At 44.5% G+C, this 44645-nt stretch carries 43 protein-coding genes (1 of these 43 cut by a window edge); 25 read left to right on the top strand and 18 right to left on the bottom strand.

What is annotated here, in order from left to right:
* Window positions 1-102: 102 nt before the first annotated feature.
* Complete coding sequence (gene rsuA, locus AACR75_RS15795) at window positions 103-798, bottom strand: 16S rRNA pseudouridine(516) synthase RsuA (protein WP_017044313.1); 696 nt, start codon at window positions 796-798, stop codon at window positions 103-105.
* Window positions 799-902: 104 nt separating this feature from the next.
* Here rsuA and AACR75_RS15790 point away from each other — a divergent pair, with 104 nt between their 5' ends.
* From AACR75_RS15790 to AACR75_RS15765, 6 genes are all read left to right on the top strand, one after another.
* Complete coding sequence (locus AACR75_RS15790) at window positions 903-2645, top strand: DEAD/DEAH box helicase (RefSeq protein ID WP_047690955.1); 1743 nt, start codon at window positions 903-905, stop codon at window positions 2643-2645.
* A gap of 65 nt (window positions 2646-2710) precedes the next feature.
* Complete coding sequence (locus tag AACR75_RS15785) at window positions 2711-3100, top strand: PepSY domain-containing protein (protein WP_010318383.1); 390 nt, start codon at window positions 2711-2713, stop codon at window positions 3098-3100.
* A gap of 9 nt (window positions 3101-3109) precedes the next feature.
* Complete coding sequence (locus AACR75_RS15780; RefSeq protein ID WP_010318384.1) at window positions 3110-3769, top strand: response regulator transcription factor; 660 nt, start codon at window positions 3110-3112, stop codon at window positions 3767-3769.
* Window positions 3759-5099: an ATP-binding protein gene (locus AACR75_RS15775; RefSeq protein ID WP_013857021.1), complete on the top strand. Its 1341-nt coding sequence runs from the start codon at window positions 3759-3761 to the stop codon at window positions 5097-5099. The genes AACR75_RS15780 and AACR75_RS15775 overlap by 11 nt, the downstream gene beginning before the upstream one ends.
* Window positions 5100-5326: 227 nt before the next feature.
* The gene (gene rplY / locus AACR75_RS15770; RefSeq protein ID WP_010318386.1) at window positions 5327-5605 is read left to right on the top strand and encodes a 50S ribosomal protein L25; all 279 of its coding nucleotides are present in this window, start codon (window positions 5327-5329) and stop codon (window positions 5603-5605) included.
* A 165-nt stretch (window positions 5606-5770) separates the two neighbouring features.
* A complete protein-coding gene (locus AACR75_RS15765; RefSeq protein ID WP_017046183.1) occupies window positions 5771-6163 on the top strand; it encodes a ribosome recycling factor family protein in 393 nt (130 codons plus the stop codon).
* Window position 6164: 1 nt separating this feature from the next.
* Here AACR75_RS15765 and AACR75_RS15760 read toward each other — a convergent pair whose 3' ends face one another.
* On the bottom strand, window positions 6165-6521 hold the full coding sequence (locus tag AACR75_RS15760) for a PilZ domain-containing protein (protein WP_017046184.1): 357 nt from the start codon (window positions 6519-6521) through the stop codon (window positions 6165-6167).
* 293 nt (window positions 6522-6814) lie between these two features.
* Between AACR75_RS15760 and AACR75_RS15755 the strand changes: the two genes are divergently transcribed.
* Both AACR75_RS15755 and AACR75_RS15750 read left to right on the top strand, forming a co-directional pair.
* On the top strand, window positions 6815-8101 hold the full coding sequence (locus AACR75_RS15755) for a DEAD/DEAH box helicase (RefSeq protein WP_047690953.1): 1287 nt from the start codon (window positions 6815-6817) through the stop codon (window positions 8099-8101).
* Between the two features lie 200 nt (window positions 8102-8301).
* Window positions 8302-8922 (top strand): LysE family translocator, encoded by a 621-nt coding sequence (locus tag AACR75_RS15750; RefSeq protein ID WP_013857026.1) that lies wholly within the window; start codon window positions 8302-8304, stop codon window positions 8920-8922.
* A 61-nt stretch (window positions 8923-8983) separates the two neighbouring features.
* Here the strand turns inward: AACR75_RS15750 and AACR75_RS15745 are convergent, their stop codons facing one another.
* Window positions 8984-10900: a bifunctional metallophosphatase/5'-nucleotidase gene (locus tag AACR75_RS15745; protein WP_047690950.1), complete on the bottom strand. Its 1917-nt coding sequence runs from the start codon at window positions 10898-10900 to the stop codon at window positions 8984-8986.
* A 299-nt stretch (window positions 10901-11199) separates the two neighbouring features.
* Here AACR75_RS15745 and AACR75_RS15740 point away from each other — a divergent pair, with 299 nt between their 5' ends.
* Window positions 11200-11409 carry a hypothetical protein gene (locus tag AACR75_RS15740; RefSeq protein ID WP_047690948.1) on the top strand — a complete coding sequence of 70 codons (210 nt, stop codon included), beginning with the start codon at window positions 11200-11202 and terminating at the stop codon, window positions 11407-11409.
* 4 nt (window positions 11410-11413) lie between these two features.
* On the opposite strand, the gene AACR75_RS15735 is transcribed toward AACR75_RS15740, so the two are convergent.
* Window positions 11414-11665: a DUF1289 domain-containing protein gene (locus AACR75_RS15735; RefSeq protein WP_013857474.1), complete on the bottom strand. Its 252-nt coding sequence runs from the start codon at window positions 11663-11665 to the stop codon at window positions 11414-11416.
* Window positions 11666-11830: 165 nt separating this feature from the next.
* Here AACR75_RS15735 and AACR75_RS15730 point away from each other — a divergent pair, with 165 nt between their 5' ends.
* From AACR75_RS15730 to AACR75_RS15705, 6 genes are all read left to right on the top strand, one after another.
* Entirely contained in the window at window positions 11831-12274 is a 444-nt protein-coding gene (locus tag AACR75_RS15730) for an META domain-containing protein (RefSeq protein ID WP_026028018.1), read from the top strand.
* A 203-nt stretch (window positions 12275-12477) separates the two neighbouring features.
* A complete protein-coding gene (locus AACR75_RS15725) occupies window positions 12478-13617 on the top strand; it encodes an ABC transporter substrate-binding protein (protein ID WP_047690946.1) in 1140 nt (379 codons plus the stop codon).
* Between the two features lie 20 nt (window positions 13618-13637).
* On the top strand, window positions 13638-15359 hold the full coding sequence (locus AACR75_RS15720; protein ID WP_047690944.1) for an ABC transporter permease: 1722 nt from the start codon (window positions 13638-13640) through the stop codon (window positions 15357-15359).
* Entirely contained in the window at window positions 15325-15972 is a 648-nt protein-coding gene (locus AACR75_RS15715) for an ATP-binding cassette domain-containing protein (RefSeq protein WP_019282608.1), read from the top strand. The genes AACR75_RS15720 and AACR75_RS15715 overlap by 35 nt, the downstream gene beginning before the upstream one ends.
* Window positions 15965-16603 (top strand): CDP-alcohol phosphatidyltransferase family protein, encoded by a 639-nt coding sequence (locus AACR75_RS15710; protein WP_013857469.1) that lies wholly within the window; start codon window positions 15965-15967, stop codon window positions 16601-16603. The genes AACR75_RS15715 and AACR75_RS15710 overlap by 8 nt, the downstream gene beginning before the upstream one ends.
* Before the next feature lie 158 nt (window positions 16604-16761).
* On the top strand, window positions 16762-18252 hold the full coding sequence (locus AACR75_RS15705; protein WP_047690941.1) for an EAL domain-containing protein: 1491 nt from the start codon (window positions 16762-16764) through the stop codon (window positions 18250-18252).
* Between the two features lie 75 nt (window positions 18253-18327).
* Here AACR75_RS15705 and AACR75_RS15700 read toward each other — a convergent pair whose 3' ends face one another.
* From AACR75_RS15700 to AACR75_RS15690, 3 genes are all read right to left on the bottom strand, one after another.
* Window positions 18328-19260: a class I SAM-dependent methyltransferase gene (locus AACR75_RS15700; protein WP_047690965.1), complete on the bottom strand. Its 933-nt coding sequence runs from the start codon at window positions 19258-19260 to the stop codon at window positions 18328-18330.
* An 11-nt stretch (window positions 19261-19271) separates the two neighbouring features.
* Window positions 19272-19967 (bottom strand): TIGR01621 family pseudouridine synthase, encoded by a 696-nt coding sequence (locus tag AACR75_RS15695; RefSeq protein ID WP_013857031.1) that lies wholly within the window; start codon window positions 19965-19967, stop codon window positions 19272-19274.
* Window positions 19968-20090: 123 nt separating this feature from the next.
* Window positions 20091-21434 (bottom strand): sodium-dependent transporter, encoded by a 1344-nt coding sequence (locus AACR75_RS15690; protein ID WP_013857032.1) that lies wholly within the window; start codon window positions 21432-21434, stop codon window positions 20091-20093.
* Window positions 21435-21770: 336 nt separating this feature from the next.
* On the opposite strand from AACR75_RS15690, the gene cls reads away from it, so the two are divergent.
* Both cls and AACR75_RS15680 read left to right on the top strand, forming a co-directional pair.
* A complete protein-coding gene (gene cls / locus AACR75_RS15685; protein ID WP_026028020.1) occupies window positions 21771-23225 on the top strand; it encodes a cardiolipin synthase in 1455 nt (484 codons plus the stop codon).
* A gap of 80 nt (window positions 23226-23305) precedes the next feature.
* Window positions 23306-24502: a cystathionine beta-lyase gene (locus AACR75_RS15680; RefSeq protein WP_047690938.1), complete on the top strand. Its 1197-nt coding sequence runs from the start codon at window positions 23306-23308 to the stop codon at window positions 24500-24502.
* Between the two features lie 68 nt (window positions 24503-24570).
* On the opposite strand, the gene AACR75_RS15675 is transcribed toward AACR75_RS15680, so the two are convergent.
* Genes AACR75_RS15675 through pspA form a run of 4 tightly spaced genes read right to left on the bottom strand, consistent with a single transcriptional unit; the run spans window position 24571 to window position 26516 of the window.
* Window positions 24571-25161, bottom strand: a complete 591-nt coding sequence (locus AACR75_RS15675; protein WP_047690935.1) for a DNA-3-methyladenine glycosylase I — start codon at window positions 25159-25161, stop codon at window positions 24571-24573.
* A gap of 55 nt (window positions 25162-25216) precedes the next feature.
* Window positions 25217-25606, bottom strand: a complete 390-nt coding sequence (gene pspC, locus AACR75_RS15670) for an envelope stress response membrane protein PspC (protein ID WP_013857036.1) — start codon at window positions 25604-25606, stop codon at window positions 25217-25219.
* Window positions 25599-25832: an envelope stress response membrane protein PspB gene (pspB, locus tag AACR75_RS15665; protein WP_026027627.1), complete on the bottom strand. Its 234-nt coding sequence runs from the start codon at window positions 25830-25832 to the stop codon at window positions 25599-25601. The genes pspC and pspB overlap by 8 nt, the downstream gene beginning before the upstream one ends.
* Window positions 25833-25847: 15 nt before the next feature.
* Entirely contained in the window at window positions 25848-26516 is a 669-nt protein-coding gene (gene pspA / locus AACR75_RS15660; RefSeq protein ID WP_047690932.1) for a phage shock protein PspA, read from the bottom strand.
* 230 nt (window positions 26517-26746) lie between these two features.
* Here pspA and pspF point away from each other — a divergent pair, with 230 nt between their 5' ends.
* The 7 genes from pspF (at window position 26747) to hemB (ending at window position 34526) form a co-directional block, all read left to right on the top strand.
* Window positions 26747-27754, top strand: coding sequence for a phage shock protein operon transcriptional activator (gene pspF / locus AACR75_RS15655; protein ID WP_047690930.1), 1008 nt, complete (start codon window positions 26747-26749; stop codon window positions 27752-27754).
* A gap of 96 nt (window positions 27755-27850) precedes the next feature.
* Window positions 27851-29470, top strand: a complete 1620-nt coding sequence (gene sapA / locus AACR75_RS15650) for an ABC transporter substrate-binding protein SapA (RefSeq protein WP_038149069.1) — start codon at window positions 27851-27853, stop codon at window positions 29468-29470.
* Window positions 29470-30432 (top strand): ABC transporter permease, encoded by a 963-nt coding sequence (locus AACR75_RS15645; RefSeq protein WP_013857041.1) that lies wholly within the window; start codon window positions 29470-29472, stop codon window positions 30430-30432. Before sapA ends, AACR75_RS15645 begins: the two co-directional genes overlap by 1 nt.
* Complete coding sequence (locus tag AACR75_RS15640) at window positions 30419-31306, top strand: ABC transporter permease subunit (RefSeq protein ID WP_013857042.1); 888 nt, start codon at window positions 30419-30421, stop codon at window positions 31304-31306. Before AACR75_RS15645 ends, AACR75_RS15640 begins: the two co-directional genes overlap by 14 nt.
* A complete protein-coding gene (locus AACR75_RS15635; RefSeq protein WP_047690928.1) occupies window positions 31306-32301 on the top strand; it encodes a peptide ABC transporter ATP-binding protein in 996 nt (331 codons plus the stop codon). Before AACR75_RS15640 ends, AACR75_RS15635 begins: the two co-directional genes overlap by 1 nt.
* Entirely contained in the window at window positions 32298-33086 is a 789-nt protein-coding gene (locus AACR75_RS15630) for a peptide ABC transporter ATP-binding protein (RefSeq protein WP_013857043.1), read from the top strand. Before AACR75_RS15635 ends, AACR75_RS15630 begins: the two co-directional genes overlap by 4 nt.
* A 459-nt stretch (window positions 33087-33545) precedes the next feature.
* On the top strand, window positions 33546-34526 hold the full coding sequence (hemB, locus tag AACR75_RS15625) for a porphobilinogen synthase (protein ID WP_017044676.1): 981 nt from the start codon (window positions 33546-33548) through the stop codon (window positions 34524-34526).
* Window positions 34527-35166: 640 nt separating this feature from the next.
* Here hemB and AACR75_RS15620 read toward each other — a convergent pair.
* The 7 genes from AACR75_RS15620 to focA form a co-directional block, all read right to left on the bottom strand.
* Window positions 35167-35559, bottom strand: coding sequence for a DUF2750 domain-containing protein (locus AACR75_RS15620; RefSeq protein ID WP_047690923.1), 393 nt, complete (start codon window positions 35557-35559; stop codon window positions 35167-35169).
* 100 nt (window positions 35560-35659) lie between these two features.
* The gene (locus AACR75_RS15615) at window positions 35660-36565 is read right to left on the bottom strand and encodes a manganese-dependent inorganic pyrophosphatase (RefSeq protein ID WP_047690921.1); all 906 of its coding nucleotides are present in this window, start codon (window positions 36563-36565) and stop codon (window positions 35660-35662) included.
* 210 nt (window positions 36566-36775) lie between these two features.
* Window positions 36776-38512 carry a glycoside hydrolase family 36 protein gene (locus AACR75_RS15610; RefSeq protein ID WP_047690918.1) on the bottom strand — a complete coding sequence of 579 codons (1737 nt, stop codon included), beginning with the start codon at window positions 38510-38512 and terminating at the stop codon, window positions 36776-36778.
* A 205-nt stretch (window positions 38513-38717) separates the two neighbouring features.
* Window positions 38718-41180 carry a trimethylamine-N-oxide reductase TorA gene (gene torA, locus AACR75_RS15605; RefSeq protein ID WP_017044673.1) on the bottom strand — a complete coding sequence of 821 codons (2463 nt, stop codon included), beginning with the start codon at window positions 41178-41180 and terminating at the stop codon, window positions 38718-38720.
* Window positions 41181-41204: 24 nt separating this feature from the next.
* Window positions 41205-42389: a pentaheme c-type cytochrome TorC gene (torC, locus tag AACR75_RS15600; protein WP_026028833.1), complete on the bottom strand. Its 1185-nt coding sequence runs from the start codon at window positions 42387-42389 to the stop codon at window positions 41205-41207.
* A 51-nt stretch (window positions 42390-42440) separates the two neighbouring features.
* Window positions 42441-42617, bottom strand: coding sequence for a trimethylamine N-oxide reductase system protein TorE (gene torE, locus AACR75_RS15595; RefSeq protein WP_010318622.1), 177 nt, complete (start codon window positions 42615-42617; stop codon window positions 42441-42443).
* A gap of 640 nt (window positions 42618-43257) precedes the next feature.
* Entirely contained in the window at window positions 43258-44112 is an 855-nt protein-coding gene (focA, locus tag AACR75_RS15590; protein WP_026028023.1) for a formate transporter FocA, read from the bottom strand.
* 302 nt (window positions 44113-44414) lie between these two features.
* On the opposite strand from focA, the gene AACR75_RS15585 reads away from it, so the two are divergent.
* Window positions 44415-44645, top strand: the 5' portion of a protein-coding gene (locus AACR75_RS15585; protein ID WP_010318620.1) for a TIGR02647 family protein. 3 nt of this gene lie beyond the right edge of the window; only the first 231 of its 234 coding nucleotides appear in the window; its start codon is at window positions 44415-44417; its stop codon lies off the right edge, out of view.

Below are 44645 nucleotides of genomic sequence, written 5' to 3'. Positions count from 1 at the left end.
GTAAAAAACTAATGTGCGGCGTATTATTCGCTGTAACAGGTTGAGATGAAGTCATAGTTCTCCAGATAAATAAGGAATGAAGTTGCAGTAAAGCTAGGCCGTTCAAGCCCCAATAGAAGCCACTTCTTGGTCAGTCAAATAACGGTATTCACCGGGCTCTAGTGCCTCATCTAGCACAATATGACCAATGCGCTCACGGTGAAGGCCAACCACTTTATTGCCTAAAGCAGCAAACATGCGTTTAACTTGATGGTATTTGCCTTCATGAATGGTCAGTAAACATTCATTCTCACCGACGACTTCCAATTGCGCAGGCAAGGTTGGCTCACGCTCATTACGCAGTTCAATACCCGTTAAGAATTGTTCGACATAATTCGCTTCAATAGGGTCTGCAAGCCAGACACGGTAGGTTTTGTCGCATTTGTGTTTTGGCGAGGTAATGCGATGAGACCATTGGCCGTCATCGGTGATCAGAACCAAACCTGTGGTATCGACATCCAAACGTCCTGCAAAATGCAAGTCTTGAACATTCACTTCATCGAGCAAAATAAATGCCGTATGATTGAAGCCGTCTTCATGTGAGCAAACGTAGCCAGCGGGTTTGTGTAACATGATATAGCGCGGGCCATGCAAGATTAACTCACGACCTTGCCACTCCACCTCACACTCCTGCGTCACCTGTAATGAACCACTTTTCTGCGTCTTACCATTTACTGTGACATCACCACTTTTGATGATCTTGGTGGCTTCTTTACGTGTCGCACCTAACGCATCACACAAAAATTTATCTAACCGCATGATTACCTCATCTAAATCAAGTCAGGTATTATACGCAGCTAAAATGAAATAGTTGATCTATTTCACTGTTTTTATCCAGCGTTCAACAAGAGAAAACGCGAGTTATGTACACACTTCGTCCTTATCAATCGGACTCGGTCAAAGCCGTGATCCACTATTTTCGTTATCACACTACGCCCGCCGTAATTGTACTACCGACGGGGGCAGGAAAAAGTTTGGTTATTGCTGAGCTGGCAAGGCTTGCCAAAGGACGAGTCTTAGTACTAGCGCACGTGAAAGAACTGGTAGAGCAAAACCATGCCAAATATGAGGGCTACGGTTTGCAAGGCGCGGTATTTGCGGCAGGTTTAGGACGAAAAGAGACCGATCAACAGGTCGTCTTTGCTTCGGTACAATCCGTGGTGCGCAATTTAGATGCCTTTAAAAATCAATTTTCATTACTGGTGATTGATGAATGCCACCGCGTACCGGATGAGAAAAGTAGTAGCTATCAAAAGGTGATCACCCATTTAAGCGAGCTCAACCCGGGGATTAAAGTGTTGGGGTTAACCGCTACGCCTTATCGTTTAGGCATGGGCTGGATTTATCAATACCATACTCGCGGCCAAGTGCGCAGTGAGGAGCCTCGCTTCTTCCGTGACTGTATTTTTGAGCTACCGATCCGTTATCTGCTCGATGAAGCTTTTTTAACGCCAGCGCGAATGGTTGATGCCCCCGTGCTCAGTTACGATTTTTCGCAGCTAAAACCCGCCAATACCGGGCGCTACAAAGAAGCCGAACTCGACATGGTGATTGAGCAATCGAAACGTGCCACACCACAGATTGTTCAACAAATCATCCAACTAGCACAGCAAAAACAGGGAGTAATGATCTTTGCGGCCACCGTTCGCCACGCCCAAGAAATTGTGCAATTACTGCCCAACAACGAAACTGCCATCGTCATTGGTGACACGCCGACCCCTGAGCGCGACACCATCATCAAGCAGTTTAAACAGCGCCAAATCAAATTCTTAGTTAACGTGTCGGTATTGACCACAGGTTTTGATGCTCCGCATGTTGACCTGATTGCGATTTTACGCCCCACCGAGTCCATCAGTTTATATCAGCAAATTGTCGGGCGTGGGCTACGCTTATCTGCAGGAAAAACCGAATGTTTGGTATTGGATTATGCGGGCAATAACTATGACCTTTATCAACCAGAAGTCGGTGAGCCAAAGCCCGATCCCAGCAGTGAAATTATTACCATTCCCTGTCCGGCCTGCGGTTTTAATAACAACTTTTGGGGTAAACTCGATGCCGCTGGTTTTTTGCTTGAACACTATGGTCGACGTTGCCAAGGCTATTTTACAGACGAAGAAAGTGGCGAACGAGAACACTGTGGTTACCGTTTTAGAGCAAAATATTGCGGTGAGTGCGGGGCTGACAACGATATCGCCGCACGTATCTGCCATGAATGTGACACAACACTGGTTGACCCTGATAAAAAGCTCAAAGAAGCACTCAACCTCAAAGATGCATTGGTTTTTGAATGTATCGAAATGGATTTGAATGTACATAAAGATGCAAGTGGAAAAGCGCAACTGCGCGTTACCTATCGTGGTGAGAACGATGCGCAAGTCCACGAATTTTGGACACTAACCACCAAGAAACAGAAACAGGTGTTCCACGACCAATTTGTGCGACCACACCTAGCCGATAAGCATCGCCCTTTTGATCAATCTTCACCAAGCAAAGTGGTGGCTCATCAACACCGTTTTCGTCCACCACAATTTGTCATTGCGCGAAAAGTGGGACGATTTTGGAGAATACGCGATAAGATCTTTGAAGATGAGCTACAAAACCGATGATTCACTTTCTATTCATGTAAGGTTATTTATACTCTGTTCATCTTATTATTTACAGGGGGCGCAACATGTTGTTCAAAAAGGGTAAAGCTTTCGCACGCTTACTGCTGCTCTCATCATTATCCTTACCCACTTTAGCTGCGAGCAGTGATGTACACGATTGGGTTCAAGACACTTATAAGCCAGGAACCAAGGTAGAGATTGATGAGGATCAAGACGAGGTCTACGCGGCAGTTCAAAAAGGTTTAATTCATCCATTGTCTGAGCTTTATGCCACGATAGATAAAGAACTCAATGGTCGAGTTATCAAAGTAGAGTTAGATGAAGATGATGGTGAATGGGTCTACGAATTAAAACTGATGCATGACAACCGAGTTATCCGCGTAGAATATAATGCAAGCACATTAGAACTAATGGCTATTCGTGGCAGGAACCTACGCGACATCATCAAAAAATAGAGAATAACCATGAAAATATTGGTAGTCGAAGACGATCCTCGTCTTGGGGAACAAATTGTAGAAGCGCTTGAACAGACCGGCTGGGTGCCTGAATTATCACAAGATGGCATTGATGCACTCTATCGCGCCACATCAGAAGAGTGGGATGTGATTGTGCTTGACCTCGGTTTACCCAAGCTCGATGGGCTCACCGTATTGAAAGGCATTCGAGATGAAAACATCAATACGCCCATTGTGATCCTCAGTGCAAGAGACGGTTTGACTCAACGAGTCGAGGGCTTAAATGCAGGAGCGGATGATTACCTCACCAAACCATTTGAGATGGTGGAATTAACCGCTCGTATCCGCGCACAACTGCGCCGAGCATCAGGTAACGCTTCCCCTGTGATGCAAATCGGTGACTTAAGCCTTGATACTCGAACCTCTAAAGTGATGTGGCAAGGTCAAGCGGTGAGCTTGACGGCACTGGAATACAAAGTGGTTGCCTACTTCATGCACAATGCCGACAAAGTCATTTCACGGACTGAACTGGTGGAACACATCTACAAACAAGATTTCGATAGAGACTCCAACACCATCGAAGTGTTTATTGGCCGCATCCGTAAAAAAATCAATAACAACATTATCAAAACCGTGAGAGGACTGGGATACCAGCTTAATGCAAAATAAAACCTCGGCCTTAAAGCGCCTCAGTTTAAAAAGTCGTTTACTGCTCGCGGCAACGTTTTGGTTAGGTACCATGATTTTAGCGGCGGGAATTGGCATTCCCACACTGATCAAAGACTACCTAGTCAATGATGTGCAAAGTCAGCTACGCTTAGCGATGGATGAAATCACGGCGAACTTGGAAGCGACACCGCAAGGGAATCTAGTGCTGTCGTCGCGCCTTTCCGACCCTCGTTTTAGCCAACCCTACAGCGGCCTTTATTGGACGGCCTCAAGCCATGATCAATCGCTTCGTTCTCGCTCATTGTGGGATAAGCGCCTTATCAGCGAAAAACATGGCTTGAAAAGCATCGTCAAAGGCGCAAGAGATGAAAAACTGATCGTCATTGAACAAATCATCTACTTACCAGACTTCCCTTCTCCTATCACCATTACCATCGGTCTTGATGAAGCGCCATTACAAGACACTTTAAACAGCGTAATTAGCCAATTGTGGATGATACTAGGTCTGCTCTTCAGTGGTGTATTGGTGCTGATTGGCTTGCAAGTCAGTTGGTCATTACGGCCGTTAGGGAAAATGCAAAAAGAGCTGGCCGCATTGCGCAAAGGTCAACAAGCCAGTCTCAGTGACGAGTACCCAAAAGAAGTCTTTCCGTTAGTCAATGATTTGAATGCACTGTTATTCCACTATCAAGAATTGCTTGAACGTGCACGTAATCATGCAGGCAATCTCTCTCACGCTTTAAAAACGCCGATTTCTGTACTGCGCAATGAGATCGATCATCTTGATTTCGCACAACAGCAGAAACTCAGAACACCGATTGAACAGTTACAAAAGCAGATTGACTACCATCTAGGCCGCGCGCGCATGGCTGGCTCAATGAATATTCTTGCGGTAAAAGCCAATCCAAGCGAACGGGTAGATGCTATTTCTATGGCATTTGACAAAATTTACGCACAGCGTGAAATCACGTTAGTTAATGAGTTGGATTCTGATCTAGAGGTTGCCGTTGACCCAACCGATCTCGACGAGATGCTCGGCAACCTACTGGAAAATAGCTACAAATGGGCAGCTTCTTTGGTTCGAGTTCACGCAAAAAATCGAGAAGAAGGCTGGGTAGAAATCCACATCGAAGACGATGGCCCAGGTATTGCTGAGCAAGATCTGGCCAAAGCGGTACAGCGTGGCGTGCGCTTAGACGAAACAACCTCTGGATCTGGGCTTGGGTTGAATATTGTCAGTGAAATGGCGCACAGTTATCGCGGTACGCTAACCCTATCGACCAGCACCATGGGGGGGTTAAAAGCGGTGCTAACTTTTCGTTCGGTTTAATGGACGAAATCGAACTCGACATTAAACAATAAAGACTGTCACGGTCCTTCGTAACACTGCAATAAATCGATGCTGCAAGGGATTTTCTATTGCCCCATCTTAGATAGAGTGCTAGTATCCGCGCTCGTTTTGTTAGTAATCATTGATTCACTATCAAAGCTATACCACATCAGCAAGGTCGCATTGCAGATGTGAAGTTTATTTTTACTAATTTGAGTGTAAAAACTATGAAATTCGAAGCAGTAGTACGTACTGAACTAGGTAAAGGTGCGAGCCGCCGCCTACGTCACGCGGGCCAATTCCCAGCAGTTGTTTACGGTGGTGAAGCAGCGCCAGTTGCTATCGCACTGGATCATTCTGACGTGATCAACCAAATGGACAAACCAGAATTCTACGAAGCAATTACTCTAGTAATTGATGGCGCAGAAGTAAAAGTTAAGCCACAAGACGTTCAACGTCACGTGTTCAAGCCAAAAGTTGAGCACATGGACTTCATCCGCATCTAATTTCCTACCAAGGAATTAGTTGGATAAAATCCAACCTTTTGCATAAAGATGATCGGCCTTACCATCCGAGAAATCTAAAAATTCGAAACCCCGATAGCTACCAACTATCGGGGTTTCACCGTTTTATAAGACCGTGTTATAACGGAAAGTCATTCAAACAAGAACATGGCTATTATGATCATCACGATTTCCCTCCCCTCATTGATTCATCGGCTTGGTGGAGAAAATGCGAAAAAAGCAAAAATGCTGGCGAGAGAATATCAGTGCGACCTGAAACGAATACGACGTTCCAGAAATTGGCAAATCAGTGGTGAGATAACGCAACTTGAATTATTGGCAAATCGGCTCAGAGAACTTGATTCACTGGCCATGCAATTTTTAATAACGAGACTCAAAGACAAACTGGCAGAATATCAGGAACAGCTTGAACCCAAATCAGCCAAGTTGGTAAGGCTTGTTAAACAAAACCCATCAATCACTCTCGCCGAACTTATGCACATCACGCACTGCACAATCGCAGAAGCACGCACCGCTCGTTTCAACGCAGACAGTTTTTGATTTAAGCAGAACGTAAAGACGAGAAGTAAGACGGGTATCTTTGGCGAATATAACGCTGTTCTTCAACCATGTGCTTAAAAGCAGGACCATTGGATAGTTGAACCACGACTTCATCTTGTTGAAAGCGCAGTACTTGACCTGCAATTTTGACTGTATTGTTGCTGCGTAGCTGCACCGTACCAGACATTGATAGACCACAATATAAGGTAGTCACTCTCGGCATTGAAATACGAATGCCTTGCTCTGATATTTCACAGACATGGAATAGCTGATCATCAATTTTTACGGTAGGTCTTGCCCGCTTTGGATACTTTAAGCGGTAATATTGCCGTTTCTGTACAAAATCTGCATTGTCCATGGCGTCTATGCATCCTTTATCAAGGTTAATTACTTCTGCGTCATCATGATGATGCTACGCAAGTGTTGAGAGTCTACCATTTATTATCGGCTTCTGAAGTAAAAACATAATAGAAAGATAGGCAACCGCTATGAATCACCAATTCATCTCATTTGTGAACTCAAATACAATTGGTCAATAATGTAGGAAATTTATCACTGATCACGATAAACGTGAGATAAATCACTCTAAATCCTATATAGTGCACGGCTAAAATTAAGAACTGTAGGCTGTCTGCTTAAGGAACCCGTTAAATGTCATTTTCATCTCAAGGTTTTGCACCTGAACTTGTTAAAGCGCTTACTGAATGCGGCTATGAAAAACTTACCCCCATTCAGCGACAAGCCATTCCCGAGGCTCGTAAAGGGCATGATATTTTTGCAACGGCGCAAACTGGCACAGGCAAAACCGCAGCATTCGCACTGCCCGTTATTCAACATCTGTTAGATAGCGGCAAGCAACCTTCGCCTAAAACAGCGCGAGGCTTAATTTTGGCACCCACGCGTGAATTAGTAGCGCAAATTGCCCAGAACATTAAAGACTACGTCAAGTACACCAAACTCAGTGTCGCTGCTGTTTACGGTGGAAATAAAATGTCTTCTCAAGTTCGTCAGCTTGAAATGGGTGTGGACATTTTGGTCGCGACCCCTGGCCGATTAGAAGAACATTTAAGTGAAGGTAATGTTTCACTCGCCAACCTTGAGTTTTTGGTTTTCGACGAAGCAGATCGAATTTTAGATATGGGGTTCATCAATCCCGTGCGTAAAATCATGCTGGAAGTGGAAACCTCACCGCAAATCATGATGTTCTCGGCCACTACATCCACTCAGCTTAACCAACTGGCGGGCGATATTTTACGCAAACCCAAGCGCATTAATGCCGATCGTGCCAATACCACGGCCGCAACAGTGGCGCATGTGGTTTACCCTGTCGATCAAGAGCGTAAAACGGAACTGCTGTCTGAACTGATTGGCCGCAAAAATTGGCAACAAGTCTTAGTATTTGTGAACTATAAAGAGACGGCTAATGAAGTGGTTAAAGAGCTGAAACTGGATGGCATCAAGGCCGTGCTATGTCATGGCGATAAAGCACAAAGTGCACGTCGACGCGCTCTTGAAGAATTTAAAGAAGGCAAAGTGCGTATCATGGTTGCGACCGATGTGGCTGCACGTGGTTTAGATATCGTCGACCTACCGCACGTGGTTAACTATGACATGCCATTTCTCGCCGAAGATTATGTACACCGCATAGGTCGTACTGGTCGTGCTGGCAAACAGGGACATGCTGTCTCATTTGTCAGCCGCGAAGAAGAGTTGACTGTTGTTCAGGTTGAAAACCTTATCCAACAACGCATCCGCCGTGTTGAACAGCCAGGTTATGAACCTAAACAGCGTGATGCCTACATTGAAAAACTTCACACAAAAGCGGCGTACAAAGATCGCCAAGGCCGTCGTAACAACCCAAATGACGAAAAGCCGGATCAAGCCTCAGCAGAACGTCGTTTGAACATGATGAATCGACTAAAAAATCGTAAGAAGTAAGCCATAACAACGAAAGAGCTGCAGCAATGCGGCTTTTTTCATCTCTGTGCATCCTATCTATGCTTCATCATCCCAAACGGTCATCTTTATTGGTTTCAATCCGTAAGTAGCACTGTCGTCAATTGCACAGCAAAGTGAAATAGTGAAGATTGTAATTAATGTGTATGCTAGAGCTCTTGTCTCTCAACACGGATTGATTAATGAGCAGTACTTTACTTCTAGCATTTATACCAACATTCTTTTTTGTTTCGATTACTCCAGGTATGTGCATGACATTGGCACTGAGTCTTGGGATGAGTATTGGTTATCGCCGAACTTTATGGATGATGATGGGAGAGATCGTCGGTGTGGCGTTCGTTTCCATCGCAGCCGTTTTGGGGATGGCTTCGATTATGCTCAATTACCCTTGGCTCTTTACCGGATTCAAAACCATCGGTGCCATCTATCTTGGCTATATAGGCATTCAGATGTGGCGTTCAAAAGGCAAGCTCGCCCTCAGTAGCGACTCACAGGTCACTCCCCATAACAAAGACTGGGATCTTGTCATGCAAGGTTTTGTGACCGCGATTGCTAACCCTAAAGGCTGGGCGTTTATGATCTCCCTACTTCCGCCTTTTATTAATAGTGAAGCACCACTTGCACCTCAACTGTTACTGCTGGTGTCCATTATTATGGTCTCAGAATTTGTCTGTATGACACTTTACGCAACAGGTGGCAAGGGGTTAAAACGAGCTCTAGGGCATTCAAAAAATGTGCGTCTAATGAACCGTATTTCAGGCTCATTGATGATAGGTGTTGGATTCTGGTTATTGATGAGTTAGTCGTTAAAGTAGTAGGCTCTGACTTTTGGCCAGAGCCTTAACCGTTAATTTAAAACTTTAGCTAATCTAAAACATTAGCATTCAATGCCTTGAGCAATACAATATCTCGATTGATACGCTGTTTTTCAGCATCAGAAGCTTGGCTACTTTGCAAAATACGCGCATTGATCGCCTCTTCAGCCGCGGCCTTATTGCTAAAGAGCAGTGCTTTAACATTGATCGAAGCGATATTGCTATAGCGCCCATCATCACTACTTGGTACATCAATTTGGCCACTATTAATTAGAGCTTTCACGATGGCACGTTCCGATTCATACCCTTGCAAACCTTCCAGCTTCCAACGTTGCATTGGTTTCCCTTCGTAGCGGCCTTGCTTTTCTTGGGTGAGATAGCGGATCGTTAGGTTTCTAATAGTTCCTTCCTCTTCGCCATATTCCGCTTCCGAGTCAAAAATAATCGGGAATGACCGCCCTTCAAGGCTACCCCCTTTCTGCGTCAAATGCCCCATTCGGTAACTATTCATACCCAACCGAATATCACTAGTATCATCAATCGGTTGTCCATCAGCAAAACGCAGATCTTTAATTCGCTTACCCGCAGGTTGAGTAAGATCAATGGTGTAAGTGACACCCGCAAAAAAATCATTGGTTGAGTATTTCGATGCGCGCCGCTTTGGATCAAAGCTATAAGTCACATCGCCTGGCGAGACGGAATTGAAATACCCAGCGGCCCATTCCATGTAGGTGCGCAGCTCTTTACCCGTCATTTGGTAAACCGTAATTTCACCACCAGCATATTGATAGTTAAACGCGATATCTTTTGCTTTGATTGGGCCAGTATCAAGTTGAGCTTGGTCATTATCAATTTGCAGTGCGATCACGTTTGCTTTTGGCGCGTAGAAAAAACTGGCTTCCTGAAACAGCGCACTGATGCCGGTATCTTGAATATGCACTTGAGGGATACCGCGTATTTCATCATCAGGAACCAAGTCGACTCCGTCAAGTATCGCAATTTCGCGATTGGCATTTTCTCGTAAGCGTTGATGATAAGGTGCGTACAGCGTTTCCATTTTCGAATCAGAATCAACACCTTTTATAGGGTAAGTGAAGCTGTCTTTATGAACGAGCGTGTATTTGCCATCCTTTTCTTCAAATTGGAAATCGATTCGAGATAAAACGCGTCCATATTTGTCAGGCTCGGTAATGATGACACCGTTTACCGTCGCTTTATCAATTTTAGTGTGCATGTGGCCAGCAACAATGGCATCGATTTCTGGGTTAGCATTGGCAATATCAGATACGCCCGTATCTTTGATGTCGTTTTCGTTATCCAGCCCCATATGCGCAACCAAAACGATCGCATCGACATCATTTTTTATCTGCCCAATCACTTTTTTCACTTCAAGTGTTGGGTTAGTGAAGCTCATGCCTTCAAGGCGATTCGTGCCTTCAGCAAACACTTGTGTCATCGGAGTATCCATTCCAATGATACCGATCTTGACGCCATTTTTTTCAATAATTGTTGCGGCGGGTAAGAATGGATTGCCATCGGGCCTCTGAATATTCCCGGCTAACGCTCGGCCTTTAAATTGAGTCAGGGAGCGATTTAATACCGATAAACCAAAATCAAACTCATGGTTACCCAGCACCCAAACATCGTAGTTCATCTCATTAAAACCGAGCATCATAGGGTCTACGGCTTCATGCTTAAACGTTTCAACAAAGTTTCCCTGAATCGTATCTCCCGCATCCACTAAAATAACATTTTTATCTTGCTCTCGTATCTGTTTAACCTTGGTGGCGATTTGACTTAGGCTCCCCTGCATATTCAGTTTGTCAGCAGCATAATCCCATGGCATAAAATGCCCGTGAATATCGGAAGTACCAAGAATGGTAACCTGATGAATATCGCCATCAGCAGCGAAAGAAGAAGCGGCAATAGAAGCAAGTATTGCGCTAGTAACAATTTTTAGTTTCATAACATACTCATACGTATAAACAGGCTCTCATTAAAACAGAGTGGATATTATTGATTTTATAAATATGTTTATGTGATGGGGTCGCTCATTCGGTTGCAACACTGAAAAGCAATCACAAAATTTCGAGAGCGATCTCTCTTTAAATAGATTCTATGGCTTAAAAAGCTTTAATCGAGCCAAATCAGGTGGTTAATTTTTAATCATAAAATTGAGCAGATTTTAAGCAGATCTTTGATTGACGCTGTACTGGATCGCTTCTATTTTTTCTATTGGTTACCACAACAATGGAGGTTATAGAAATGAAACGCGCAAGTTCCACTTATCGATTACAACTGATAAAAGATGTTGTAACGCGGTACCAACGTACGGATCCAATGGCGAACTATATTCAACAGCTTCTAACAGAAAAACCCGACATGGAACAACCCGATGTGAATAAACGTTTTCACGGTAATCATTTTGATGAACATGCTGGTGGTTGGGTCAGTGATTTTTGGGGAATGAAGTAATTGATTAAAACAGATCGCGCTGCGGGTTCGTTTCTGGCTCGGAATCTGCTTTGTTTTGCGCTTGTTGTTTCTGTTTTTTCCGCTTATAGCGCTGTTGGCATAATTTTATGACATGCAGTTGCTGCGCAGCAGTCATTGAGAGCCAGTTAAAACGCTCTTCCCTTTTACGCATACAGCCTTGGCAATAACCTTTGTCATCAACTGAACATACACCGATACAAGGGCTCAGCACTTTAAAAAATTCGAGTTGCTCCATGGTTACTCAATTATTTTTCCAATTTAATGTCCGCCACATAAGAGTAACGTGTGTCACTTCCTGATTGCAAACTGTGACGCATATAAAACAATCACCTTATACTGACAAAAACAGTACTCAATTTTATATACTGTGCGCGTTTTCCAAATTCTAGGGTCTAATACGATGAAGTTTAGTTCAAAAAAATGGCTAGCCGCAATTTCTCTACCTGTATTGGTGAGTGCCTGTGCAAGTAATGGTGATGTAGAAAGCATCACCGCTCAAGATTTGCAGCATCACAATTGGCAACTAGTGCAAATTGATGGCAAGGACGTGGTCAATAATGACAAACAAAAAGCACCGCGATTAGAAATCGGCGAAAAGATGATGGCTAGCGGTAACGCAGGTTGCAATAACTTTTTTGGGCAAGCCGAGCTAAAAGACAACCAATTCCGCATCGAAAAAATGGGCATGACCATGATGATGTGTATCGGTGATGTCATGGATACCGAGCAGGCGTTTTCTCAAACATTGTCAGATTGGAGCGAGATCAACCTGACTAAAGATAGCCTAACGCTTAAAAATGAGGTTCACACGCTCACCTTTACTTTACGTGATTGGGTAAATTAATTTTAGTCATTCTTCTCATGGCAGTCTGCTCCACCAGGCTGCCATTTCCGTAGACCACCTCACACATCATTCACCTATCTGCGACTTCTGCTTTTTCTTACCAATTCAGATCTTTTGTTTTTTTTCGTTCATAATGAATGAACATGGAAATATCTCCGGTCTATTCACTAAGTCACTGAATAAAGCGATCTTTAAGGATAATTATGAAAAAGCTCATCACCTTACTCTGCACGTGTGCCTTCGCACTTTCCGCGTCAGCGCAAACTTGGCAACAAACCACAGATGCAGCTAAAGGACAAACCGTTTACTTTCACGCGTGGGGAGGAAGCCAAGAGATTAATGAGTACATCCGCTGGACAGGCAACGAGCTTCAAGATCGCTACGGTATCGAGTTAAAACAGGTGAAAGTGACCGATATTGCCGAGACAACAACACGGCTTATTGCAGAAAAGGCGGCCGCTAAAAATAATAATGGCAGTGTCGATCTAGTATGGATTAATGGTGAAAACTTTAAGTCCATGAAAAATAATGGTTTATTGTATGGTCCATTTACGGAGCGTTTACCTAACTGGCAATATGTTGATTCCTCACTGCCGATCGATCAAGATTTTTCAGAGCCGACTCTTGGCCTTGAAGCGCCTTGGGGTGTAGGACAACTGGTGTTTATTTACGATCAGGAAAAGCTCAATAACCCACCCCGTTCATTTTCAGAAATGTTGAGCTACGCAAAGGCGTTTCCGAATCGTGTTAGTTACCCTCGTCCTCCTGAGTTTCATGGCACCAGTTTCCTTAAAGCCTTATTGATTGAACTAACAGAGAACGATGTTGCCCTGTCTAAGCCTGTGGATGAACAAAATTTTGCCATAGTGACAGCACCTCTTTGGCGCTATCTTGATGAATTTCATCCTGTGGCCTGGCGTCAAGGCAAGCAGTTTCCCAGCGGTTCCGCTCAAATGCTGCAATTGCTTGATGATGGTCAGCTTGATCTTTCCATCAACTTTAACCCCAATGCTGTTTTTTCCGCTCAAGCAAATGGAACGCTAGCGGCCTCTACCCGCTCCTACGCGTTTGAAACAGGGGCTCTTTCTAACATTCATTTTCTCGCCATTCCTTGGAATGCGAGCGCCAAAGAAGGCGCATTGGTTGCGATCAATTTCTTACTCAGTCCGGAAGCACAATCTCGTAAAGGAGATCTTTCCATTTGGGGAGATCCATCGGTATTACAAAATGAGTTCTTAAGTGGCAGCGCTAAGAAAACTCAGCTGTTTAAATCAATCGCCGAGCCACATCCAAGTTGGCAAACGGCGCTTGAAGCCGAATGGCAACAACGCTACGGCCACTAAAGAGACTGAGATAAAGCCCGATGTTTAGAGCAAGCTATTTGCTGATTATTGTCATCTGTATTGCCCCAGTTGTTCCCGGCCTACTTGGGGTCATACTCTCCTCATTGGGCTATATTCCTCCCGTTGGCTTGCACCACTTTTCTCTAGATGGCTACATCGCCATCTTACAATGGTCGGGAGTCGGGCAATCTCTACTACTTAGCATAGGTTCTGCGTTAATCAGTACCTATCTCGCCGCGGCGATCTGCTTTGTGATATTGCAATCATTGTGGCACAGCCGTCACTGGTCAAAAGTAGAGAACGCTTTATCACCGTTACTGGCTATGCCTCACGTCGCTTTTGCCATTGGTTTTGCTTTTTTATTCTCACCAAGCGGCATGACGGATCGCCTTTTGTATCATCTGTTTGGAACCTCATTCATGGGAGATGGCGCTTCACTTTTAGTACGCAACCCTTACGCAGTCGGATTAACCTTAGCGTTAGCACTTAAAGAAGTTCCTTTTTTACTGCTGATGAGCATCCCAATTTTGCAGCAATTAAACATTGATAAACTGCAACAAGCAGCGGCTTCGCTGGGTTATTCTCAACCCCAACTATGGCTAAAAGTGATCTTCCCACAGTGGTTAAATAAACTGCGGTTTGCCCTCTTTGCCGTGATTGCCTACGGCGTATCCGTTGTCGATTTGGCACTCATTTTAGGCCCCAATAATCCACCAACGTTTGCAGTATTGGTATGGCAGTGGTTTAGTGACCCTAACTTAGCCTTAATTCCTCGCGCCGCCGCTGGCGCCGTTCTGTTGTTTATACTTGCCAGCGCCATGTTATTGATCGTTCTCTTCATCGAAAAGTGTTCCACGCAACACTACAAACGCTGGCAATACTCAGGCCGCTATGCGCTTTCCTTGCCAGGAAAATCACTGTTTTTATTCATCATTACCTTATCTCTGCTGATGTTGCCTTTAATGGTGGTTTGGAGTTTTGCACAACGTTGGCGCTTTCCAGATTTATGGCCCAGCCAGTTCAGTACCCGTTTTTGGGACAACGAATGGTTGAATATCGCACCAACCATTTATCAAAGCGTACAATTAGCGCTATTCAGCACTGTGATTGCGCTGGTGTTATCTCTACTCGCTCATGAGTATAAGCTCAAATATCAGCGCCATTTACCCAGTTATTTGATCGCCTTGCCGATGCTCATTCCTCAGCTTTCACTGTTATTTGGCATGCAGATCGCCACACTCTTTTTAGCCAGCGATCAGTATTGGCTTTGGGTTACATGGTCACATGTATTCTTCGCCTTTCCTTTTGTCTATCTTGCTTTGGATGGCCCGTGGCAAAGCTACAATCAAAACCTGACTAAAGCAGCGTTGAGTTTAGGAAAAACGCCGTGGCAAGTATTTTGGCAAATTAAAACGCCGCAACTCTTACCAGCCATCGTTTACGCGGCAGCGGTTGGAATGAGTGTGAGCTTAGCGCAATATTTGCCGACTTTGATGCTCGGCGCAGGAAGGATCGCTACTATTACTACCGAAGCCGTTGCGCTCTCGAGTGGCTTTGACCGCAGAGTCACCGCTATCTATGCCATTTGGCAAGCCCTACTTCCTTTAATTTTTTTCACCTTGGCGATTGTGATCAGCCGCCTACAAACTCATCGCCGTACCATGAACCCTATCGTTAAAAAAACTGCCCGTAAGGAAGCCATTACTCATGACGTTCTGCCTCGAAAACCTCGCCATCCATAAACAAAATGGTGAAGCTCTCTTATCGGATTTAAATATCACCATCTCCCCTGGTGAAATTGTCAGCTTAATGGGGCCTAGCGGCTGTGGAAAATCAACGCTACTTAATGTAATTGCGGGTCATTTGGGGAGGGATTTTAGCTTCCAAGGCAGAGTCATACTGGACGGTGTCGACATCACTTTGCGGCCTGCACATCAGCGGCAAGTCGGTATTTTATTTCAAGATGATCTGCTCTTCCCACATCTGACGGTTTGGCAAAATTTGGCTTTTGCCTTGCCCAACTCGGTAAAAGGCCATGAACGGCAGTCTCAAGCAGAAAAAGCATTACAGAAAATTTCTCTCGAACATCTTGCCAATGCTTACCCAGAACAGATATCTGGGGGGCAGCGAGCACGTATTAGCTTGGCTCGCATGCTACTGGCTCAACCTAAACTGGCACTATTGGATGAACCATTTAGTAAGTTAGATAAAGCACTGCGGATCCAATTTAGGGATTGGGTCTTCAATCAACTGGTCGCCGAAGGCATTCCGACCTTGATGGTCACGCACGATAAAGACGATGTTCCGCCTAACAGCCGCATTTTAACCTGCTCATGGGAGAGCGCACATGCTTGATCGATTTAGTGTCAAAATCATTCGTTGGCCACTAGAGAAAACAGCTCAAGGGCTTCATCGCTTAGGCATTACAGCGAACCAAACGACACTCTGGGGTTTTGCTTTAGGTTGCTGTGCACTTCCTGCACTTGCTTTCTCGCAGTACACGCTGGCATTAATTTTCATCATACTAAACCGAATAGCAGATGGCCTTGATGGTGCGTTGGCAAGAATTCAAGGGGTCAGCGATGCGGGAGGATTTCTCGATATCAGTTTAGATTTTCTGTTTTACTCGCTCATCCCGTTTGGTTTTGTGCTGGCTTCACCTGAGCACAATGCGGTAGCTGGCGCCTTTTTGATCTTTTCTTTTATCGGTACGGGAAGCAGCTTTCTTGCCTTCGCCGTGATGGCCAGCAAGCGAAACATCCACAGCCCTATCTACAAGCATAAATCACTGTATTACATGTCAGGCTTGACTGAGGGTACGGAAACGATTGCTTGTTTCGTCCTGTTTTGTCTTTTTCCTCAACATTTTGCCTTAATAGCTTATCTATTCGGCGGCGCATGCTGGTTCACCACCATTACCCGCATTTATTCTGGATTTCAAACACTCTCTAACACTCACTCACGTCAAGAATACAACCATGATTAACGGTATCACTTTTGGCTTCGAACTACGGCTTCAAATCCAGATAATGTAATACATTGGGTAATCGTATAACTCTTCGAAATTCTCATCAATTGAACCAGTGGCATGCTAAACTGCGCACTTACTAACGCAGTGGCATAACGATGCCTAAGGTTGCATTTATGACTTTGACCAGACCCGTTAAAATAGCGATCTTACTCTTTCTGATCCCGACTCTTATTTTTTCGTTAGCCATCCCGATATTAATCAATCCGTTGACACGCTATGTGCTGGAAAGCAAACTCGATACCGTCAATCTTTACTTGGCCAATAGAGCTCAGAGCTTAAATGATATGATTTTAGATCAAGTCGCTCAGATAAATTATGAATGCCAAGCAAGCGATATGTCATTAATTCGTGATTCCAAGTACTACAACCGATTTATTAGAATGATCGCAGTTGTCAACAAAGACGGGCGTAGCTGCTCGACTGTCGGTTTCCCATTACAACTTTCGGATGAGTTGAAAGCCTATGACCTCTCTTCAGGGTTTTACATGTCCACCACTCCCGCACTTTTTAATACAGAAAAAGAGCTACTTATTTATTATCAAAAAGAAGGTAATCGAATTTTTTGGATATTAGACAGTAGCTGGCAAGAAGAGATATTAAAAGGTGATTGTATAAATTGCTTTTTATTAAATTTTCATTATTTATCGCCTAGTTTAAATGGATTGAGAATGAGTCGAGGCAATAAAGAGATCGCTTACCAAGACCACATCACAACCATTAGTTACACCATAAAAGAGTTTGATATTCAAGAAACACTCTCTGCTGGTAAAGAATTCAACCAATATCTTTACTACCAATTAATATATTGGGGTTATCCCATTGCGCTAGCAATTGGCATCTTATTATCTATTTTTTATTTAAAGTTCAGAAATTATAAAAACTCAATTCAAGGATTAATTCTTAAAGGCATTAAAGATAAACAATTCATCCCTTACTACCAAGCCATTCTTGATAGCCGAGAAGAGAGAGTTGTTGGCTATGAGATCTTAGTTCGTTGGTGCAAAGGCAAGGAGATGGTTCCACCAAATGAGTTCGTTGGTCCGGCGGAAACATCCGGTTTAATCATCCAGATAACGAATCAAATCATAAGAAAAGTAATTGATGATTTAGAACAATTCGATGTGCAGCAATGGGTGAGTATCAATATCGTGCCAGCCCACATTGAAAGTGGTGGCTTAGCAGAAACACTAAAAGAACTCAATTGGCCGACCACCAAACAGATTCATTTTGAAATAACAGAAAGAACGCCATTTATTAATATTGAAAATGCAGGTAGGGCACTATCTCATCTTATGGCAAAAGGCTATAAGTTCAAAATTGATGATTTTGGGACAGGCTACGGTGGTTACTCATATATACAAAATCTTGGTATTTCTTGTATTAAAATAGACAAGATGTTTATTGATACGATTGGAACTGACGACTTAAAAATAAAGGTACTCAATTCCATTATTCTCTCAGCACAAGAAGCTAATATTGAAATTATTGCTGAAGGCGTTGAACGCGGAGACCAAGTTGATTATCTTGCTACTCGTGCTGTGTATCTTATCCAAGGATTCATCTATTCTAAACCCTCACCGATTGAACATATTTTGGAAAATTAATAATTCCTGAAGTCGGGAGAAATCACACCATAACCAACTTTATTATGGCGTGATCTTACCTAGTCTCCATTCTACTTAGGAGAAAATCAGTGCTTTCAGGCTGGCTTGCGGATCAATATCTTCAAACTCTGGTGGGTTTTCTAGGCGAGCTTGAAAAGTAAGTGATGGCGCTTCCACCTTCATCCCTTCGATTAAAAAATCGCAGGTTACGGCTGGTGAATTAACGCATGCAAGCACTTCGCCGCCTTGTTCTAACAGCTCAGGTAAACGGCGTAAGATACGTTGATAATCTTTAGTCAGCGCAAAGCTACCTTTTTGAAACGAAGGAGGATCAATAATAATCAGATCATATGGCCCTGATTTTTTGATTTTTCCCCAAGACTTGAAAATATCATGTCCAAGAAACTTCACTGAATTGAGATTGTGGCCATTCAATTGATGGTTTTCACGGCCTTTAGCCAGTGATGCCTTGGCCATATCGACATTCACAACTTGGTCAGCACCACCAGCAATAGCCGCTACTGAAAAACCGCAAGTATAGGCAAATAGATTCAGTACATTTTTATGTTTAGCGTGAGATGAAACCCACTCACGGCCGTAGCGCATATCCAAAAACAGCCCGAAATTCTGGTTACGCCCAATGCTCAATTGGTACTTTAAGCCATTTTCGACCACCACAGGGAAAGGCTCTAATGCTCCCCATACTGTTTCTGAAGGCGCGCCATCGGCATATCGATGCTGAAGTAAGACACAACGACCTTGCTTTTCTAGCCATAACGGACGGGTTGTTAGGTGCGACAAACCCGCTTTTAACTCCGCGAGAAAGTCCTCTTCGACATTTTTAAATAAGTTGACGACTAACTGCCCTTGCAACCAGTCACAGGTGAGCTGTTCTAGACCTGGCCACTGACGACCTCGGCCATGAAATAAGCGGCGAATTTCACCTGTATTGCAGGAGAGCTGCTGCTCAATATGGGTAAAAAAGTGAGAAAGCGCTGAGCGTTGCATTGTTTGTTCTGTCATTTGTTTACTTTCGGCCAAACTAGATTCCAAGGTGTTAACCAAGATTCAATCCCTTGGCTAACAATGTCTGAGTTCCATTTCTGCCCCATCGCTACTTGATTGCGTGGGTCGCAGATAAATTGATACCACAGATCCTGATAGCAAAAACGTAACGCAAAAGCGTGTAGATAGCCTCTATCTGAATCATCATGAGAATGATAAATCGGGTCACCGACAATCGCAGAGCCGAGTGATTTCAAAGCAACCCTAATTTGGTGGGTTTTTCCGGTAAAAGGTTTACATAAAAAGAGACGTTCACCCGGCTCAGCAGAACAGGAAAAAAACTGCGTTACTGCAGGGTTATTTTGTGTCGCTACTAACTTCCATGACGAACGTCGAGAGCGTTCCATATCACCGCTTATCAAACCCTGTTTCTTTTTAGGCTTTTTACTGCCAATGGCAAGATAGAATTTCTCGACTTCCCTTGCTGCAAAGTTTTTAGACAACTCACTGGCCGCAGCTTGGTGGCGGGCAAGCAATAAAATGCCGGACGTCATTTTATCCAACCGATGAACTAAGTAGAGCTGGCCATCACCTGAAACCTTACCCACTTCTTGCAGAAGCATCGTATCCCCGTCATCTTTGTGTACAGAAACATTGGGATGCTTGTTGATGATGAGAAAATCGTTGTGAGTATAAAGAATATCAAACATGTGAATCACTAACTGCAGAATAGGCGGCTGAGTATAGCGTTAAACAACACAGATACCAATAAATGCAAGGTTCAAGGCCGTAGGATGATAAAAAGGCTCTCGGATGAGAGCCTTAGGAATGCGCTAAATTAATGAATAAGCAAACACCATTAAAATCGCCACGGGGCAAACAAAGCGCACGTACCATGGCCAAATTTTCCAGAATAGGCTTTGTGCAATGTCTGGGTTACCTTGTTTGATCTCATCAAGCAATTTATTACGATGCCAAACCCAACCCACCACAATAGCCCAAACCACACCTAATAAAGGTTGCATATAGACGGTCGAGACGTTAGCCACTAGGTTAAATAACGCCCCAAAGTTAAGGGAAATGATGATGCTCAGCAGCGCAATAGCTCCACCGATCATCCATGTTGCTTGGCTACGAGTCATTTTTAGTTCATCTTGCGCGCAAGATACTGGTACTTCTAGCATAGAAATTGAAGAAGTTAGCGCTGCGATAACCATCAAAATAAAGAAACCAAAGCCGAGCAACACCCCTGCACTGCCCATATTATCAAACATCGCAGGCAGTACGGTGAAGACTAAATCGCCCGAACTCATCAAGTTGCCTGCATCATCAAAAATTTCGACACCATGATTTTTAGCCACAAACATTGCTGGGAGAATCAAAAGGCCTGCTGCAAACGCCACTCCTGTATCAATCGCCGCGACTTGCGCCGCTGTTTTTGGCAAATTAACATCTTTCTTAAGATATGAGCCATAAACGATCATCGCTCCAACGCCTAAAGAGAGAGAGAAGAAAGCTTGCCCCATTGCGTCTACTAATAAACTGGGAGTGATGTGCGCAATATCAGGGATCAAATACATCTTCAATCCTTCCATTGCCCCATCTTGGGTAAAGATATAAGCAATCATGGCGCCGAATAGAATAAAAAGCACTGGCATCAAACGGGTAGACCATTTTTCAATGCCGTCCGCGACACCTTTTCGCACAACATAAATAGTGAGCAAAGAAAATGCGAGAGCCAGTAAAACATTGCGTAAGCCGCTAAAATTCACTAACCAATCGGCCGCCGTCTGTAAACCCAACAAGCCTAATATAGGGGATGCCGCAAAACCCATAAGCCATCCGGCAAGAATGGAGTAAAAACTGAGGATCATCGATGAGGCAATCATCGCAATAATGCCAAACAGTGCCGCCGCCGCACGATTTTTGGTCCAGATACTTCTTAAAGAAGCGATGGGGTTAGATTGTCCATGTCGCCCGATCGTCAATTCCGCAACCAGCATTGGAAACGCCAGCAAGAATACCATTGCCAAATAAATCACTAAAAATGCCGCGCCACCATTACTTGCCGCTTTGGTCGGAAAACCCCACACATTCCCTAGGCCAACCGCAGAACCTGCAGCCGCCATAATAAAACCAAGTCTCGATGAGAAATGACCTCTTGAACTACTTGCCATAAACTATTTACCAATGTTGTGTTTGTTAGGCAGTGCTAAAAGTGAGTGTAAACTTTTAATTACACAAGTTATAATTTTTAGTCGCACTGAGATGGTGGCAAGTAAAACAGTTTGAGATTAAAATTGGAAGTCCGAACGATATAAATTATGGATTAGACCGTAGTTTTATAGTTCAATTGTTGCTTTTTTATCCTCAGATCATTTTTTTAAACTGCTATGATCACTTTAGTAACACAATTCATCTGTTACTATTTTCATATTATTCACGCGATAAACTTCCTTACTTTTCCCTTTCCCTTTACTATCGTGACTTATTCTATCGACAAGATTAATGGCATGGACAAGGTTTACCACGTTCTTACTTTAGCAGGCATCGCACTCTATTGGTTTTTGGTCGCCGCAGTCACGCTACGCGTTGTATTGAAACGCCGAGCGGTGAGTGTTTCTCTGGCTTGGCTGATGGTGATTTATATCATTCCGATTGTGGGAGTGATCTGCTACTTTCTTTTTGGTGAGCTAAATTTAGGGCGCAAGCGTGCAGAGCGTGCCAAGGAAATGTTTGCTCCATTTGGTGATTGGTTTAGACAGCTTAACGATTGCCAAGCTCATGCCCCTGAGGGAATGGGTGCTCAAATTTACAAAATTGATGAACTGTGTAACCACCGTATGGGGATTCCGGCCTTAAGTGGCAATACGTTATCACTGCAAACCTCCCCTAATGAAATTCTGCATTCCATTATTGCCGACATTGAACAAGCTCACACCAGCATCCAAATGGTCTTTTATATTTGGCACCCAGGTGGATTGGCGGATTCGGTTGCGTCGGCTCTGATCCAAGCGGCCAAACGGGATGTGCACGTTAAGCTGCTACTTGATTCCGCAGGGAGCCCCCGTTTTTTCAAAAGTCATTGGTATACCATGATGAAAGACGCAGGAGTTGAAGTCGTCCAAGCGTTAGAAGTGAGCCCGTGGCGGATGTTCTTACGCCGCTTAGACCTACGCCAACATCGTAAAATCATTGTTATCGACGATAAAATTGCCTACACAGGCTCGATGAATTTGGTTGACCCGGCCTATTTCAAACAAAACTCTGGTGTGGGTCAATGGGTCGATATTATGGTTCGTATTACTGGGCCTGCGGTCAATGTGCTGTCCGCAGTACATTGCTGGGATTGGGAGGTGGAAACGGGAACACGTATGTTACCAGCACAACCAGAATGCACAATTGGTCCGGATCAGCCCCATCATCCTGTACAGGTTGTCCCTTCAGGCCCTGGTATGCCAGAAAACTTAATCTCCCAAGTGTTAACACTGGCGATTAATCAGTCAAACCAATCCGTTAGGATCACTACCCCTTACTTTGTGCCTAGTGCAGACCTATTAGCAACGCTAAAAATGACCGCTCAGCGCGGTATCAATGTTGAGATCATTATTCCACATAAAAATGACTCATTGATGGTCAAATGGGCATCTCGCGCATTCTATGGTGAGCTACTGGAAGCAGGGGTGAAAATATACGAATTCTACGGTGGTTTGCTGCACACTAAATCCGTCGTGATCGATAACCAGTTCTGTCTTGTCGGTACAGTGAATATCGATATGCGCAGCCTATGGCTCAATTTTGAAGTCACGCTCGCGATTGAAGACCAATCTTTCACTCAGGAAATGAACTGGCTACAGCAACACTATATAGAACAATCTCACTTGGTTGAGCTACCAATATGGGAGCAACGCCCACTGTATCATAGGTTTTTTGAACGATTGTTCTATCTGTTTAACCCTCTGCTATAAACTTTTTATCTGACTGGGGTTGCCAAGCTAGGCAACTCCATGTTTTAAATAACGAACTCTCTCCCAGACAAGGATTTCGGATGTCAGAAGGTAAAAAAACACTGTTGGTCAATGCGGGTCGTAGTAAAAAGTGGACCAATGGCGTTGTCAACCCACCTATTCAGCGCGCCTCTACCGTTGTATTTGATAGTGTGGCTGAAAAAAATCATGCCACTGTCAATCGGGCTAATAAAACACTCTTTTATGGACGCCGTGGTACTCATACGCACTTTGCGTTCCAAGAAGCAATGGTGGAAATTGAAGGTGGTGTCGGTTGCGCGCTTTTCCCTTGCGGTGCGGCCGCCATTGCCAATAGTATTCTTTCCTTTGTGCAAACGGGTGACCATATTCTGATGGTCGACACTTGCTATGAACCTACTCGTGATTTTTGTGAAAAAATCATGAAAAAAATGGGCATAGAAACGACCTACTACCCACCGACCATAGGTGAAGGGATCCGTGCTTTGATCCAACCCAATACCAAAGTGTTGTTCACTGAATCGCCCGGTTCGATCACGATGGAAGTGCAAGATATCCCAACCTTAGCGCGGGTTGCACATGAGCATGACATCATTGTCATGCTGGATAACACTTGGGCGGCGGGCGTGAACTTTTCACCTTTTGAACATGGTGTTGATATTTCGATCCAAGCGGCGACGAAATACATTGTTGGCCACTCAGACGTGATGTTAGGAACAGCGATTGCCAATGAAAAATGCTGGGATCAATTGCGAGAGCAAAGCTATTTGATGGGACAATGTGTCTCACCTGATGACGCTTATTTAGGGCTACGAGGGCTAAGAACGTTAGATGTTCGCTTACGTCAACATGCTCAAAATAGCTTAGCCATTGCACACTGGTTAGCAGACCAACCTGAAGTGGATCACGTTCGCCATCCTGCCTTAGAGACTTGTCCTGGACATGAGTTTTATCAGCGTGATTTCACTGGTGGTAACGGGCTGTTTTCATTTGTATTAAAGAGCAGTGATACAAAAGCTACGACGGCTTTGCTCGATGGCATGCAACATTTTAGTATGGGCTTTTCATGGGGTGGATTTGAAAGCTTGATTTTAGCTAATGAACCCAAAAGCTTTGATAATTTAAGAACCGTCGCACACCCGCACTTTGCAGGTACACTGATTCGAGTACATATTGGTCTTGAAGATGTAGACGATCTGATCGCTGATCTAAAAGCGGGATTAGAACGCTACAGTGCACAGCTTGCTCTGCGTGCATAATATGAGCGGAAGACCAAAAGGCCGCTGAATCTTAAGCGGTCTTTTGCATATTAGGTTACCCTGAAAAATTAACGCTTGGGGCAATCAGCCAAATGATCGTTCACCATACCCACCGCCTGCATAAAAGCATAACAAATCGTTTCGCCAATAAACTTGAAGCCTTTTTTCTTTAGAAATTGGCTCATCGCCTTAGACGTGGGCGTCGATGTAGGGATATCACTCATCTGCTGCCAATGATTGAGCACTGGTTGACCATCCACAAACTGCCACAATGCTTTGGATAAAGAGCCATACTCTTGCTGCAACAATAAAGCCGCTCGTGCATTGGAATAGACAGAGGTAATTTTGCCTTTGTGCTTCACCACATCGAAATGCTCGATAATGTAAGGTGCCCGCGTTTCGTCGTACTGAGCCAGTTTTTCAAGATCATAACCGTCAAAGGCTAAGCGATAACCTTCGCGCTTTTTCAAAATCGTAATCCAGCTCAGCCCAGCTTGCGCACCTTCTAACGTCAAAAATTCGAACAACTTGACATCATCGTAAACGGGAATGCCCCACTCATTATCGTGATAATCGCGCTCTAAAGGGTGATTCATCGCCCATGCACAAGTCATTTCTGTATGATGCTTCATTTTTTGTTTCCTTACCCTTACCTTCATTTGCGGTGTCAGTTGAACAATGACACTGCAAACCTACGTGCCCTAGCTTTACTTTTTAAAGCTGATTAAACTCACGATTGACTTTAAATGCTTCAGAGGTGACATAAGCCTCCATTTTACGGATTTTCTGATCCACTCGAGTTAAATCTTGATCCAATGTCGCCAGCAAAGCTTCGGCGGTTTGTCCTTGCTCCCAAGGCTTATTCTTCAATGTATGTTCGCGTTGGGCTTTTAGCGTTTCAACATACTGAGTAGGCTGCTTTTCTAACATCAGCATCAAAGCCATATAAGCTAAAAGCACTAAAAAACCACCACCGAGTAGTGCAGCCGAGATAACCAATATACGCACCAACCAAACTTCTAACCCAAGATAATTAGCAAGCCCAGCGCATACGCCAGCTATTTTGCCATTGACCGGATCTTTGTAGAGTTCTCGGCTAGCCATGATTTTGCCTCCAAGTCGGTGATTCAGCATCTAAGATGCGTTCAAGGGTTTCAACACGGCTTTGCAGTTTTTCCGCTTTTTCAGATAACGCTTTAATCCGCTCTAAATCCTCTTGTGACAATGAGTTGCTGCTATGTCGTTTACCTCTGTAATGCAGAAAAAGCCATATCGGTGCAACAAAAATCAAAAAGACAATCAGTGGACCTGCGATAAAAAATGATGACATATATGCCACTCCTCGTTATTGGTTTTTGTCCATTTGTTGTTTCAGTTTTGCTAGCTCTTGTTCAATTTCATCTTGCGCTTGAAGTTCAGCAAATTCTTGATCGAGTGACTTAGCGTTACCGGACATAGCGTAGAGATCGGCTTCAGCTTCAAGTTCATCGACTTTACGCGAGTACTGCTCAAACTTCGCCATCGCTTCATCAGTACGGCTAGTATGCAAATGACGTTGCACATCACGACGGTTGTGCGCAGTTTGGCTACGAAGTGCCAAAGCTTGTTGCTTCACCCGTGTTTCGGCAATTTTGGCCTCTAACTTACCGATTTCCCCAGTCAATTTATCGATAGTTTCTTCTACCAAGGTTTGTTCAGTGTGCAAGCCTTTCTGCATTTCTTGCAATTTCTTTTTTTCAATTAAAGCAGCGCGAGCGAGATCTTCACGCTGTTTAGTAAGCGCCAAGGTCGCTTTCTGTTGCCAATCTTCAATATGAGAGGCCATAGAATCCACTTTACGCGCGAGCTCTTTCTTATCCGCAATAGCTTTGGCCGAATTGGTGCGTACTTCCACCAAGGTGTCTTCCATCTCTTGGATGATTAAGCGGATCATCTTTTCAGGATCTTCCGCTTTATCTAACAGTGCACTGATATTCGAGTTTACGATATCGGCAAAACGAGAAAAAATACCCATGTTCAATCTCCTGATTAGTTGTTCATGACGATGTAGTTATTGGTGAGCCATTTTGAATCGCTCAAAACGTTAAGACGAGAAGAGATAACCAAGTTTCATGCCATATATAAATCTATTGATAATCAATAAATTAGATAATATCTCATAGAATGAGATTACTGTGCTATGATGATTTTCGCCAAGAGTTGGTGAATTTAACCACCCTTTCAATCACAGTGTGGAGAGTGAACATGCAACAAAACTTACTGGGTGAAGCGCCTCAATTTTTATCGGTACTGGATAAAGTCTCTAAGCTTGCACCGATTGATAGGCCGGTATTAATTATTGGCGAGCGGGGAACGGGCAAAGAGTTAATCGCTCAGCGCTTACACTATCTTTCCAAACGTTGGGACCAACCACTGGTTTCGTTAAACTGTTCAACCTTGAGTGAAGGGTTAATTGACTCTGAGCTCTTTGGTCATGAATCAGGCTCGTTTACCGGAGCCAAAGGACGTCACCAAGGACGATTTGAACGGGCAGAAGGTGGAACTCTTTTTTTGGACGAGCTCGCCACCGCGCCGCTTGCTGTACAAGAGAAACTACTTCGAGTGATTGAATATGGACATTACGAACGTGTCGGCGGTAGCCAACGGCTTAATGCGAATGTCCGTATCGTCTGCGCAACCAACGCCAATCTTCCACAATTAGCTGAAATTGGAAAGTTTCGAGCTGACTTACTCGACCGACTGGCCTTTGATGTGATCCAGCTTCCACCGCTAAGAGAGCGAAAAGAAGATATTATGCCACTTGCTGAGTATTACGCGATTAAGATGTGCCGTGAACTGAACTTAGCGCTCTTTGTCGGGTTTAGTGCAGAAGCGGCAGATCAGCTTCAACACTACTTGTGGCCGGGAAATGTGCGTGAACTTAAAAATGTCGTGGAGCGTGCTGTCTATCAACATGGAACGGCCTCCCATCCGATTGAAAACTTGGTTTTTAACCCTTTTACTAATGAGTGGCACAAACCAGATGACCTTACTGGCAATCTCTCCACAGATCGCCATACTTACACCACTGGCTTTGAATTTCCGATGGATTACAAAATGTGGCAGGAGGATCAGGACAGACAACTACTGAGTGCCGCGCTCAATGCCAGTAAGTTTAATCAAAGACAAGCCGCAGAATTACTCGGCTTGAGCTACCACCAATTGAGAGGTATGGTGAGAAAATATCAACTCGTCGGCAGCAATGATGATTAACCCTAGGTTTAGATCAACAAAAAATGGTAGATTATCAGGATTTTGAGGCATAATGATTAGCTTTGTTTGCCCTACTTCTCACAGTTATTTCTCTTTATGAAAACATTGATACGATTCGCACTAGGAATATGCAGCTTTAGCCTACTGATAGGCTGTAGCGAACAAATTGACCATAGTAAAATTCGCCAGAGCGGATTCGTATATTGTGGTCACGGCAATCCCACCACTTTTAACCCACAATTGGTTGAGAGCGGCATTACGTCTGAAGCTCTCAGCCCACAGATTTACGACACGCTGTTGCAATTGGATTCAGAAACCTTACAACCGATACCCAGTCTGGCCACGAGTTGGACAGTGAATCCACAGGGTACAGAGTATACATTCAAGCTAAACGATGGCGTTCAATTTCAATCAACCGCTTGGTTTACACCGACTCGCGCTCTTAATGCCGATGATGTGGTCTTCAGCTTTCGCCGAATCATTGACCCAACCAACCCGTTTCATTACGTCAATAGTGGCGTCTACCCATGGTTTGCGGGTATTGATTTCAAAAACTTGCTGATCGATGTTCAAGCTCTGGATGAACTCACGGTTAAATTTACCCTCAGCCGTCCCGACAACTCCTTTTTATCCAATATCGCCACCAGTCACGCTGTCATACTCTCCTATGAGTATGCTAATCAATTAGTGATTGAAGATGAAAAAAGCATGATCGACAGCCATCCTGTTGGATCCGGACCATTTTATCTAGACGAATTTAAAGTGAATGACCTTATCCGCCTCCGTCGTCATGGCGCTTATTGGAATGGCGTGGCGAAGATGGAACAAGTCGTATTTGATGTCTCCAACCGAGGCACAGGGACACTCGCCAAACTACTACGCCATGAATGCGATGTGCTCAGCTCGCCTATTTCAAGCCAAATCCCTATTATCAAGCAGCAATCGGAAATAGAGCTTGATGCCAAGCCTGCGATGAACGTGTCTTATATTGCTGTGAATACCTCTCACCCTGCGCTCAGTGATGTTCGCGTGCGTAAAGCGCTTAATTTTGCGATCAACCGCCAAAATATTTTGGACTCGGTCTATTACGGTACAGGAAGTATTGCTTATAACATTCTTCCCCCCTCCTCTTGGGCCTATCAAAAGGACAGTATTCAAATTCGCTATGATCGTAACTACGCGATCGCATTACTTAAAGAGGCTGGCTATTACGCCAACTTGGAATTGACGATGTCTGTTCCTGCAGAGTCTCATGCCTATAATCCAAGCCCACGTAAAACCGCCGAGTTAATTAACGCTAACCTTGCCGACATTGGTATTACATTGCATATCATCACGGAAGACCGCCTCGATCGTTCAAATTTGACCCAGCACGCCAACGTTGATCTGATTTTAACGGGCTGGAATGGCGATACCGCAGACCCAGATAACTTTTTGCGTCCACTGCTCTCATGTAATTCAGATCGCTCAGGGCTCAATGCCTCGATGTGGTGCAATAGTGATTTCGATTTTCTACTCGATTTGGCCTTGGAAGTAGACAAGTCGCGCTATCGCCTTAACTTATACAAACAAGCGCAAAATATCTTGAATGAAGAATTCCCTGTTATCCCATTGGCACACGGCATGCAATTTAAAGCGTACAGCAAAACATTAACGGGCTTTAAACTCAGCCCATTTAATGTACAACCCTTCAATACGGTTGAGAGGATCGAATAGTGTTTTTATATACGGTACGCAGACTCAACTTATTTATTATCACGTTACTCATTTTGACTATGGTCGGGTTTGCGCTGCTGCGCTTAGATCCACAGTCGCCTCTAACTGCTCATGGATTTTGGTCAGGTTGGTCAACCTATTTAGGGCAACTACTGCAACTGAATTTTGGCGTCAATCACAGTGGTGTCCCGATTGTGGATGAACTGGCGATGGTCTTTCCAGCAACGCTGGAGTTATGCCTCATTGCTTTTACTCTCTCTTTGTTAATTGGTCTCCCTATTGGTACGCTCGCAGGAATGAAGCAAGGTAAATGGATTGATACCGTCATCTCCTTCACGTCAATGTCCGGCTATTCAGCACCGCTATTTTGGGTAGCTTTGCTAATGATCATGGTCTTTTCACTGCATTATGAGCTGTTTCCTGTTTCAGGACGTTATGATCTACTCTACCAAGTGGAACACGTGACAGGTTTCGCTCTGATCGATGCTTTTTTCGCTGAAGGCAACTACCGTGCTCATGCTTTGCAAAGTGTTATTGAACATATGATTTTACCCTGCTTGGTACTGGCTCTAGCACCGACGACACAAGTGGTGAGCCTGATGCGTTCTTCGGTGGCCGATGTAATGGCTCAGAACTATATACGCGCCGCTCGAATTAAGGGTTTAAGTGATTACGAAATTGTCACCGAGCATGTGCTGAGAAATGCAATTCCACCTATTATTCCTAAATTCGGGGTTCAGTTATCGAGTATGTTAACGCTAGCAATTATTACTGAATCCATCTTCAACTGGCCGGGAATCGGCCGTTGGCTGCTCGATGCCTTATCTAACCAAGATTATGTCTCCATTCAAGCCGGCGTGATCGTAGTTGGTACGCTCGTTCTCACAGCAAACATTCTGTCTGATTTGATTGGCGCTATGGTTAACCCGCTGGTAAGAAAGGAATGGTATGCTAACAAATAACATTTATCAGGAAGAGCATATTCCAACTCAGTTTGAGCGGTTTTGGCGCAGCTATCGCAATAACAGTTTGGCGATGTTTGGCTTGTGGTGCTTAGGACTCATTGTGTTGATTACCCTCACCTCTCCTTGGATAGCCCCTCATGATCCGCAGTTGCAAACGAGCAACCTATTAATACCGCCTTCTTGGGATCCTGCGGGTACTGTCGAATTTTTCTTAGGTACCGACGATTTAGGCCGAGATATCTTGTCACGGTTGATTGATGGTACCCAATACACCTTCGCTGCCGCTATTTTAATCACCGCTATCGCGGCTGTGATCGGCTGTTTTATCGGCATTATGGCAGGCATGACCAAAGGATTATTGTCCAGTACATTGAACCACTTACTCGACACGGTCATGTCGATTCCATCGTTGCTGCTTGCCATTATTTTTGTGGCACTGCTCGGTTTTGGCGAGTTCAATATTTTGCTTGCGATTGGTTTGGCACTCATCCCTCGCTTTGTTCGTTCGGTGTATATTGCCGTACACAACGAAGTAGAAAAAGACTATATCCTTGCCGCACGTTTAGATGGTGCCAATGACTTTTATCTGTTGTGGAACTCCATTTTACCCAATGTCCTTGCTGTCATCGCCAACGAAATAACACTCGCGTTATCCATTGCCATCTTAGACATCACCGCTTTGGGCTTTCTTGGTTTGGGTGCTCAAGCACCAAGCACCGAATGGGGCACCATCTTAGGTGATTCAGTTGAGCTGATTTACCTCGCACCATGGACAGTCACTCTCCCCGGTTTAGCGATTATGTTTACGGTGATCATCATCAACTTAGTCGGTGAAGGTGTACGACAAGCTCTGAATGCAGGGGTGGAATAATGCCATTATTAGATATTCGCCATCTCACCATCGAAATTGATACGCCACAAGGCATGGTAAAAGCAGTCGATCGCATGAGCTTAACCATGAACGAAGGCGAAATTCGCGGGTTGGTGGGAGAATCCGGATCAGGAAAAAGCTTGGTGGCTAAAGCCATCGTAGGAATATGCAAAGATAATTGGACCATCACCGCCGACCGCATGCGCTTAGGTAACATTGATCTACTTCAGCTGACGCCGCGCGAACGCCGGCGAGTGATTGCCCACGACATCGCGATGATTTTTCAAGAACCGTCAACCTGCTTAGACCCTTCAGATGAAGTGGGAAAACAGTTGATTGAATCAATTCCATCGCGCACATTTGAAGGCAAATGGTGGCAGCGTTTTACATGGCGTAAAAAACAAGCCATTGCCCTTTTACATAAAGTAGGAATCAAAGAGCACGCGCGCATCATGAGTAGCTACCCCTATGAGCTAACTGATGGTGAATGCCAAAAGGTGATGATTGCGATGGCTATCGCAACCAAACCAAAAATTTTGATTGCTGATGAACCAACGAACGATTTGGACCCCATTACCCAATCACAGATATTGCGCCTGCTGAGCCGGATGAACCAGGTTAATAACACCACGATTCTATTGATTGGCCACGACTTAACCACCATTACCCAATGGGCTAACCGTATTACAGTGATGTACTGCGGTCAGTCTGTTGAGTCAGCCGATACCCAGAAAATATTGAGTGAACCCAAACACCCTTATACGGCCGCACTACTGAAAGCGATGCCTGATTTTAGTGATTGGATCCCGCATAAAGAAAAATTGCAATCCTTACCGGGTTCCATTCCACCCTTGCAACATTTACCGATTGGTTGCAGATTAGGGCCTCGCTGCCCCTATGCTCAGCGCCAATGCGTTGAAATACCGTATCCACAACGTATTAAAAATCATAAGTTTGCCTGTCATTTCCCACTCAATATGGAGCAACAGTCATGAGTGCATCATTATTAGAAGTGAACGGGTTAACTAAAGATTTCATTACTCGTTCAGGTCTGTTTCGCAAGAAAATTCAGCATGCGGTCAAACCGGTCAGCTTTACGTTAGAAGCGGGACAAACCATTGGTTTTATTGGCCAAAATGGTTCTGGTAAATCGACATTGGCACGAATGCTTGCGGGGATGGTTGAACCCTCTGCTGGCGAGATACGCGTTAATGGAGAGTTATTGGAACACAAGGATTACTCCACGCGCTGTAAGCTGATTCGAATGATTTTTCAAGATCCGAACACATCGCTCAACCCAAGAATTCAAATTGGTCGTATTCTAGAAGGGCCGCTCAAAAGAAACACCAATATGCCACCGGAAGCGCGCATGAAGCGCGTGAAAGATACGCTATTGCGCGTTGGGTTATTGCCAGAGCACGCCTACTTCTACCCGCAAATGCTCGCCACCGGGCAAAAACAGCGGATTTGCTTGGCACGAGCACTTATTCTACAACCGTCGATCATTGTGGCTGATGAAGCATTAAACGGGCTAGACATGGCAATGCGATCACAGATGATTAACTTGTTTCTAGAACTGCAAGAAGAGATGGGTGTCTCGTTTGTGTATGTATCTCAACACCTTGGTATTGTAAAACACATTACAGACAAAATTATGGTGATGCACGAAGGCGAAGTCGTCGAATCGGGTGACACACAAGAAGTATTGTCTAATCCAACTCATCCCATCACTCAAAGAATGATTGAGAGCCACTTCAACAAAGCGCCCAGCTTTAAATAGCCGCTCTGTATTTAATATCGGAAGACAATATCGTCGATATTGTACTGTTCCTCCCCCTTTTAGGGGGAGGTGTACAGGGTTCAGTAACTAAAAAAACACTCCACCCTCCCCTTGAAGGGGAGGGAATTAGTTTCGTTAGCGTTGAGAGTATTTCATTTATGATGATAGATGCGTGTTGCTAAAATAGTTTTGCTCCAAAATCGTTTAGTACAAATGCTCTTTTAAATTTTGAAGGCATATGTTTCCATACTAAAAGTTATACGAAGCCTGAATATAGAAAAGTATTGCGTAGTGGGCTGCCACCTCATTTCTGACATAACTATTGACTGATTTTGTATTGAAAATCAGAGTGAAAAAACTGTATTTTTTAGATCAAAAAGTGATTTTTTACTAAAGAGAAATCATAAGCTCTGACTAACGAACCTTTGTATCGAGTAACTTAAATTAGGATATGATATTTTGAATACTGCCCCAATACGACGCCTAAGACGCCTCCGAAGTTCCGAAGCTATGCGAGACTTATTAAGAGAAAATCATGTGCAGCTAGGTGATTTAATTCATCCTATATTTGTCGAGGAGCATATAGAGCAACCTGTGCCAATTTCTACTCTACCTGGTATAAGCAGAATCCCAGAGTTTCATTTAGCGGATGAGGTCCGAGAACTTCATGCTTTAGGTATACGCTATGTGATGCCTTTTGGAATATCTCATACTAAAGATGCGCAAGGAAGCGACACATGGAATGATCATGGTTTACTTGCACGTATGATTAAAATAATAAAGTCTGCTGTGCCTGATATGATGGTTATTCCAGATATTTGTTTCTGTGAATATACTGATCATGGGCATTGTGGAGTAATAAAGAGTAGTAAAGTGTGTAACGACCTTACGGTTGAAAACTTGGTCAAGCAAGCTTTAACAGCAGCTCAAGCGGGTGCAGACATGTTAGCTCCTTCAGCAATGATGGATGGTCAAGTAAAAGCGATTCGTCTGGGTCTTGATGCCGCCGGTTATCATGACGTGGCAATTTTGGCACATTCAGCAAAGTTTGCTTCTTCCTTTTACGGGCCATTTAGAACGGCAGTAGATTGTGAACTCAATGGTGATAGGAAAGGCTATCAACTTGACTATGCCAACGGTCGACAAGCTTTACTCGAAGCTTCTCTTGATGAAGCTGAAGGTGCTGATATCCTTATGGTCAAACCAGGCACACCTTATTTAGATGTGCTTTCCCGCTTAAGGCAAGAGACTCATTTACCGTTAGCCGCTTATCAAGTAGGTGGAGAGTATGCGAGTATTAAATTTGCGGCTCTAGCTGGTGCTCTCGATGAAAAGTTAGTGGTGAACGAAACTTTTATTGGGCTAAAACGAGCTGGAGCAGATTTAATTGTCAGCTACTACACCAAGCAGTATGCGACATGGTTAAGTGAAGAAATTTAGCTGAGTATTTGGCTATGAATTTCAATAATTAACATAAGTTCTCTGCTGTACCAAGACTGTGGACTAAAGGAATGCTCTTTGTCCACATTATTCAATTTTCAGAGTTGGCATATTCGCGTTCAAGTGTTTAAAGCTTTAAGGTTTCAGCCCGTTCTGGCTGAAACACTTCTGCCCCATTTCGTGCTGGTGAAAGTAAACCACCTTGTTCTCATACTAATAGCTTTCCATAGGTTACCTAATACAAAACGTGAGGTGGAGACAGCATAGGGGATAGTCAGAAAAAGAGAAGTACTGTTAGCAGTCCCAGCCTGCCACTGACGTCTTCTATTCAGGTAAAAGACAGTGAGTACCTTACGCTGCACTTCATTGTCAAACTAAGCCAGTAATGCCACTTTTGGGTACACATCAAAACTGTCTGAAAATACATTCACCCATCCCACTGTGTCATGCGGTTTGTAACGGCAAAACGAGCGTTACAAACTGGAATTCAGGGTATTTGGAAAGCGTTGAGGCCTAGACTGGAGTAAGGCCTATGGCAGGGCTGTCAAGAGCATTGTGAAGTACTTTGTCTGACAGCCGGAGAGTGCCATCTAACATTTAATCGTGTTGGAAAAAGAGCGTCTATCAGAAGCTCTTTGAGTTAGCGCGTTTTACTGGCTTGCTTTTTCAATTCAAAATCAAATTCGTCGGGAAATAACACAACGCCTTCTTCATTCTCATTGGGGAACACCACCACCGACAATTCATCTTCTTCCAAGCCTAAAGTCCAACGGCTGTGCCATTTGTTCAAAGAGATCGCTTCCGCTTCACACGCTTGCCACTCGCCTGTTGCCCATGCCTTGGCAAACTCTTGGTTAGGCCACACAGGAACACAATCATCTTCTTCTGTGTTGAGCATGACACAACCGTGTTCATCTTTTAGTATCCAAACTTCACGGTTTGCAACAATGGCTTTAATGCAGTATTTAAAACGTTCTTCTTCATTATAGCGATTGATTGTTTCTATCTGTTCTGTGGTTAATGCGTCTGCCATAGCCCGGCTCCATGCGAAAGTTGGGGAATATAAAAACGCCTACAGTGTAGCACTGCAGGCGTTAAATTTAGAATCTTAAACAATAAGATGATAAAAAGGATTAAGCCAATTCAGCTTGCAGCCAAGGCCAACCTTGTTTCTTACGGCTTAAGGTATTTTCCATCATCAACATGCCATTTTGTTCGTGTTTGGCCAGTTTTTCAGCCCATTCACCAGTATAAAGAAGACGGGTCTGCGCGGTGGTAATGTCGGTCAACATCACGGCGGCAAACGCAAGGCCTTCCTCTTCGCAGCGACGAACTAGGTCTGCTTGAATGGCGTCAATCATGCCATCGACTTGTTCAAGCGTTGCCAATTCCACTTGACCAACCACCACATCACGGCCGTTGAATGGATAAGCTTTCAAATCTTTCTCAACAAGTTGAGCGGCAGATAAACCTTCAATGTCTGTTTTCGCAATCAAAAGCGCTTTAATAAAGGCATCAAGGTCTTCAACCTCAGCAATTTCAGCCAGTGCCAGCACAGCTTCTTTATCTTTTGGTGTGCACGTTGGAGACGCAAAACCGACCGTGTCAGACAAAATCGCAGACATCATCAATATGGCTAAAGGACGTGTGATTGGCGCATTTTCCATCTTGAATAGGTTGAACAAGATAGTACAGGTACAGCCGACCGGCCAGATCCATGCTTCTAGCGGATTCACTGTCATTACGTCACCTAGGCGATGATGGTCAACAATACCGAGAATTTCCGCTTGGTTGATGTCATCAGGTGCTTGTGCAAGATCGGTATAGTCCACAAGCCATACTTTTTCGCCCGCTACACTAGTGCGAAGTTCAGGTTGATCAACACCGGCTGTTGCAAGAATGTGTTGAGTTTCACGGTTAATTTCACCCTGACGAACAGGCGTTGCTTTTAGACCACGTGCTTTAAGTAATTCAGCAGCAACTAATGCACCACAAATGCTATCACTATCTGGGTTTTTATGACCGACAACGAAAATCATCTTTCTTCCTATTTTAATGCTATTTGATGGCCTATCGAAGGTGATAGGCGAGATTGCTCACAAAGGCCGATACTTTACCTGATTTTCAGAATTTGTCATGGCTTGTGGTTAAGAAATTATGGCTAATTTAGCGCAGCATTCCGCTACCCCGAATCATTCAGTTAACCTGAGCACTCTTAACAAGAGCACTCTGTTAACAAGGGCACTCCACTAACAAGAGGTAATCACTGCTCGGCTGGTTAAGCCACTTGCCAAGGAGACTTCAAATACTTTGACTGGCTCTGGTGAAAGCTTATCTCCTGTCCAGTAGTCATACCAATCCACTGGCTGGCTCGCTGTTAAGGTATAGTCACACGCCTCACCTTGGTAATTGAATAAGCAGTGCAGATCATTGCGTTCTGCTAACTTTAAAAATAGGTGATTGAGAGCCAATGAAGTTGGCTTAGCCGCATCTTGGTTGTGTTTGCGCCTAATCATTAACTTATTTAGGCTCTGCTTAGCAAAAGAGGTCAATTCTGGGAGTGGATCACCTGAAAGCAACAAGCCACCACACGCAAGCAATACATTGCGATGAAATTCATAGCTGATGCGATCGGTCGATTGATTCGCAAGCGACGTCAGTGTTGCGCAATCAGGATCAATTTGCCATAACTTGCGGTGCTGCCAACTGCGATAAAAAGTCTCTTTAGCGATTTGTTCAAAGCGCTGTGGCGAACGCTCGACATCGTCCGAAACACGCATGGCATCTACTAAACCCAGTGACGGCCACATCGGCGCGTTACATCCAAGTAACCATGCATCTCCCGCGCCTTCTGCTATCGCCTGCATCCCTAAACGGTACGCTTCAACACCCGTCACTCCCGACTGATAACGCCGTCCTTTAAGTGCTCCCCAATAGTTCGCATCTAACTTAAACAGCTCAACACCCCACTCTTCTTTCATGGTTTTTATCACATGGGTTAAGTATTCTTGCACGTCAGGATGAGAGCCATCCAGCACATACCAAGGTGTACAGCGCCAGCCACCGTAGGTTACTTCTTCAGCTTTCAGTGGTTGTCTTTGAGCATTTTGTACAAACCAATCTGGATGTTGCTTAAACAATTGAGATTCAGCTTGTGCAATGAAGGGAGCGAGCCAAATTGCGGGTTTTTTCCCCGCTTGTTTGATCTCTTGGATCAGTGCTTTAACACCACGAGAAAACTTATCGGACGGCGTCAACCAATCGCCCATAAACGCCTGATAGCCATCATCCAGCAACACCCATTCTAGCCCCGAAAGTTCTCCTTGCATTGCCGCAAGGTTGGTTAGGATGTGCTGTTCATTAACATCGGCATAATAGGCATACCATGAACACCATCCAACGGGCGCAGGTTGTGCCACACCAGCACGCGGCGTATGGTGACAACTAATATATTGCGCATACTGTTGATACAAACCTGATAATGAATCACCTTGCAAAATAACGACGGATTCTAAACTGTTATTTGTCCAATCTTGTGGATGGGTCTGCTCGCCGTCAATGGAAGCGACTAAATAGGTGCCCGTCCTTTCCTCAAGAATTTCAAAATAGCCAGCAAAACGGTGGCAAGAGGTAAAACCAAACAGTTGGTATCCGGTGGATTGTTCAATCACCAGCGTGTTGTAATAACGTTGGCTGTCTTGCAGCGGGTAAATCCGGTAGCTCAAGCTATTGTCAGGGCAACGCCCCACATCCACCGGATGATGCGGCGAACCTGCAGTTTGCGCTAGCATTTGAAAACCGTCACCAATCACTCGTGCGTCCGATTCAACGTCAAATAGAGTGCGAAACAGCGAGTAGTGATCGGAAATGGGCGAGTTATGTATTCCTGAATAGGAAAAACTGATCTCATCGCCTTGCAATTGGGCAATCAAATCCGGTTGAAGTAACTCAACTTCTCGATGACATGGCAGAGTGATCGTTGTCATAACACCTCAGTACAAAGTACAAATTGTTGTTCTGGCAGTGTCTAATGAATTCGCGTTGCATGTAAGTTGTTTTGATCACATTTTCTCTTTGACGTGGCTCCGTATGCTGTTTTATTCAACAATGAGAACGCCCAAGGTACAAGTTTGGATGTGACAAGTAAAACGCCAGCATGTTTGCTGGCGTTTCGTTGAGCTAATGACGGAATTACGCCACTTCGATTGGTCCACCGAATGACGTCACTGGTGGTACTTTACCAGTAAATTTCTCGAAATCGACAATGCAAGTATTGGCTGAAGTGGCTTGCGCCAGCTCAGATGAGCCGACATCGAGTGTGAGTGTATTTGGATCGCCATAGGTGCAAATAGCTCCCTCTTTTTCATTCAACGGGCCATACCACGCCCCCTCTTCGATGCGGATCACGCCGCGCGGGTAGCCATCGCTTAAAACGGCACCAGCTAATAGCTGGCCGCGATCATTAAATACGCGAACTAAATCCCCAGCTTTAATGCCTTTTTGTTTCGCATCGATTGGGTTGATATACACGGGCTCACGGCCATTGACAGCATAGGTCGCGCGATACTCTTCTGACTCACACATTTGTGAGTGCAAACGCTTATCTGGGTGACAAGATTGTAACCAATATGGATGCTTATCTGAACCCGGACCGCCGTGCGAACGCTCGGTTTTTTCAAACCACATCGGGTGATCTTGGCAATGTTCATAGCCATAACGCCCAATCTTACGTGACGTAATCTCGATAAAACCAGACGGTGTACCCAATGCGTTTATCTCAGGGTCTTTACGGAAATCGGCGTGGCGAACCCAAGGTTGGCCTTCACCAAAATCCAGTACGCTCTGCTGCCAAAACTGTTCAAATTCTGGTAAATCAAACTTACCCGCGTTGGCTTTTTTACACTCGTCATAGAGCGAACGGACCCACTCCATCTCATCCATGCCGCGTGTGAACTCTTCATGGCGGCCAAAGCGACGCGTCAATTCAGTGAAAATCTCAAAGTCAGTACGCGATTGGAACAGAGGGTCAACCAAGCGGTGCATGGCAATCAAACCCTTGCCCGAATAAGAACCGTATACATCGATATCATTGCGCTCAAACTGAGTACAGGCAGGAAGAACGATGTCGGAGAAACGGCAAGTCGCCGTCCAAGCAAAATCGATCGTGACGACGGTTTGAAGCTTGCGGAACGCCTTCTTCATTCGGTTACGATCTTGGTGATGATGCCACGGGTTGTTGCCTGAAATAACCATCATTTTGTAATCAGGTAATTTTACGCTCGAACCGTTGTAGCGGATCTCTTTACCCGGCTCTAGCAAACAATCGACCCAACGGGCAACAGGAATCGTTTTACTGTAGCCGTTGTAGTTTTCGTTGTCCCATTTCGGTTTTGAACCCGTATCTAGGTTACGTGGAAAACCGCCGGGCGAGGCAAAACCGGTTGATGGGACCCCAATGCCAGAATAGTGATGCCCGTAGGAGATCCCCCCGCCTGGCAGGCCAATTTGACCAACCATCGCAGCCACAACCGCACCAGCCCAGTAAGGCTGTTCGCCATGCTCTTGACGCTGAATACACCAACCAAACAGTAACTGAGTTCGACCATTAACGAGCATACGTGCAAATTCGCGGATCTTATCGGCTGTTACGCCACAAATCTCGGCGGCCCATTCTGGCGACTTAACAATCTTATCTTTCGTTTCGCCTTGAACGTACTGAATAAAAGGTTCAAATCCTAAGCAATAGGTTTTGATGAACGCCTTGTCATACAGATCTTCGTTATACAACACATGCGCCACCGCCAACATAAACGCCACATCGGTCTGTGGGTTAATGTACCAATGGTCACTGTTTAAGAAGCGCTGGGTTTTATTCTTGACTGGATCAACCGAAATAACGTTAATCTCTCCTTTCGCCACTTTTTCTTTCAACTGATCAAGATAAGGAAAGGATTGGTGCGTTTCACAGTTCCAGCCAACTTGCAGGTTTTTTACCGGGTCGGTCGCCCACAAAACAATGTTGTCTGAATGCTCAAGAATTTCCGACCAAGAGGTTCCTTGGGCATACACTTCTGTCGAACCTAACACGTAAGGAAGAATGGTTTGGCCTGCACCTGTTGAGTAATCACCCACTTTAGTGATGAAGTTACCGTGCATACCTACAGCGCGTTGCATCATCGCTGTACAGTTGTGAAATGACCCCGTTTGGTTCCAACCCGTTTGTCCTGCATGCAGCGCCCAAGGGCCGTACTCTTTTTGTACACGCTCAAGTTCACGATAAAACAGATCCAACGCTTCATCCCAAGTGACGCGGATAAAACGATTGTTGCCACGTGTTTCACCGCTGTATTTATGTTTTTTGAGCCAATCAAGGCGAACCATTGGGTAACGCACTCGTGATGGGCTATAGATAATGCCTTTGATTCCGTTGAGCATATCAGTGGGGTGCGTGTCTGACTCTAGCGGCTTGACCGATTGTACTTTTCCGCCATACACATGTGCGCGAAATGCACCCCAATGAGAGCCTGATACTTTCCAACTGCCTGTTGTTTCTGCCGCGTTAGCCGATGTCGAGACCAATAAACTTGGCCCAATAACCGACGCCGCACTGGTGGTTGCTACACCTTTAAGAAAACTTCTTCGTGTAATCGCCATATTTAAAACTCCGTTTGACGTGGATTAATGGTGACCTTCAGCAAAATCTGAAGAGTGTTTTTGTAGATACTTCAAGACTAACGCTTCGCTGTCTGTGTCGAAGTTGACGAATGCCATCATGCCGTTAAACATGCCCGGCCAAGTATTCGCATCAAAATGCGCTTCATCCGGTTGGCTATGACAGACAGAGCAGTTCGTTTTATAGGCCTCACCCGCTTTTTCCCAAATTGGATCCACGCTATCGAGCATGGCTTGTTTTTTCATCCACACTTTCGCGTTTACTTTTTCCCAAGGTAGACCGGTGAGATCATCGACACGCTTTTCACCAACAGTGACGATTGCATCATTTTGTGCCGCTTCTTTCATCAAGGAGCCCACAGCGATGTTCATACCAAAATCTTCTTGGATCACACGACCAAAGCCTTTTGCTTTACGCCAACCATCAATTTCGATTTGAATCATCTCGCCTTTCTCATCCAATACCGTGACTGCCGATGCTGGGTTCAGAAGGCCTGCTTCCACTTGAGCTTGCGCATCTTCATAAATAGGTAAGAAGCGAACGCTCACCACTTGCTTGCCGACCGAGTAATCGGTTTTAGATGCCAACTGCTCTAGCTCGCCAATCAGTCCACCTGAGCTATCCATATTTTTAGGCAGGTTGTGGGCGATCCCTTTATGGCAATCTAGGCAACTTTGATCTTTTTCCGCTGCTTGTTTCATCTGAATACGCGCGGTTGCCGACATCTGTTCGAAATCCATCGAATCGTAATTGTGGCAATTTTTACATTCCAATGAGTTGTTGGCTGAAAAGCGCTCCCACTCATGCTTGGCCAATTCAATACGGCGCTCTTCGAATTTTTCAGGGGTACCTAAATCACCAAAAACTTGCGCAAATACCTCCTTAGAGGCTTGCATCTTACGCGCAATTTTAGCGGTCCATTCGTGTGGTACGTGGCAGTCTGGGCAAGTGGCACGTACGCCTGAATGGTTTTTCCAGTGCACGGTTTCTTGCAGCTCAACATAAACGTTGTCGCGCATTGTGTGGCAGCTGATACAGAATGCTTCTGTGTTGGTGGCTTCCAGTGCAGTATTAAAACCGCCCCAGAAAATCACACCGGCGATAAAACCGCCCATCGTGAGCACACCAAGGCTGATGTGCACGGCTGGACGAGTCATAGTGCGCCAAATTTTGACTAACAATGATTTCATGATTCGCTCTCTTAAATTTTCGATCAAAAGGATTACGGGTGAACCGTGGAATTAACCGTGCGCACCAGGAGGACCAAAGAGGAACACTTGCAGCATCCAAACAATGAATCCATAACCGCCGACAAAGGCGATACTTAAGATCGGAAAGAGAACCACTGTGATTAAGAGGAAAGACTTCCACTCAAGCGAACGTTTCTCATTACTCTCTATTTTATTAACATCACTCATACATTTGCCTGTTTTGTATTTCAGTCATTTTGAGCAGCTCGACGACAGAGCTCAGCTTATTACCATTTCTGATACGAAATGTTAGACCATACTCTTTGTAGGGTTCAATCGATTCCTACCTTATATAGCAAGGAATCCACTACTTTTTTGAGCTCACACGGAGTTGTGTTTGATTAAGAATTTATGTATAGAAATGTGAGTAGTTGTGTCAGTTTAATTTCTTTTCACAAACGTTAAACAAGAAACAAAAAAGAAACAAAATGAATTGCAAGATAGGATTGAGGTACGAATTCCTTCCCGCTAAACGCTCAAATGACAACCGAAATGTAACGCCATTGTTAATAAGATGAGGTATGGTTAGATGTCGATCACCGCTCAGGAATCGGTGTTATATTCGCCCCACTTCAGTGCATGATGCACTGCCCACTGCTGGGTTTTTGTGCACTTCTTGATAGAATTGATCTTACACACTGGCTTTAAAACAGCTTATCCACAGAAAATGTGGATAAGCTGTTTTAAAGGTATAAATAGTGAATAAACACTAGCAGAAGCAGTCAACACCACCTAAGGTGATGGTTTAGAAATGACAACAAAAAGCGGCCCTTAAAGCCGCTTCTAAAATCATCTCTTCAATAAGGAGTTATTCGTGAGATCCATCTCGAAGGTAAATTAACCAGTACCAAATGCCAACAAAAACACCCCCACCGATGATATTGCCAATCGTCACGGGTAATAGGTTATTGATCAAAAAACCCATTAAGTTGAGGTCTGCGTAGTCGGCAATATTGGCACCCGTCATCTGCCAAAACTCAGCGGGTGCAAAATATTTGATACCAATTGCCATCGGAACTTGGAACATATTAGCGATGCAGTGCTCAAAACCCGCGGCGACAAACATGGCGACAGGTAAAATCATCACCATAATTTTGTCAGTCAAGGTGCGACCACTGAAAGTCATCCAGACCGCCACGCACACCAACACGTTACACATAATGCCAAGCGCTACTGCCTGCATAAACTCGTGGTGCAACTTATGCTGAGAAATGGCCATCGCATTGAGGCCAACTTGTCCACCATCAAACATATATTGTTTGGAAACAAGCATACAAGCGACAAGCATCAGCGCACCAGCAAGGTTGCCAAAATAGACGATGACCCAGTTTTTAATCAGCATGCTCCAAGAAATTTTGCCACTCGCACGTGCAACCAACGTTAGCACTGAACTAGTGAATAACTCACCACCGGTGACCACCACCAAAATAAGACCTAAGCTAAACGCAAAGCCGCCGATAAAACGACTCAGACCCCAAGCCATATCGCCCGTTCCTGTCGTCACTGTAGTGTAAAAAACGAAAGCAATACCGATATGAATGCCAGCAGAAATGGCAAGAAGGAAAGACTTCATCGGATCTTTCGTCGCTTTTCCAACGCCAGTTTCTGCGGCGCGCTCTGCCATTTGCGGTGGCAATAGGGAATCAAATTGGTTTAAGTTCATGGCAAGTAACATTTTGAAACAAGTTATATAAGGCGCGGATAATCGCTCCATTCCTATGACAATTCAAGAGCTATTTTCTATGTTTACAAAAAATGTGTTTAGCGTGATGAAAATCATAAAAATTTATTGGTAGCCCATATCCAGCATCTATAGATAGCCACTCTCTTGCAAACCAATGATGAATATAACTGTGTGAAATATCCCCAATTTGGTTGCAGATAACATTTCTTACAACAACTGATTGCAGCCAACAGCGCCGCCATCTATGGTGACAAAAAATCATTCACTATATAGGTGTCGAGATGAAATTTACTCAACAAAATATCGCCGAGCTCAATCTACTCCTCCAATTTGATTTAAGCAGCGCTGCGACTGGTATTAAAGTCCGTAATGATGCGTCTGACGACATGCAATCCGCCGTTCAACGTCTTTACGAAAAAGGTCTGTGTACATTACCTGATGGTGGCTATTTGACGGATGAAGGCATCGAAGTGGCCGAACATGCAGAGCGCGTGCTGCGCGTTTTGAACTCT

This window comes from Vibrio sp. ZOR0018 (assembly GCF_963865925.1).
In the GTDB taxonomy this organism is placed as follows: Bacteria; Pseudomonadota; Gammaproteobacteria; order Enterobacterales; family Vibrionaceae; genus Vibrio; species Vibrio anguillarum.
The sequence above is the reverse complement of the archived record's forward strand: the minus strand, read 5'-3'. Positions and strand labels throughout refer to the sequence as shown.

Excerpts from the sequence above, each read along its gene's own strand:
- AACR75_RS15690 (WP_013857032.1), bottom strand. The coding sequence starts at position 21,434 with ATGGCAAGTAGTTCAAGAGGTCATTTCTCATCGAGACTTGGTTTTATT.
- pspB (WP_026027627.1), bottom strand. The coding sequence starts at position 25,832 with ATGTCATCATTTTTTATCGCAGGTCCACTGATTGTCTTTTTGATTTTT.
- AACR75_RS15740 (WP_047690948.1), top strand. The coding sequence starts at position 11,200 with ATGAAACGCGCAAGTTCCACTTATCGATTACAACTGATAAAAGATGTT.
- pspF (WP_047690930.1), top strand. The coding sequence starts at position 26,747 with ATGCAACAAAACTTACTGGGTGAAGCGCCTCAATTTTTATCGGTACTG.
- AACR75_RS15765 (WP_017046183.1), top strand. The coding sequence starts at position 5,771 with ATGGCTATTATGATCATCACGATTTCCCTCCCCTCATTGATTCATCGG.
- cls (WP_026028020.1), top strand. The coding sequence starts at position 21,771 with ATGGACAAGGTTTACCACGTTCTTACTTTAGCAGGCATCGCACTCTAT.
- AACR75_RS15675 (WP_047690935.1), bottom strand. The coding sequence starts at position 25,161 with ATGAAGGTAAGGGTAAGGAAACAAAAAATGAAGCATCATACAGAAATG.
- rsuA (WP_017044313.1), bottom strand. The coding sequence starts at position 798 with ATGCGGTTAGATAAATTTTTGTGTGATGCGTTAGGTGCGACACGTAAA.
- rplY (WP_010318386.1), top strand. The coding sequence starts at position 5,327 with ATGAAATTCGAAGCAGTAGTACGTACTGAACTAGGTAAAGGTGCGAGC.
- AACR75_RS15680 (WP_047690938.1), top strand. The coding sequence starts at position 23,306 with ATGTCAGAAGGTAAAAAAACACTGTTGGTCAATGCGGGTCGTAGTAAA.
- AACR75_RS15790 (WP_047690955.1), top strand. The coding sequence starts at position 903 with ATGTACACACTTCGTCCTTATCAATCGGACTCGGTCAAAGCCGTGATC.
- focA (WP_026028023.1), bottom strand. The coding sequence starts at position 44,112 with ATGAACTTAAACCAATTTGATTCCCTATTGCCACCGCAAATGGCAGAG.
- AACR75_RS15725 (WP_047690946.1), top strand. The coding sequence starts at position 12,478 with ATGAAAAAGCTCATCACCTTACTCTGCACGTGTGCCTTCGCACTTTCC.
- torA (WP_017044673.1), bottom strand. The coding sequence starts at position 41,180 with ATGGCGATTACACGAAGAAGTTTTCTTAAAGGTGTAGCAACCACCAGT.
- AACR75_RS15610 (WP_047690918.1), bottom strand. The coding sequence starts at position 38,512 with ATGACAACGATCACTCTGCCATGTCATCGAGAAGTTGAGTTACTTCAA.
- AACR75_RS15780 (WP_010318384.1), top strand. The coding sequence starts at position 3,110 with ATGAAAATATTGGTAGTCGAAGACGATCCTCGTCTTGGGGAACAAATT.
- AACR75_RS15760 (WP_017046184.1), bottom strand. The coding sequence starts at position 6,521 with ATGGACAATGCAGATTTTGTACAGAAACGGCAATATTACCGCTTAAAG.
- AACR75_RS15745 (WP_047690950.1), bottom strand. The coding sequence starts at position 10,900 with ATGAAACTAAAAATTGTTACTAGCGCAATACTTGCTTCTATTGCCGCT.
- pspC (WP_013857036.1), bottom strand. The coding sequence starts at position 25,606 with ATGGCTAGCCGAGAACTCTACAAAGATCCGGTCAATGGCAAAATAGCT.
- AACR75_RS15700 (WP_047690965.1), bottom strand. The coding sequence starts at position 19,260 with ATGCAACGCTCAGCGCTTTCTCACTTTTTTACCCATATTGAGCAGCAG.
- AACR75_RS15755 (WP_047690953.1), top strand. The coding sequence starts at position 6,815 with ATGTCATTTTCATCTCAAGGTTTTGCACCTGAACTTGTTAAAGCGCTT.
- AACR75_RS15710 (WP_013857469.1), top strand. The coding sequence starts at position 15,965 with ATGCTTGATCGATTTAGTGTCAAAATCATTCGTTGGCCACTAGAGAAA.
- AACR75_RS15635 (WP_047690928.1), top strand. The coding sequence starts at position 31,306 with ATGCCATTATTAGATATTCGCCATCTCACCATCGAAATTGATACGCCA.
- AACR75_RS15750 (WP_013857026.1), top strand. The coding sequence starts at position 8,302 with ATGAGCAGTACTTTACTTCTAGCATTTATACCAACATTCTTTTTTGTT.
- AACR75_RS15695 (WP_013857031.1), bottom strand. The coding sequence starts at position 19,967 with ATGTTTGATATTCTTTATACTCACAACGATTTTCTCATCATCAACAAG.
- AACR75_RS15775 (WP_013857021.1), top strand. The coding sequence starts at position 3,759 with ATGCAAAATAAAACCTCGGCCTTAAAGCGCCTCAGTTTAAAAAGTCGT.
- AACR75_RS15630 (WP_013857043.1), top strand. The coding sequence starts at position 32,298 with ATGAGTGCATCATTATTAGAAGTGAACGGGTTAACTAAAGATTTCATT.
- AACR75_RS15720 (WP_047690944.1), top strand. The coding sequence starts at position 13,638 with ATGTTTAGAGCAAGCTATTTGCTGATTATTGTCATCTGTATTGCCCCA.
- pspA (WP_047690932.1), bottom strand. The coding sequence starts at position 26,516 with ATGGGTATTTTTTCTCGTTTTGCCGATATCGTAAACTCGAATATCAGT.
- sapA (WP_038149069.1), top strand. The coding sequence starts at position 27,851 with ATGAAAACATTGATACGATTCGCACTAGGAATATGCAGCTTTAGCCTA.
- torC (WP_026028833.1), bottom strand. The coding sequence starts at position 42,389 with ATGAAATCATTGTTAGTCAAAATTTGGCGCACTATGACTCGTCCAGCC.
- AACR75_RS15615 (WP_047690921.1), bottom strand. The coding sequence starts at position 36,565 with ATGATTTTCGTTGTCGGTCATAAAAACCCAGATAGTGATAGCATTTGT.
- AACR75_RS15640 (WP_013857042.1), top strand. The coding sequence starts at position 30,419 with ATGCTAACAAATAACATTTATCAGGAAGAGCATATTCCAACTCAGTTT.
- AACR75_RS15735 (WP_013857474.1), bottom strand. The coding sequence starts at position 11,665 with ATGGAGCAACTCGAATTTTTTAAAGTGCTGAGCCCTTGTATCGGTGTA.
- torE (WP_010318622.1), bottom strand. The coding sequence starts at position 42,617 with ATGAGTGATGTTAATAAAATAGAGAGTAATGAGAAACGTTCGCTTGAG.
- AACR75_RS15705 (WP_047690941.1), top strand. The coding sequence starts at position 16,762 with ATGACTTTGACCAGACCCGTTAAAATAGCGATCTTACTCTTTCTGATC.
- AACR75_RS15715 (WP_019282608.1), top strand. The coding sequence starts at position 15,325 with ATGACGTTCTGCCTCGAAAACCTCGCCATCCATAAACAAAATGGTGAA.
- AACR75_RS15620 (WP_047690923.1), bottom strand. The coding sequence starts at position 35,559 with ATGGCAGACGCATTAACCACAGAACAGATAGAAACAATCAATCGCTAT.
- AACR75_RS15730 (WP_026028018.1), top strand. The coding sequence starts at position 11,831 with ATGAAGTTTAGTTCAAAAAAATGGCTAGCCGCAATTTCTCTACCTGTA.
- AACR75_RS15785 (WP_010318383.1), top strand. The coding sequence starts at position 2,711 with ATGTTGTTCAAAAAGGGTAAAGCTTTCGCACGCTTACTGCTGCTCTCA.